At 64.7% G+C, this 56319-nt stretch carries 53 protein-coding genes and 1 tRNA gene (1 of these 54 only partly in view); 21 read left to right on the forward strand and 33 right to left on the reverse strand.

Annotation, left to right across the window (positions count from 1 at the left end; all coding sequences use genetic code 11):
- Positions 1-154 precede the first annotated feature (154 nt).
- From nrdF to CJ028_RS11160, 6 genes are all read right to left on the reverse strand, one after another.
- Positions 155-1129 (reverse strand): class 1b ribonucleoside-diphosphate reductase subunit beta, encoded by a 975-nt coding sequence (nrdF, locus tag CJ028_RS11135; protein WP_105035325.1) that lies wholly within the window; start codon positions 1127-1129, stop codon positions 155-157.
- Positions 1130-1181: 52 nt separating this feature from the next.
- Entirely contained in the window at positions 1182-3305 is a 2124-nt protein-coding gene (gene nrdE / locus CJ028_RS11140; protein ID WP_105035326.1) for a class 1b ribonucleoside-diphosphate reductase subunit alpha, read from the reverse strand.
- Positions 3306-3316: 11 nt separating this feature from the next.
- The gene (nrdI, locus tag CJ028_RS11145; RefSeq protein WP_105035327.1) at positions 3317-3721 is read right to left on the reverse strand and encodes a class Ib ribonucleoside-diphosphate reductase assembly flavoprotein NrdI; all 405 of its coding nucleotides are present in this window, start codon (positions 3719-3721) and stop codon (positions 3317-3319) included.
- Positions 3722-3777: 56 nt separating this feature from the next.
- Entirely contained in the window at positions 3778-4011 is a 234-nt protein-coding gene (gene nrdH, locus CJ028_RS11150) for a glutaredoxin-like protein NrdH (RefSeq protein WP_105035328.1), read from the reverse strand.
- Positions 4012-4488: 477 nt separating this feature from the next.
- The gene (locus CJ028_RS11155) at positions 4489-5628 is read right to left on the reverse strand and encodes a cystathionine gamma-synthase (protein ID WP_105035329.1); all 1140 of its coding nucleotides are present in this window, start codon (positions 5626-5628) and stop codon (positions 4489-4491) included.
- A 20-nt stretch (positions 5629-5648) separates the two neighbouring features.
- Positions 5649-7013: a cystathionine beta-synthase gene (locus CJ028_RS11160; RefSeq protein ID WP_105035330.1), complete on the reverse strand. Its 1365-nt coding sequence runs from the start codon at positions 7011-7013 to the stop codon at positions 5649-5651.
- A gap of 270 nt (positions 7014-7283) precedes the next feature.
- Here CJ028_RS11160 and CJ028_RS11165 point away from each other — a divergent pair, with 270 nt between their 5' ends.
- Together CJ028_RS11165 and CJ028_RS11170 are read left to right on the forward strand one after the other, a co-directional pair.
- Positions 7284-7961 carry a thioredoxin-like domain-containing protein gene (locus CJ028_RS11165; RefSeq protein WP_105035331.1) on the forward strand — a complete coding sequence of 226 codons (678 nt, stop codon included), beginning with the start codon at positions 7284-7286 and terminating at the stop codon, positions 7959-7961.
- Between the two features lie 14 nt (positions 7962-7975).
- Positions 7976-8689 carry a DUF305 domain-containing protein gene (locus tag CJ028_RS11170; RefSeq protein ID WP_105035332.1) on the forward strand — a complete coding sequence of 238 codons (714 nt, stop codon included), beginning with the start codon at positions 7976-7978 and terminating at the stop codon, positions 8687-8689.
- Between the two features lie 108 nt (positions 8690-8797).
- On the opposite strand, the gene CJ028_RS11175 is transcribed toward CJ028_RS11170, so the two are convergent.
- From CJ028_RS11175 to CJ028_RS11190, 4 genes are all read right to left on the reverse strand, one after another.
- A complete protein-coding gene (locus CJ028_RS11175; RefSeq protein ID WP_439099039.1) occupies positions 8798-10705 on the reverse strand; it encodes an ABC transporter ATP-binding protein in 1908 nt (635 codons plus the stop codon).
- A gap of 91 nt (positions 10706-10796) precedes the next feature.
- Positions 10797-11771, reverse strand: a complete 975-nt coding sequence (locus tag CJ028_RS11180; RefSeq protein WP_105035334.1) for a carbohydrate ABC transporter permease — start codon at positions 11769-11771, stop codon at positions 10797-10799.
- A complete protein-coding gene (locus CJ028_RS11185; protein ID WP_105035335.1) occupies positions 11768-12901 on the reverse strand; it encodes a carbohydrate ABC transporter permease in 1134 nt (377 codons plus the stop codon). Before CJ028_RS11185 ends, CJ028_RS11180 begins: the two co-directional genes overlap by 4 nt.
- 152 nt (positions 12902-13053) lie before the next feature.
- Positions 13054-14373: an ABC transporter substrate-binding protein gene (locus CJ028_RS11190; protein ID WP_105035336.1), complete on the reverse strand. Its 1320-nt coding sequence runs from the start codon at positions 14371-14373 to the stop codon at positions 13054-13056.
- Positions 14374-14696: 323 nt separating this feature from the next.
- Here CJ028_RS11190 and CJ028_RS11195 point away from each other — a divergent pair, with 323 nt between their 5' ends.
- Entirely contained in the window at positions 14697-15779 is a 1083-nt protein-coding gene (locus CJ028_RS11195; protein ID WP_105035640.1) for a LacI family DNA-binding transcriptional regulator, read from the forward strand.
- Between the two features lie 31 nt (positions 15780-15810).
- Here CJ028_RS11195 and CJ028_RS11200 read toward each other — a convergent pair whose 3' ends face one another.
- The 5 genes from CJ028_RS11200 to rplJ form a co-directional block, all read right to left on the reverse strand.
- Entirely contained in the window at positions 15811-16692 is an 882-nt protein-coding gene (locus CJ028_RS11200; protein ID WP_105035337.1) for a carbohydrate ABC transporter permease, read from the reverse strand.
- Positions 16689-18071: an ABC transporter permease gene (locus CJ028_RS11205; protein WP_240607212.1), complete on the reverse strand. Its 1383-nt coding sequence runs from the start codon at positions 18069-18071 to the stop codon at positions 16689-16691. Before CJ028_RS11205 ends, CJ028_RS11200 begins: the two co-directional genes overlap by 4 nt.
- A gap of 29 nt (positions 18072-18100) precedes the next feature.
- A complete protein-coding gene (locus CJ028_RS11210) occupies positions 18101-19408 on the reverse strand; it encodes an ABC transporter substrate-binding protein (protein WP_105035339.1) in 1308 nt (435 codons plus the stop codon).
- 289 nt (positions 19409-19697) lie between these two features.
- On the reverse strand, positions 19698-20081 hold the full coding sequence (rplL, locus tag CJ028_RS11215; RefSeq protein ID WP_092340409.1) for a 50S ribosomal protein L7/L12: 384 nt from the start codon (positions 20079-20081) through the stop codon (positions 19698-19700).
- Between the two features lie 53 nt (positions 20082-20134).
- Entirely contained in the window at positions 20135-20650 is a 516-nt protein-coding gene (rplJ, locus tag CJ028_RS11220; protein ID WP_104083138.1) for a 50S ribosomal protein L10, read from the reverse strand.
- Positions 20651-21030: 380 nt separating this feature from the next.
- Here rplJ and CJ028_RS11225 point away from each other — a divergent pair, with 380 nt between their 5' ends.
- On the forward strand, positions 21031-22668 hold the full coding sequence (locus CJ028_RS11225) for an MFS transporter (RefSeq protein ID WP_105035340.1): 1638 nt from the start codon (positions 21031-21033) through the stop codon (positions 22666-22668).
- Entirely contained in the window at positions 22665-23105 is a 441-nt protein-coding gene (locus tag CJ028_RS11230; protein WP_105035341.1) for a MarR family winged helix-turn-helix transcriptional regulator, read from the forward strand. The genes CJ028_RS11225 and CJ028_RS11230 overlap by 4 nt, the downstream gene beginning before the upstream one ends.
- Before the next feature lie 148 nt (positions 23106-23253).
- Here CJ028_RS11230 and CJ028_RS11235 read toward each other — a convergent pair whose 3' ends face one another.
- The 3 genes from CJ028_RS11235 to CJ028_RS11245 all read right to left on the reverse strand — a co-directional run bounded on the left by CJ028_RS11235 (position 23254) and on the right by CJ028_RS11245 (position 26716).
- The gene (locus tag CJ028_RS11235) at positions 23254-24768 is read right to left on the reverse strand and encodes a sensor histidine kinase (RefSeq protein ID WP_105035641.1); all 1515 of its coding nucleotides are present in this window, start codon (positions 24766-24768) and stop codon (positions 23254-23256) included.
- 11 nt (positions 24769-24779) lie between these two features.
- Positions 24780-25526 carry a response regulator transcription factor gene (locus CJ028_RS11240; protein ID WP_105035342.1) on the reverse strand — a complete coding sequence of 249 codons (747 nt, stop codon included), beginning with the start codon at positions 25524-25526 and terminating at the stop codon, positions 24780-24782.
- A gap of 68 nt (positions 25527-25594) precedes the next feature.
- On the reverse strand, positions 25595-26716 hold the full coding sequence (locus CJ028_RS11245) for a hypothetical protein (protein WP_105035343.1): 1122 nt from the start codon (positions 26714-26716) through the stop codon (positions 25595-25597).
- 283 nt (positions 26717-26999) lie between these two features.
- On the opposite strand from CJ028_RS11245, the gene CJ028_RS11250 reads away from it, so the two are divergent.
- Positions 27000-27527, forward strand: coding sequence for a YqaJ viral recombinase family protein (locus CJ028_RS11250; protein ID WP_105035642.1), 528 nt, complete (start codon positions 27000-27002; stop codon positions 27525-27527).
- A gap of 122 nt (positions 27528-27649) precedes the next feature.
- On the forward strand, positions 27650-28627 hold the full coding sequence (locus tag CJ028_RS11255) for an NADP-dependent oxidoreductase (protein ID WP_240607213.1): 978 nt from the start codon (positions 27650-27652) through the stop codon (positions 28625-28627).
- Between the two features lie 100 nt (positions 28628-28727).
- Here CJ028_RS11255 and CJ028_RS11260 read toward each other — a convergent pair whose 3' ends face one another.
- The 4 genes from CJ028_RS11260 to CJ028_RS11275 all read right to left on the reverse strand — a co-directional run bounded on the left by CJ028_RS11260 (position 28728) and on the right by CJ028_RS11275 (position 31911).
- Positions 28728-29252 (reverse strand): signal peptidase I, encoded by a 525-nt coding sequence (locus CJ028_RS11260; RefSeq protein WP_240607214.1) that lies wholly within the window; start codon positions 29250-29252, stop codon positions 28728-28730.
- 56 nt (positions 29253-29308) lie between these two features.
- The gene (locus CJ028_RS11265) at positions 29309-30616 is read right to left on the reverse strand and encodes an RICIN domain-containing protein (protein ID WP_105035345.1); all 1308 of its coding nucleotides are present in this window, start codon (positions 30614-30616) and stop codon (positions 29309-29311) included.
- A gap of 3 nt (positions 30617-30619) precedes the next feature.
- Complete coding sequence (locus CJ028_RS11270; protein WP_105035346.1) at positions 30620-31228, reverse strand: hypothetical protein; 609 nt, start codon at positions 31226-31228, stop codon at positions 30620-30622.
- Positions 31229-31338: 110 nt separating this feature from the next.
- On the reverse strand, positions 31339-31911 hold the full coding sequence (locus CJ028_RS11275; RefSeq protein ID WP_105035347.1) for an alternate-type signal peptide domain-containing protein: 573 nt from the start codon (positions 31909-31911) through the stop codon (positions 31339-31341).
- 306 nt (positions 31912-32217) lie between these two features.
- On the opposite strand from CJ028_RS11275, the gene CJ028_RS11280 reads away from it, so the two are divergent.
- Positions 32218-33636, forward strand: coding sequence for a cryptochrome/photolyase family protein (locus CJ028_RS11280; RefSeq protein WP_105035348.1), 1419 nt, complete (start codon positions 32218-32220; stop codon positions 33634-33636).
- A 126-nt stretch (positions 33637-33762) separates the two neighbouring features.
- Here CJ028_RS11280 and aceB read toward each other — a convergent pair whose 3' ends face one another.
- The gene (gene aceB / locus CJ028_RS11285; RefSeq protein ID WP_105035349.1) at positions 33763-35436 is read right to left on the reverse strand and encodes a malate synthase A; all 1674 of its coding nucleotides are present in this window, start codon (positions 35434-35436) and stop codon (positions 33763-33765) included.
- A 265-nt stretch (positions 35437-35701) separates the two neighbouring features.
- Here aceB and CJ028_RS11290 point away from each other — a divergent pair, with 265 nt between their 5' ends.
- The 5 genes from CJ028_RS11290 (at position 35702) to CJ028_RS11310 (ending at position 41315) form a co-directional block, all read left to right on the forward strand.
- Entirely contained in the window at positions 35702-37183 is a 1482-nt protein-coding gene (locus tag CJ028_RS11290; RefSeq protein ID WP_105035350.1) for a helix-turn-helix transcriptional regulator, read from the forward strand.
- Positions 37184-37414: 231 nt separating this feature from the next.
- Positions 37415-38362 (forward strand): ATP-binding cassette domain-containing protein, encoded by a 948-nt coding sequence (locus CJ028_RS11295; protein ID WP_161498962.1) that lies wholly within the window; start codon positions 37415-37417, stop codon positions 38360-38362.
- 4 nt (positions 38363-38366) lie between these two features.
- Positions 38367-39125, forward strand: coding sequence for a FadR/GntR family transcriptional regulator (locus CJ028_RS11300; protein ID WP_105035352.1), 759 nt, complete (start codon positions 38367-38369; stop codon positions 39123-39125).
- A gap of 1 nt (position 39126) precedes the next feature.
- The gene (locus CJ028_RS11305; protein ID WP_105035353.1) at positions 39127-39867 is read left to right on the forward strand and encodes a cache domain-containing protein; all 741 of its coding nucleotides are present in this window, start codon (positions 39127-39129) and stop codon (positions 39865-39867) included.
- A gap of 83 nt (positions 39868-39950) precedes the next feature.
- Positions 39951-41315: an NAD-dependent succinate-semialdehyde dehydrogenase gene (locus tag CJ028_RS11310; protein ID WP_105035354.1), complete on the forward strand. Its 1365-nt coding sequence runs from the start codon at positions 39951-39953 to the stop codon at positions 41313-41315.
- A gap of 175 nt (positions 41316-41490) precedes the next feature.
- Here CJ028_RS11310 and rplA read toward each other — a convergent pair whose 3' ends face one another.
- The 5 genes from rplA to CJ028_RS11335 form a co-directional block, all read right to left on the reverse strand.
- Positions 41491-42180 carry a 50S ribosomal protein L1 gene (rplA, locus tag CJ028_RS11315; RefSeq protein ID WP_092106323.1) on the reverse strand — a complete coding sequence of 230 codons (690 nt, stop codon included), beginning with the start codon at positions 42178-42180 and terminating at the stop codon, positions 41491-41493.
- A 120-nt stretch (positions 42181-42300) separates the two neighbouring features.
- Entirely contained in the window at positions 42301-42732 is a 432-nt protein-coding gene (gene rplK / locus CJ028_RS11320; protein WP_092106326.1) for a 50S ribosomal protein L11, read from the reverse strand.
- Between the two features lie 138 nt (positions 42733-42870).
- The gene (gene nusG / locus CJ028_RS11325) at positions 42871-43836 is read right to left on the reverse strand and encodes a transcription termination/antitermination protein NusG (RefSeq protein ID WP_105035355.1); all 966 of its coding nucleotides are present in this window, start codon (positions 43834-43836) and stop codon (positions 42871-42873) included.
- Positions 43837-43951: 115 nt separating this feature from the next.
- On the reverse strand, positions 43952-44224 hold the full coding sequence (secE, locus tag CJ028_RS11330) for a preprotein translocase subunit SecE (RefSeq protein WP_105035356.1): 273 nt from the start codon (positions 44222-44224) through the stop codon (positions 43952-43954).
- A gap of 40 nt (positions 44225-44264) precedes the next feature.
- Positions 44265-44337: transfer RNA gene (locus CJ028_RS11335), tRNA-Trp, on the reverse strand.
- 266 nt (positions 44338-44603) lie between these two features.
- On the opposite strand from CJ028_RS11335, the gene CJ028_RS11340 reads away from it, so the two are divergent.
- The 5 genes from CJ028_RS11340 (at position 44604) to CJ028_RS11360 (ending at position 49552) form a co-directional block, all read left to right on the forward strand.
- The gene (locus CJ028_RS11340) at positions 44604-45806 is read left to right on the forward strand and encodes a pyridoxal phosphate-dependent aminotransferase (protein ID WP_105035357.1); all 1203 of its coding nucleotides are present in this window, start codon (positions 44604-44606) and stop codon (positions 45804-45806) included.
- A gap of 90 nt (positions 45807-45896) precedes the next feature.
- Entirely contained in the window at positions 45897-46826 is a 930-nt protein-coding gene (locus CJ028_RS11345; RefSeq protein ID WP_105035358.1) for an ABC transporter ATP-binding protein, read from the forward strand.
- Complete coding sequence (locus CJ028_RS11350; RefSeq protein ID WP_105035359.1) at positions 46823-47677, forward strand: ABC transporter permease; 855 nt, start codon at positions 46823-46825, stop codon at positions 47675-47677. Before CJ028_RS11345 ends, CJ028_RS11350 begins: the two co-directional genes overlap by 4 nt.
- A 37-nt stretch (positions 47678-47714) precedes the next feature.
- Positions 47715-48935 (forward strand): sensor histidine kinase, encoded by a 1221-nt coding sequence (locus CJ028_RS11355; RefSeq protein WP_105035360.1) that lies wholly within the window; start codon positions 47715-47717, stop codon positions 48933-48935.
- Positions 48932-49552, forward strand: coding sequence for a response regulator (locus CJ028_RS11360; protein WP_105035361.1), 621 nt, complete (start codon positions 48932-48934; stop codon positions 49550-49552). The genes CJ028_RS11355 and CJ028_RS11360 overlap by 4 nt, the downstream gene beginning before the upstream one ends.
- A gap of 18 nt (positions 49553-49570) precedes the next feature.
- On the opposite strand, the gene CJ028_RS11365 is transcribed toward CJ028_RS11360, so the two are convergent.
- On the reverse strand, positions 49571-50275 hold the full coding sequence (locus tag CJ028_RS11365; protein ID WP_105035362.1) for a LuxR C-terminal-related transcriptional regulator: 705 nt from the start codon (positions 50273-50275) through the stop codon (positions 49571-49573).
- Positions 50272-51651, reverse strand: coding sequence for an ATP-binding protein (locus CJ028_RS11370; RefSeq protein WP_240607215.1), 1380 nt, complete (start codon positions 51649-51651; stop codon positions 50272-50274). Before CJ028_RS11370 ends, CJ028_RS11365 begins: the two co-directional genes overlap by 4 nt.
- 112 nt (positions 51652-51763) lie before the next feature.
- Between CJ028_RS11370 and CJ028_RS11375 the strand changes: the two genes are divergently transcribed.
- Positions 51764-53323: a PspC domain-containing protein gene (locus tag CJ028_RS11375; protein WP_161498963.1), complete on the forward strand. Its 1560-nt coding sequence runs from the start codon at positions 51764-51766 to the stop codon at positions 53321-53323.
- Positions 53324-53332: 9 nt separating this feature from the next.
- Positions 53333-53782, forward strand: a complete 450-nt coding sequence (locus tag CJ028_RS11380) for a hypothetical protein (protein WP_105035365.1) — start codon at positions 53333-53335, stop codon at positions 53780-53782.
- Positions 53783-53809: 27 nt separating this feature from the next.
- Here the strand turns inward: CJ028_RS11380 and CJ028_RS11385 are convergent, their stop codons facing one another.
- From CJ028_RS11385 to CJ028_RS11395, 3 genes are read right to left on the reverse strand one after another with little or no spacing between them, the layout of a single operon-like run.
- Positions 53810-54976 carry a UDP-N-acetylmuramate dehydrogenase gene (locus CJ028_RS11385; RefSeq protein WP_105035366.1) on the reverse strand — a complete coding sequence of 389 codons (1167 nt, stop codon included), beginning with the start codon at positions 54974-54976 and terminating at the stop codon, positions 53810-53812.
- A 3-nt stretch (positions 54977-54979) separates the two neighbouring features.
- The gene (locus CJ028_RS11390) at positions 54980-55402 is read right to left on the reverse strand and encodes a MaoC family dehydratase (protein ID WP_105035367.1); all 423 of its coding nucleotides are present in this window, start codon (positions 55400-55402) and stop codon (positions 54980-54982) included.
- Positions 55399-55845, reverse strand: a complete 447-nt coding sequence (locus tag CJ028_RS11395) for an FAS1-like dehydratase domain-containing protein (RefSeq protein WP_105035368.1) — start codon at positions 55843-55845, stop codon at positions 55399-55401. The genes CJ028_RS11390 and CJ028_RS11395 overlap by 4 nt, the downstream gene beginning before the upstream one ends.
- 71 nt (positions 55846-55916) lie before the next feature.
- Here CJ028_RS11395 and CJ028_RS11400 point away from each other — a divergent pair, with 71 nt between their 5' ends.
- On the forward strand, positions 55917-56319 hold the 5' portion of the coding sequence (locus tag CJ028_RS11400) for a GNAT family N-acetyltransferase (RefSeq protein WP_161498964.1). The gene runs 47 nt beyond the window's last position; 403 of the gene's 450 nt are visible here — the first part of the coding sequence; it begins with the start codon at positions 55917-55919; the stop codon falls past the right edge of the window.

Here is a 56319-nt window from a genome sequence, read left to right on the forward strand (position 1 = left end):
CGCAAAGACTCAATTACTTACCCTTGGGCTTTGACGCTGTTTCACCCGATCTGATACCGATGTATCAGTTCTGAATTCGATGTATCAAATCGGATGAAACATGTATCAAGTCCAAGCGAATCTCACAAGCATCCGCCCTGTCGATAGTTGAGAGCTAAAAGTCCCAGTCGTCGTCCTCGGTGACGACAGCCTTGCCGATCACGTATGACGAGCCCGAACCCGAGAAGAAGTCGTGGTTCTCGTCACCGTTCGGTGAGAGGGCGGAGAGAATCGCCGGGTTCACGTCACAGACGTCCTTCGGGAAGATCGCCTCGTAGCCGAGGTTCATCAGCGCCTTGTTGGCGTTGTAGTGCAGAAACTTCTTGACGTCTTCGGTCAGGCCGACCTCGTCGTACAGGTCTTGCGTGTACTGCACCTCGTTCTCGTACAGCTCGAACACGAGGTTGAAGGTGTAGTCCTTGATCTCGTCGCGACGCTCCTGCGTCTCCTTCTCGAGACCCTTCTGAAACTTGTAGCCGATGTAGTAGCCGTGCACCGCTTCATCCCGAATAATCAAACGGATGAGGTCAGCCGTGTTGGTCAAGCGCGCCCGGCTGGAAAAGTACATCGGCAGGTAGAAGCCCGAGTAGAACAGGAACGACTCGAGCAGCACCGAGGCGACCTTGCGCTTGAGCGGGTCATCGCCCTGGTAGTAATCCATCACGATCGAAGCCTTGCGCTGCAGGTTCTCGTTCTCAGTCGACCAGCGGAACGCCTCGTCGATCTCCTTGGTGGAGGCCAATGTGGAGAAGATCGAGGAGTAGCTCTTGGCGTGCACCGACTCCATGAACGCGATGTTCGTGTAGACGGCCTCTTCGTGCGGGGTGATGGCATCCGGAATCAACGACACGGCGCCGACGGTGCCCTGGATCGTGTCGAGCAGGGTCAGCCCGGCGAACACTCGCATGGTGAGCTGCTGCTCGACCGGCGTGAGCTGGTTCCACGACTGAATGTCGTTGCTGAGCGGAATCTTCTCCGGCAGCCAGAAGTTGTTGGTCAGCCGGTTCCAGACCTCGACGTCTTTCTCGTCTTCGATCTTGTTCCAGTTGATCGCATCAACGTGCGACACCAGTTTGAGCTTGTCAATCATTGAAGATATTCCTTTGTCCACGGTTCGTCCAGATAACGCACAGCCAACTCACTCAAAGCGCACAGGAAACGCAACCCTCAATTTCCGTGCCCTCGAGCGCCATCTGGCGCAGGCGGATGTAGTAGATCGTCTTGATGCCCTTTTTCCAGGCGTAGATCTGGGCGCGGTTGATGTCGCGGGTTGTCGCGGTGTCCTTGAAGAACAGGGTGAGCGAGAGGCCCTGGTCGACGTGCTGCGTTGCCGCCGCGTACACGTCGATGATCTTCTCGTAGCCGATTTCGTAGGCATCCTGGTAGAACTCGGTGTTGTCGTTCGTCATGAACGGCGCCGGGTAGTACACGCGCCCCAGCTTGCCTTCCTTGCGAATCTCAATCTTCGCCGCAATCGGGTGGATCGATGCGGTCGAGTTGTTGATGTACGAGATCGACCCGGTCGGCGGCACGGCCTGCAGGTTCTGGTTGTATATACCGTGCTTCACAACGGATGCCTTGAGCTCGGCCCAGTCGGCCTGCGTCGGAATCGACACCCCGGCCTGGGTGAACAGCTCGGCGCCGCGAGCGGTCGTCGGCTCCCACACCTGGTCGATGTACTTGTCGAAGAACATCCCGGACGCGTAGGTGGAGTTTTCGAACCCCTCGAAGGTGCGGCCGCGCTCGATAGCGATGGCATTCGAGGCGCGTAGCGCATGGAATAACACCGTGTAGAAGTAGATATTGGTGAAGTCGATGCTCTCTTCACTGCCGTAGTAGACGCGCTCACGGGCGAGGTAGCCGTGCAGGTTCATCTGGCCGAGGCCGATGGCGTGCGAGCGGTCGTTTCCGTCTTCGATCGAACGAACCGAGCTGATGTGGCTCTGTTCCGATACCGCGTTGAGGCCGCGAATGGCAGCATCGACGGTGCGGCCGAGGTCGCCGGAATCCATGGCGAGGGCGATGTTCATCGACCCGAGGTTGCAGGAGATGTCCTTGCCGATCTCGTTGTACGAGAGGTCCTCGTTGTACGTGGTCGGGGTGTTCACCTGCAGAATCTCGGAGCACAGGTTCGACATGTTGATGCGACCATCGATCGGGTTCGCCTTGTTCACCGTGTCTTCAAACATGATGTACGGATAGCCAGACTCGAACTGAATCTCGGCGAGAGTCTGGAAGAACTCCCGCGCCTTCATCTTCGACTTCTTGATACGGGGGTTGTCGACCATCTCGTGGTACTTCTCGGTCACCGAGATGTCAGCGAACGGCACGCCGTAGACCTTTTCAACGTCGTAGGGCGAGAAGAGGTACATCCACTCGTCATTCTTGGCGAGTTCAAAGGTGATGTCGGGAATGACGACGCCGAGGGAGAGAGTCTTGATGCGGATCTTCTCGTCGGCGTTCTCACGCTTGGTGTCGAGAAAACGCATGATGTCGGGGTGGTGCGCCTGCAGGTAGACGGCGCCGGCTCCCTGGCGGGCACCAAGCTGGTTGGCATAGCTAAAGGAGTCTTCGAGCAGCTTCATGACGGGGATGATGCCGCTGGACTGGTTCTCGATCTGCTTGATCGGGGCGCCGGCCTCACGAATGTTGCTGAGCAGCAGGGCCACGCCGCCGCCACGCTTGGAGAGCTGCAGCGAGGAGTTGATGCCACGGCTGATCGATTCCATGTTGTCTTCGATACGCAGCAGGAAGCAGGAGACGAGCTCGCCGCGCTGGGCCTTGCCGGAGTTCAAAAAGGTGGGGGTCGCCGGCTGAAAACGGCCGGCGATAATCTCTTCGACCAGGGCAACGGCGAGCTTCTCGTCACCGGATGCGAGTCCCAGCGCGGTCATGACCACCCGATCTTCAAAACGCTCCAGATACCGCTTGCCGTCGAAGGTCTTCAGCGTGTACGAGGTGTAGTACTTGAACGCACCGAGGAACGACTGAAAGCGGAACTTCTTGGAGTAGGCCAAGTCGTTCAGGCTCGTGATGAACTCGAACGAGTACTGGTCGAGCACGGCCTGCTCGTAGTATTCCTTCTCGACCAGGTAGTCGAGGCGCTCGCGCAGCGAGTGAAAGAACACCGTGTTCTGGTTGACGTGCTGGAGGAAGAACTCGCGGGCTGCCTCGCGGTCCTTGTCGAACTGGATCTCCCCGTTCGGGCCGTACAGGTTGAGCATCGCGTTGAGCGAGTGGTAATCCATGCCCGACGGTGCGTCCATGGGCGTGATTTTCACGGCTGTTGTTTCCAAAATTCTTCCAATCCGTCGTGAACGATGCGCACATCATCCGGTGTTCCAAATACTTCAAAGCGATAGAGGTGCGGCACCTTGCACTTGGCGGCGATGATGTCGCCGGCCAGGCAGTAGGCCGTGCCGAAATTCATGTTGCCGGCGCCGATAACGCCGCGAATAAACGACCGATTGGTCTCGTTGTTCAAAAACTTGATGACCTGCTTGGGCACCGCCCCGCCCACATTGCCGCCACCATAGGTGGGCACGCAGAGCACGTACGGCTCCGTGGCCACGAGCGGCTCTTCGCGCGTATGAAGGGGTATGCGCGCCGCCTTCCGACCGAGTTTCTCGACGAAACGGCGAGTGTTGCCCGAGGTACTCGAGAAATACACGATGTCAGTCATCTAGTGTGGCGATCCTGATCGGGCGAAACGGTGAGACCGGGGTGTGCCGGTGGTGACTACGCGAGGCGTGCGGCGAGTGCGTTGATCTTGTCGGGGCGAAAGCCCGACCAGTGCTCTTCGTCCGTGATCACGACGGGCGCCTGCAGGTAACCCAAAGCCTTGACGGCTTCGAGGGCGTTGTCGTCGACCGAGAGGTCGAGCACCTCATACTCGATGCCCTTGTTGTCGAGGGCACGGTAGGTGGCCGCGCACTGTACGCAGGAGGGCTTCGTGTAAACGGTGATTGCCATGGTTATGGCCTTTCTTCTTGGCAGTTTCAGTCTAAATCTGTTCGCCATACTTCGCAAGTATGTTCGATAAAACTCTTTGATCACCGGTGAGAAACCATCAGGGATCGTCGTGCAAAGCGAGCAAGTATGCTGTCCGGGCGTAGTGCCTGACTAGAGTTTCAATACTACATCTAGTGATCGCCGCACTCAATAGCCACTACATGCAGTAATTACAATTGTGTAGTTATCCACCGACATTCCACATTTTGCCCACAGTCCAACGGCGCAAAACCGCCTACATTCCGCGGAACCGCACCCAGTTATCCACAGGCGCCGTTTCCGGCCTTATTTTGCCTGTGGAATCTCGATCGGCGTGTCGCGCGGTGGCCGGTCGGCACGGTGACGCCAGACGCGACACACGAAAGCGCCACACTGTACGCATGCCCATTCTCAACAAAGACATGACCCTGTGCATTCCGCTCTCGGCCCGGCCTGGGGTCAGCCGAGGGGCAGGGCGCCCTCGAGGTCGGCGATGAGGTCGGCGACGTCTTCGATTCCGACCGAGAGGCGCACGATGTTGTCCGGCACTTCGAGCTCGGTGCCGCGCACCGAGGCGTGCGTCATTTCGGAGGGGTAGTTCACGAGCGACTCGACCCCGCCGAGCGATTCGGCCAGCTGGAACAGGTGCATCGACTCGGCGAACAGTCGCGCGGCCGCTGCGCCACCGGCGAACGCCACGGAAATCATGCCACCAAAGCCGGACATCTGCTTCTTGGCGAGTTCGTGGCCCGGGTGGCCGGGCAGGCCCGGGTAGTAGACCGCGGCAATCGCGGGGTGGCCGTCGAGGTATTCGGCGATGGCCTGGGCGTTCTTGCAGTGTCGTTCCATGCGCACGGAGAGCGTCTTGATGCCGCGCACGGTGAGCCAGGAGTCGAGCGGAGCCGAGACCGGCCCGGCCGCGAACTGCAGAAACTGGGCCTTCGCGTAGAGCTCGTCGTCGTTGATGATGAGGGCGCCGCCGAGCACGTCGGAGTGGCCGCCGAGATACTTGGTGGTCGAGTGCACGACAACGTCAGCGCCGAATTCCAGCGGATGCTGCAGCGCCGGTGACGCAAAGGTGTTATCGACGATCGCGACCACGCCGTGGCGGTGTGCGATCTCGGCGAGCGCCGCGATGTCGCTGATCTTCATGAGCGGGTTGCTGGGCGTCTCCACCCAGAGGATCTTGGTCTCGGGTCGGATGGCGGCTTCGACCGCAGCGAGGTCGCTCATCTCGACGGTCGTGTTGAGCACACCCCAGGCGGCGTGCACCTGGTTGATCAGGCGGTGGGTTCCGCCGTAGACGTCGTTACCGAGCACGACGTGGTCGCCAGGCGCCAGGATGGCGCGCAGGATGGTGTCTTCCGCGGCGAGTCCGCTCGCGAACGCCAGTCCGTGCTTGCCGCCTTCCAGCGCGGCGAGCAGGGTCTCGAGCACGGTGCGGGTGGGGTTGCCACCACGGCTGTATTCATAGCCGCCGCGCAGGTTGCCGATGCCGTCCTGCACGTAGGTGGAGGTCTGGTAGATCGGCGGAATGACGGCACCGGTGGTCGGGTCGAATTCCTGACCGGCGTGGATGGCGATCGTGTCGAAGTTCATGGGTGCTCCCTCTGTAGAAATTACGCGCTCAGGTAACTGAGCAGGTCGTGCCGGGTGATGACGCCGAGCGGCTTGCCGCCGTCGGTCACGAGCAGCGCGTCGTGCTCGGCAAATGCGGCGCGCGCGGCGGCGACCGGCTCGTTGACGCCGATCAGCGGCAGCGCCTCGCCGACGATGGAGCCAACCCGGTCGGTGAGTTTGGCATCCCCGGAAAAAACCAGGCCCATCAGGGCGCGCTCGTCGACCGCACCAAGCACCTCACCCATGACAACGGGCGGTTTCGCGCTCAGCACCAGCAGCTGCGACACTCCCTGGCCGGTCATGGTTTCGATGGCATCGTGCACGGTGTCGCTCGGGTGCACATAGACCAGGGCCGGCAAGCTCCCGGTCTTCGATTCGAGCAGATTGGCGACCGTGTGACCGGTTGGGGCGTTGCTGAAACCGTAGCTGCGCATCCACCCGTCGTTGAAGATCTTGCCGAGGTAGCCGCGACCACCGTCAGGCAGCAGCACGACGATCGTGTCGTCGGGGCCGAGCTTTTCGGCGGCGCGCAGGGCGGCCACGACGGCCATTCCGCTCGAGCCACCGACCAGGATGCCCTCTTCGAGGGCGAGCCGGCGGGTCATGGCGAAGGAGTCCGCGTCGGAGACGGCGATGACCTCGTGCACGACCGTGGGGTCGTATGCTCCCGGCCAGAAGTCCTCACCGACACCCTCCACCAGATACGGGCGGCCGGTGCCGCCGGAGTAGACCGAGCCCTCAGGGTCGGCGCCGATGATCCGCACGGCGTCATTCGACACCTCGCGCAGGTAGCGGCCGGTTCCGGTGATGGTGCCGCCGGTACCCACGCCGGCGACGAAATGTGTGACCGTACCGTCGGTGTCACGCCAGATTTCGGGGCCAGTGGTTTCGTAATGGCTGAGTGGGCCGTTGGGGTTGAAGTACTGATTGGGCTTGAACGCGCCCGGAATGTCGCGGGCCAGCCGGTCGGAGACGCTGTAGTACGACTCGGGATCTTCAGGGGCAACGGATGTCGGCGTCACCACGATCTCGGCGCCGTAGGCGGTGAGCACGTTGCGTTTGTCTTCGCCGACCTTGTCGGGCAGCACGAACACGCACTTGTAGCCGCGCTGCTGGGCCACCAGGGCGAGGCCCACACCGGTGTTGCCCGAGGTCGGTTCGACGATCGTACCCCCGGGTTTCAGAAGGCCGTCGCGCTCGGCGGCGTCGATGATGCGCACGGCGATGCGGTCCTTCGCCGAGCCGCCCGGGTTCAGGTATTCGAGCTTCACTAGCACCGTCGCCGTGAGCCCCTCGGTGACCTTGTGGAGTTTGACCAAGGGGGTGTCACCGATGAGGTCAAGAATGGTGTCTGCGATTTTCATGGGGATTCCTTTGGTCAAGCAGCAGGGTCGAGCTGCGCGCAGCCAAACAGGCGCGGCCTCGGAGTTGCACACCGAATCGGCGGCCGAACGGGTTCGTGAAGGGTCGGCTAGCGACAGCAACAACACGACGAATGAACGGGCACGCTTCCACTCTATCGGGCGCCGGGAGCCGCCGACCAGCCTGAGAAATAACTGTGAGAGCGGCATCGGGGGAAGCCACAGGGGTGACTGATACGTTCGAATAGAAGTAGCTCCAACAGAGAGGCCCTCGTGACCCCCCAGCCCGGTTCCCCCGTCAACCAAGCGTCGCTCAAGCAAGAACGCGCCGCCAAGCGCACGAAAAAGCTGGAGGAGTACCACCGACAGCAAAAACGCGGCAAACGTAACCGCCTGATCGGCATCATCGGCGGTGCTGTCGCGGCGGCCGCCATCGTCGCCCTGCTGGTGACCACGTTCGTGCTCGCCCCGAAGGCTGCCAATTATGCTGGCGGCGGCGCCGGCGATGCGTCGACGATTGACGGGGTGGAGACCTTCACCAACACGGCCGGCCACATCGAGACCCCGGTGACCTACGAGCAGACGCCGCCCGCCGGCGGCGAGCACGCCTCGCAGTGGCTCAATTGCGGCGTCTACGAGCAGGCGGTTCCCAACGAGAACGCTGTTCACGCGCTCGAGCACGGCGCAATTTGGGTGACCTACGACCCGTCGATCTCGGCAGCCGAACTCGACACGCTCAAGGCCGAGCTACCCTCGACCTACGTGGTCCTGTCCCCCTTTGAGGGAATACCGGCACCGATCGTACTGAGTGGCTGGAACGCTCAGCTGCAGGTGGACAGCGCCGACGATCCGCGCATCGCCGAGTTCTTCACGGAATTCTGGAAGAGTGTCAACGTTCCCGAAAACAGCGCCCCCTGCTCGGGCGGGCTCGACGCGCCTGGCAAGGCCTAACCAGCTCCGACACCATGACTTCTGACAGCGCCCAGCCCACCGCGCACAAAGGAGATGCCCCATCGTCGCGACCGCGCCGCGCGCTGATTCGGGCGATTACGGCATCCGTTCTCGTGACGGCACTCGTGGTGGGCGCCGTGGCGTTCTCGATCGGGAGGTTGAGCACGATCGCTGACGCCGTGCCCGACGCGACGAGTGCCGAGGCGGGGTTCGCCCGGGACATGCAGGTGCACCACGACCAGGGCGTCGAACTCGCCATGATCATTCGCGACCGCACTGACGATGCGCCGGTGCGGTTGCTGGGTTACGACATTGCTACGACGCAGGCACGACAGAGCGGGCAGATGGCGGGGTGGCTGACCGTTTGGGGCCTGCCGCAGTTTGCGCCCGAACCGTCAATGACCTGGATGACCCGGCCGACCCTGGCCGGAGAGGCGCACGGCGCGTCCCACACTGCCGCAAGCGCCGCCGCGCATGTGGCGGGAGAACCCATGCCCGGGCTCGCGACCGCGGAGCAGATTGCGGCGCTCACCGCGGCATCCGGCGTTGAGGCTGAACGGCAGTTTCTGGTGATCATGATCGCCCATCATCGGGGTGCGATCGAGATGGCTCAGGCGGTGCTGGACCGCAGCACCAACACGACAGTGCTCGCCCTCGCGAGATCCGTCGTGGCCAGCCAGCAGTCCGAGATCGACCTGATGACCGGGATGCTCGCGGCCCGTTCGTAGACCGCGCGCGTCGGGCCCACCTTATGGACAGGGGCCCAGTTTATAAACTGGGCCCCTGGACGGGGCCCAGGCCCCGTCCACAAGAGTTCCGTCGGGGGGTTAGGGGGGTTATACGGCGGGGCTCGACGTGATTTGGCGGGCGTAGAGCGACGCGTAGACGGCCTCAAGGGCGAGGAGCTCGGCGTGGGTACCGCGCTCCACGATGCGGCCGGCGTCGACAACGAAGATCACGTCGGCATCGACGATCGTCGATAGGCGATGGGCGATCGCAATGGTGGTGCGACCGTGGCTGGCGGTGTCGAGGGCGGCCTGCACCACGCTCTCCGAAATGGAGTCGAGCGCACTCGTGGCCTCGTCGAGGATGAGCACCGGCGGGTCCTTCAGCAGCACCCGGGCGATGGCGATGCGCTGTTTCTCACCACCGGAGAGCCGGTAGCCGCGCTCCCCAACCATGGTGTCGTACTTCTCGGGAAACGAGTCGATCGTGTCGTGGATGTTGGCGGCGCGCGCCGCAGCGACCAGCTCGTCAGACGTTGCCTCCGGCTTGGCGTAACGCAGGTTCTCGGCGATCGTCGCGTGGAACAGGTAAGTCTCCTGACTCACAATACCGATGTGCGACACCAGCGACTCCTGCTGCAGGTCGCGCACGTCGAGGCCGGAAAACAGCACCCGCCCGGCCGAGACTTCGTAGAAGCGTGGGATCAGGTATGACACCGTGGTCTTGCCGGCGCCCGACGGTCCGACGAAGGCGGCGAACTGGCCCGGCTCGATCACCAGAGACACGTCGTCGAGGGTCGGGCGGGCATCGCCGCCGGCATCCGGATAGTTGAAGCGCACGTGATCGAACTCGACCCGGCCTCGAGCGGAGCCGAACGACGGTACCAGGGCCGCGTCGGGCTTGTCGCTGATCGCCGGCAACAGGTCGAGATACTCGAAAATGCGCGCGAACAACGCTGACGACGTTTGCAGATCAAGCGCGACGCGCATGAGACCGAGCAGCGGAAAGATCAGCCGAGCCTGCACGGTCGTGAACGCCACGATCGTTCCGGGCGTGATGTCGGTCGTGCCGTTGAACACGAGCACCCCGGCCACGAGGTACACGATCGCCGGAATCGCCGATAGGAACACGCTCACCGTGGCGAAAAACCATTGACCGCTCATCTGCTGACTCACCTGCAACCGCACCTGGTTACGGTTCTCCTGCGCATACCGGTCGATCTCGTTCTGCTGCCGGGTGAAACTCTTCGACAGCAAAATGCCAGACACGCTGAGCGTCTCCTGAGTGATCGCGGTCATGTCGGAGAGCGATTCCTGTGTTTTGCCGGCGATGCGCGCCCGCACCTGCCCGACTCGACGCTGCGCGAACACCAGAACCGGCATCAACACCACGGCCACGATGGTCAGCTGCCAGTTGAGCAGCAGCATCGCCACGAAGGCCGCGATAACAGTGACCGTGTTACCCAGGATGCTGGAGATCGTGTTGGTCAGCACCGTCGCGACCCCGCCGACATCATTCTGCAGCCTCGACTGAATGACACCGGTCTTGGTCTTGGTGAAGAAGCTCAGCTCCATCGCCTGCAGGTGGGTGAACAGGCGCACGCGCAGGGCTCCCATGACCTTGTTGCCGACGCTCGCGGTCAGCCAGGTCTGCCAGACGCCGAGCAGCGCGTTGACCAGAAAAACGCCGAGCATGAGCGCCACGAGAACGCCGAGCACCGACAGGTTGGGGGTGTCGGCGGGCGGAAACAACCCGTCATCGAAGGCTCGCTGCGTGAGCAGCGGTGGCACCACCGAGAGAGCGGCGCTGAACAGGACCAACACGACGGTCACGATGAGGGTGTTGCGATGCGGGGCGAACAGTGCGCCGATTCGCGCGAGCAGGTGCGGGATGCGCGGGGCGAGCGCGTTCTCGGCGCGCTGTGCCGCAGCATCCGCTCCACTGACTCGCTTGCGCGGGCGTTCAGCGCCCGCCTGCTGCCGCGGACCGTGGCCAGGGGCACCGTGCATTCCACTCATGCATTCACTCTAAACGTCGGACAGACCCGGCATAAACGGATGCCCGTGGCCGGGCCGACCACGGGCATCCGTTTTCGTAATCAACCAGCCACTATCCCTTCGTCGACCCGGCGAGCAGACCGCGCACGAAGAAACGTTGCAGCGAGAAGAACACGATCAGCGGTACCAGAATGGATAGGAACGCGCCCGCCGTGAGCAGATGCCAGTCCTGTCCGCGGGCACCGGAGAGCTCGGCGAGCAGCTTGGTCATGGGAGCGACAGCACCATCCGCGAAGATGAGCGCCACCAGCAGGTCGTTCCAGACCCAGAGAAACTGGAAGATGGCGATCGAGGCGATGGCCGGCATGGTCAGCGGCAGCACGATGCGAAAGAAGATCTGCCCGTGGCCGGCGCCGTCCACGCGGGCGGCTTCGATGACCTCGCTCGGAATCTCCGCGACGAAGTTGTGCAGCAGATAGATGGCCAACGGCAGGGCGAACATGGTGTGCGCGATCCAGACCTGCGAGTAGCCGCTGCCGGGGTTCAGCGCGGCAACCACCGGGTACCCGAAGATGGTGCCGCCGGAAAAGAACTGCAGCAGCGGAACCAGCGCCATCTGGATCGGAACGATCTGCAGGGCAAAAACGCCGATGAACATGGCGTTCTTACCGCGAAAGTCGATCCAGGCGAAGGCGTAGGCGGCGAGGCTGGCAATCATCAACGGGATGAGCGTGGCCGGCAGGGTGATCGCGACCGAGTTAATGAACGCTCCGGCCAGATTGAGCTGGCTGTTGCCCGCGGCCAGAGCCGTCGTGTAGTTGTCGAAGGTGACCCCCGTGTTGGTGAAAATCGTCCACCAACCGGTAGTGCGCACCTGCTGCGCCGGCCGGAACGAGGAGACCAGCAGTCCCAGCGTCGGAATCGACCACAACACCGCGATGATGAGCGCACCTATGGTGGCCCCGCGGCTGGTGAGGCGCTTTTTCGTGTTGCGGGCGATTGGCGACTCCATCCGACGTACGCCGCGACGAAGTCGCCTTGTGGTCTGGGCGTCCACGGGAAGTCTTAGGGGCATGATGGTGCTCATCGGATTTCCCTCTGCTTCTTAATCTGGCGGGCGTTGTAGACGACGATGGGCAGCACCAGCAGAAACAGCACCAGTGCGAAGGCGGCTGAACGGCCCTGCTCGAAGTTCTTGAACTGGGTGTACATCTCGTTGGCTACGACGCTGGTCTCGTTTGACCCGGCCGTAGTGGTGCGCACAATGTCGAATACCTTGAGGGAAACAATAGAAATTGTCGTCAGAACGACCACGAGTGCGCTGCGGATGCCGGGGACGGTCACGTTCACGAACTGCTCCCAGGCGTTGGTGCCGTCGAGTTCGGCCGCCTCCATCTGCTCGGTCGGTACGCCCTTGATGGCGGCAGACAACACCACCATGGCGAACCCGGTCTGTACCCAGATGAGAATCACGATGAGAAACAGGGTGTTGAACGGCGACACCGACAGAAAGTCCACGGGCTGCCCGCCGAACATGACCACGAGCTGGTTCAGCAGGCCGATCTGCTCCTGATCTGCTGGGCGGGCCGTGTACACGAAGCGCCAAATAATGGATGCTCCCACCAGCGAAATGGCCATGGGCATGAAGACCAGAATCTTGAAGTACTTCTCACCGCGGCTCTTGTCGATGAACACCGCGTAAGCGAGGCCGGCGATGGTCGAAATGGTCGGAACGATCAGCACCCAGACAACGGTGTTGAGCACGATGCGCACGTTCTCGGGCTGGGTGAAGATCCAAGCAAAGTTGTCCAGGCCCACAAACCGGTCACCGCGAGCGCTCATGAAGGCCTGCACCGTGGTCTGAATTGTCGGGATAACCAAGCCGATGGCGAGCAGAATCACGGCCGGGGCCAGAAAACCGACCAACTGGAACAGGTAGCCAGCACCCTTGCGCGCGCGGTAGTCGATGTAAAAGAAACCGAGGCCCAATACTCCGGCACCGATGATGGCCCAGGTATACGAGTTGCCGACCAACAGAATGAGCAGTGGTGCGAGCACGCAGACGGCGAGGCGGATGATCGTGTACCTGCGGCCGGAGCGCGGAGCGATCTCGACGAAGAACAGGATGGCGCCGACGACGATACCAAAAGCCAGGATGACGATGGGAACTTGCGCCAGCGCTGGCAACTGCGCCAACCAGGAGAAGAAAGCGGACATCTGAAACCTTTCGAGTACGACAGTGGACCCTGGTGATCGCCCGAGAAGCGGTGAAAACGTATGGGTACCGTACACCGGTAGCGCACGGTGTACCGCCCGGTTTTTGAAGCGGGCGGCACACCATGTTTATGCCTGGGTAGAGCTGATTTTCGTTAGCTGCTCGGCCAGCCCGCTTCGATGCTCGTGAGCACTTCGTCGGTCGGCGTGCCGTTGATCCAGCTCACCATGCCCTTCCAGAAGGTTCCCGATCCCACGGCGCCCGGCATCAGGTCGGAGGCGTCAAAGCGGAACGTGGTCTTCGGGTCTTGGAGGGTCTTGATGGCTTGCTGCAGGATGGGGCTCGATGCACTCGCGGGGTCGAGGCCCTTGTTAGCGCTGATCACACCACCGAGCTTGACCCGGCTGTTGGCCCAGTCTGCGCTCGAGAGGTATTCGAGCACCTTCTGGGTGTCGGCGTCGTCGGAGAAGGCACCGACGATTTCGCCGCCACCGGTGACCGCTTGGCCGCCGGCCTTGACCGAGGGGGTGATGAAGGCCCAGACGTCAGCATCCGGTCCGACCGTTCCGCCGGCATCCGTGATGAAGCCGTCGAAGAAGGAGGCCTGGTGCGTCAGGGCGCAGGTGCCATCGGAGATGGGCGTGGCTACGTCACCGAACGGGGTGCTGTTGATCGACTTGACGTCGCCGAATCCGGCGTTGACGTAGTTCGGGTTGAGCAGAATCTCACCGAGCGAGTCGAACGCGGTCTTAATGGCCGGGTCGGTGAACGGGATCTCGTTGGCCACCCATTTGTCGTAGGTGTCCGCGCCGGCCTGGCGCAGCACGAGGTCCTCGACCCAGTCGGTGCCCGGCCAGCCGGTGGCGTCGCCGGAGCCGAAGCCGGCGCACCAAGGTGCCTTGCCGGTCTTTTCCTGGATGGTCTTGGTGACGGCGAGCAGTTCGTCCCAGGTGGTGGGCACTTCAACGCCCCATTCCTTGAACTTGGCCGGCGAGTACCAGACGAAGCCCTTGACGCTGGCCATGAGGGGGGCGCCGTAGAGGGTATTGTCGACGGTGCCGTACGCCTTCCAGTCCGCTGACCAGTTCTTGTCGACGTTGGCCTCGACCGCTTTTGGAGCGGGCTTGAGGAAGTTGCGCGACGCGAGGTCTTTCATGAGCCCGGGCTGCGGGAAGATCGCGATGTCGGGAGCGTTGCCGCCTTGGGCGCGAATGGAGATCTGAGATTCGAATTCTTTCGACGATTCGTACTGAATGTCGATGTTATTGTCTTTCTCCCAGCCCGCCCAGGACTTTTCCAGGAGTTGGGCTTCTTTGTCGGCGATCGTGCCGTAGACGGTGACGACGCCATCGCCTTTGGCACCCGAATCGGCCGTGGTGGTACCGGGACCGCCGGAACAACCGGCGAGGGCCAGACCAGCAATCGCCGCCAGAGCGATCGGTGCTGTAAATCGACGGTGCAGGGAAGGCCGCATCTTGTTCTCCTCATTGAGTGGTGCCGGATCGAGTAGTGCCGGATCGTGTTGGGCTAAACGGTGGTGAACTCGGTGGATCAGCTACCCGCAACGTGTCTTGAGTCGCAAATCGGGAACCGGTTCCAGAGCACAAAGTACGTCACCCGTTTGGGGATGGCAAGGCTCAAATGTAACGGAATGACAAAGATATCTGAGTCATCCTCACCGGGTACGCGAGTCTAATGACTAGTGGGTCCGAAAATCAAGGGCCTTCATGGAACCGGTTCCATGGTCGTCCAGAGCAGGCTAGTCTGAGCGCTGAATCCCCCAGGATGGAGGCCCCCGTGAGTGCAATCGGCGATGTAGCGCGCCTCGCCGGCGTGGCCAAAGCCACGGCCAGCCGAGCGCTCAGTGGCCGGGGCTACGTGTCGACCGAGACCCGCGCGAAAGTTATCGCAGCCGCGCACGAAATTGGCTACGTCGCTTCGCCCAACGCGGCCAGCCTGGTGACCGGTCGTACCCAAAGCGTCGGGGTGATCATCCCCTTCATCAGCCGGTGGTTCTTCGGCGAAGTGCTCGAAAGCGTGGAACAGGCTCTGCTCGACCAGGGCTACGACATGACGCTGTACAACCTGCCGCCCGAGTCCCTCGAACGCGACCGAGTGTTCGACTTTTTTCTGGCACGCAAGCGATTCGATGGCATCATCTCGGTCGGCGTCGCCCTCAGCGAGCGCGAGGTTGACCACCTGCACCGGCTCGGCCGGCCACTCGTCGGCATCGGCGGGCCGATCCGGGGAGCCGCCACGATCGAGATCGACGACGTTGCCGCTGCCCGTCTGGCCACCGAACACCTGCTCAGCCTCGGCCACCGTGACATCGTGCACGTGGGCGGCAGCCAGGTGGACGAGATGGACTTTCACGTGCACAGCAATCGCCTGCGCGGATTCCAGGCGGCCATGATGGCCGCGGGGTTATCGGTGAGCGGATGCTTCTACTCGGCCGAGTTCACCATGCCGGGAGGCTACGAGCGCGGACTTGCCATTCTCGGCGATCCACGCCGTCGTCCCACAGCGATCTTCGCGGCGAGTGATGAGATTGCCTTCGGGCTCATTCTGGCGGCCCGCGAGCTCGGCATTCGGGTGCCCACCGAGCTCAGCGTCATTGGCATCGACGGCCACCCGCACGCCGAGATGTTCCGCCTGACCACCCTCGCGCAGCATCCGCGCGCCCAGGGGGGACTCGCCGTGCGCACCCTGCTCGCCGAACTCGCCACTAAGGACGGCACGAAGCTCCATACCCGCCGCGAGAGCATCGCCCCCGACCAGTGCGACGCCGACGGCACGAGCGACTCCATCGTTCTGGCGACCAACCTGGTCATTCGGTCCAGCACAAGCGCGCCGCGGGCCAGGGTGACGCACAGGTCCTGACCGAGCGGCGGCATCATCCCGCGGTGGACTATTACTTTTGGGAGCCGGCCAGCAAAGCCTGCACGAAGAAGCGCTGAAACGCGAAGAACACAATGAGTGGCACGATCATCGACAGAAAAGCTCCGGCCGACAGCACGTCGATGTTCGACCCGAACTGGCGCAACTGACTCTGAATCGCCACGGTCAGGGGTTGCGACCCGGAGTTGGTGAAAATGAGGGCCACGAGCATGTCGTTCCAGGTCCACAGGAACTGGAAAATGGCCAGCGACGCGATGGCCGGGCCGCCGAGCGGCAGAATGACCTGCACGAAGATTCGCCAATCGCTAGCACCGTCGATGCGGGCAGCTTCGAGCAGTTCGGCCGGAATCTGGGTGAAAAAGTTGCGCAGCAGAAAGATGGCGAACGGCAGCCCGAAGGCTACGTGGAACAAGATCACGCCAAAGATGGAGCCGAAGATTCCCAGGGTGCCGAACATGCGGGCGAGAGGAATCAGCGCGACCTGCAGGGGCACGGCGAGCAGCACGATCACGACGATGAGCAGCCAGTCCCGGCCGGGAAACTTGAGCCAGGCGAAGGCGTAGCCGGCCAGGGCTCCGAAGATCACGACGAAGACCGTCGTGGGAACGGCGATCAAAATGGTGTTCCAGAACGACCCGGTGATGGTCGGGTTGGCGAGCAGGTTCGCGTAGTTCTCAATGGTCAGCTGCGCCGGGGTGGTGAATATCGTCCACCAGCCGCTCGAGGCGCTATCGCCGACCGTGCGCAGGCTCGACAGGAACAGGCCGAGGGTCGGCACCAGCCAGAAAATAGCGACGATCACGAGAACGGCGTTGACCACGCCCTTGTCGACGAAGCCGAGGATGGCGCGGGCGAGCGTTTTCTTGCCGCGCACGTGCGTTGCAGCGCCGCTCACGACTGCCTCTCCTGACGGAACTTGCGCACGTTGATGATCATCGACGGCAGCACGAGGATGAGCAGCAGAATGGCCAGTGCGCTACCGAGGCCCTGATTGCTGCCGCCACCAAACGACACGGTCCACATCTCCACCGCAATGACGTTCGCCGCGGGTTTCGACGCACCGGGTGGGATCACATAGACCAGGTCGAAGATCTTCAGCACGTTGATGATGAGGGTGACGAACACGACGATGAGCACCGGAGACAGCAGTGGTGCCGTGATGCGGGAGAACACCTTCCACTCGTTGGCGCCGTCCATCCGGGCGGCTTCCTGCAGGGAGCGGTCGATCGCGCTCAGTCCGGAGGCGATCATGACCATGGCGAAGCCGGCCCAGATCCAGATATAGGAGAGGATGATCACCGCGGTGATCAGACCGGAGCTCAGCCATGACACCCCCTGATAGCCCTCGTCGAAGTTCGAGGCTGGCAGGGCGATGCGGTAGCTCTCGGTGCCGAGTCCGTCGAGAACGTAGCGGCCGGCGGCATCCGTTTCGGTGGTGGCGGCGATCGTGCCGGAGGCTTCGACCGCGTCGACCTGGATGCCGGGCAGCCCGGTCTTGCCGTCGTCGATCTGCCCGTTCGTGCCACCACCGCCGGTGACGACGTCGAGCCAGACCGTGCCCGTAATCTGGCCGGCCGAAGCGGTGCCAGCGATCTCGGCCTGCGCGGCGCTGGCCGGCACAGCGTCGGCGCGCACCCCGACGAGGGGGAAGTTCACCTCGGTTCCGGCTGCGGCGGCAGCTTCGCTGGCGATGACCCCGTTGTCGTTGATCAGACCGACGTCGGTGCGCGGGTTGGCTCCCGGGTAGGCCGCGTCGCCGCCTCCGAACGCGCCGTTCACGGCCACGACGGCCGCGTTCACGACCCCAAGGTTGGGGCTCTCCTGGAACATGCCGCGAAAGATGACACCGGCGGCGAGCATGGAGATGGCCATGGGCATGAAGATGATGAGCTTGAACGCCGTTGACCACTTGATTTTTTCGAGCAGCACCGCGAACAGCAGACCCAGCACGGTGCAGGCGACCGGGGCTACGAGCACCCAGATGACGTTGTTGCGAATCGCCGTGAAGGTTGAGTCATTCGTGAACATGGTGACGTAGTTGTCCCAGCCCACGAACGCCCCGCCGTCGGCGCTGAAGAACGAGCGCACCACCGTGTACAAAATCGGGTAGAGAACGAGCCCGGCCAGCAGCACGAGCGCCGGCGCCAGAAAGCCGAGGGCGATCAGGAACATGCGTCGGCGGCTCGCCCCCATCCTGGGGCGGCGGCCGGATGGTGCCTTACGGCGTGCGGATACGGCCTCGGGCTTCTCGATGCTGGTCACGGTGCGCGACACGGCTACGGTGGTGAGCCGGCTTGCCGGGCTTAGTCCACGTACGCCGCGGCGGCGGCGTCCTCGAGGGCCTGCTGGGTGCCGGCAACGTCGCTCGGGTCCTGCAGAAATTGGATCATGATCTGCCAGAAGCCTTGGCCGGGAGTGCCACCGAATGCACTCGGGGTGAGGTCCGACATGTCGAAGCGGAACGTCTCAGCGCCGGTGAGGGCTTCGGCGATCTGCCGGCTGGTCTCGTCGGGGTAGAGGGCGGTGTCGACGTTGTTGTTCGGCGAGGTGAGGCCGCCCTTTGGAACCCAGACCTCGGCCGCTTCAGGCGAGGCGAGGAACTGCATGAGAGCGTCGGTTGCGGCGTCATCGGTGAAGGAGACGGCTACGTCGCCGCCGCCGACGACGGCGGGTGCCGAGCCGTTCACCGAGGGGAAGTCGAAGAACAGGGCGTTCTCGCCGACGACCGAGTTGCCGTCATCGGTGATGTTACCGGCCACGAAGTCGCCCTCATAGATGGTGGCGGCCTGCGGGTCGGCACCGAAGACCTCGGTCACCGACTCCGGGAAGGTACGCTGCGCGGCACCGGACTGCACGAGTGCGTCATTGCCCCACAGAGTCGCGAGGGCGTCCAGCGCCACTGTGACGGAAGGGTCGGTCCAGGGAATTTCGTGGTTGGTGAGCTGGTCGTACATCTCGCCGCCTGCGGTCTGCAGGTAGACGTTCTCGAACCAGTCGGTCAACGGCCAGCCGACATCTGCTCCTATGGAGATTCCGGCATAGCCGGAGTCGGCCACGAGCTGCAGCTGAACCAGAAAGTCGTCCCAGTCTGCGGGAGCTACCGCTCCGGCGGCGTCATAGAGATCCACGTTGTACCACATGGTCGATTTGTTCGAGGCTTTGAACCAGACGCCGTATTGGGTGCCATCGCTCGAGCCGAGGTCGACCCAGCTCTGGGAGTAGTTCTCGGCCACGGCCGCGCTGGCCGCGTCGGACAGTGGCTGCAGGTTGCCATCGGAGGCGAGCTGGTTCATAAGGGCAGGCTGCGCGAGCATGGCGACGTTGGGCGGGCTGCCACCCTCGATCTGGGTGCCGAGCGTGGTCGCGGCATTGTCGCCGAAGCTGGTGTAGTTCACCGTGGCACCGGACTGTTCTTCGAACGCGGCCAGAACGGCCTCGAAATTGGCCTGCTCGGCCCCTGACCAGGCTGCGGAAACTTCGAGGGTGTCGCCGGCGAATTCACCGGAACCGGCAGCATCCGTTGTACCTTGCGAGCACCCGGCCAACGTGAGAGCCAGGATGCCCGCTCCGGCCAGCGGGGTGAACAGTCTGTGGTGCGTGATGGAGCGCATTGCTGGTCCTCTTCGTCGAGTTGGAGAAGCACTCCCGTCATGCGGCCGGTTAACTGGTCTGGGCCAGCACTTCCTCTCCCAACCTATGGTCCACGGCAACTCACACCAAATTCACGATTTATATTCAGGTTCAGTCAATCCCCAGATCGGGGCTGTCTTCAGCGGATGCGAGCTGGCCGGGCATGACAAAAGGGGCGCCGTCTCCTTGCGGAAACGACGCCCCTTGCGCGTTCAGTCGACTTGAATGCCGACTGGCTACGCCTCAATCAGATCCCCTTGCGGGGAGTGACTACTTGAGGGTAACGGTGGCGCCGGCCTCTTCGAGGGAAGCCTTGGCCTTCTCGGCAGCGTCCTTGGCAACGCCCTCGAGGACGGCCTTCGGCGCGCCATCGACAACGGCCTTGGCCTCGCCGAGGCCCAGGCTGGTGAGCTCGCGCACAACCTTGATGACCTGGATCTTCTTGTCGCCGACGGCGTCAAGGATGACGTCGAACGCGGTCTGCTCTTCGACCTCTTCAGCGGCAGCGGCAGGGCCAGCGGCTCCGGCAGCGGCGACGGGAGCGGCTGCGGTGACCTCGAAGGTCTCCTCGAACGCCTTGACGAACTCGGAGAGCTCGATGAGGGTCAGGCCCTTGAACTGCTCAAGCAGGTCTTCAGTGGAAAGCTTTGCCATGATGTACTCCTAATAGTTTCTTAAAAATTCGTGAACCGTGAACAGGCAGGTGCCTAGTTCGCGGACTCCTGCTTCTCACGCAGCGCGTCGATGGTGCGAACAGCCTTCGACAGCGGTGCCTGGAAGAGATAAGCGGCTCCGAACAGCGATGCCTTGAAGGCGCCGGCCAGCTTGGCCAGCAGCACCTCGCGGGACTCGAGGTCGGCAAGCTTGCCAACCTCGGCTGCGGTGAGCGGGTTACCGTCAAAGTAACCGCCCTTTACCACCAGGAGAGGGTTTGCCTTGGTAAAGGCACGCAGGGTCTTCGCGACGGCGACGGGGTCTCCGTGTACGAAGGCGATAGCGGACGGACCGACAAGTTCCTCGTCGAACGAGGTGATGCCGGCCTTGTTGGCCGCGATCTTGGTGAGCGTGTTCTTTACCACGGCGTACGTGGCGTCCTCACTGATGGACGTACGCAGGCTTTTCAGCTGCGCAACAGTGAGACCGCGGTACTCGGTGAGCAGAACGGCGGTCGAGCTCTGGAATTTCTCCGTAAGCTCGGCGACCGTTGCTTCCTTGTTCGCCATGGTGCTCCTCATTAATAATCATGTGCCGGGTAGCCCGGGGCGCAGACATGAAAAAAGCTCCAGCGCAGGGCGCCGGAGCTTGGGGAACAATCTGAAAGACTGTAACTGAACTTCGAACACCTGCGCGGGCCGTTCACGTGAATGAACCTTCGACTGCGCAAACGTCTTTCGACATAGCGCAGCAACCGGCGGTCTGTGGCTAGGGTTCAGCATAAGCGAACGTTCAGCACCGTGCAAATCGAAGCGGATGATAACTGGTTGACAAGGGTCTACTAGTTACGTATGGTTGACGCTTGTTAACTAATCGCAGGAGTTTCATGAGTCGCGCTTCACGCCGCAGCACAGCATCCGTTCGCCACGCTCCTAATGCCGACGGGTCGATGACCCACCGGCAGGTTTTGGAGTCCCTCTCCGGCCTGCTGCTGGGCATGTTCGTGTCGATTCTGGCCGGCACGGTCGTCGCCACCTCCCTGCCCCTGATCATCTCCGACCTTGAGGGCGACCAATCGGCCTACACCTGGGTGGTCACAGCCACCCTGCTGGCGACCACGGTCTCGACGCCCATCTGGGGCAAGTTTGCCGACCTGTTCAATCGCAAGCTGCTCATTCAGCTCGCCCTGGTGGTCTTCGTGCTCGGCTCGGCCCTGGCCGGATTCGCTCAGAACACCGACACGCTCATCGTGTTCCGCATCATGCAGGGACTCGGCGGCGGCGGTCTTGCCGCCCTCAGCCAGATCATCATGGCCGACATCATCAGCCCCCGCGAGCGCGGCCGGTACGCCGGCCTGTTCGGCGCGGTCATGGCCCTCGGCACCATCGGCGGGCCGCTGCTCGGCGGCGTCGTAACGGATGCCTTCGGCTGGCGCTGGAACTTCTTCATCGCGCTACCCGTCGCCGTCGTCGCCATCATCCTGCTGCAGGTGACCCTGCACCTGCCCGAACGGGTTAAGCGTGTGGTCAGCATCGACTACCTGGGCATCGTGCTGATCAGCGCCGGCGTGTCACTCCTGTTGATCTGGGTCACCCTGGCCGGCAACTCGTTCGACTGGGCATCGCTGCCTTCATTTGCCATGGTGCTCGGCTCGGCTATTTTGCTGATCGCGGCCGTGATCGTGGAGTTCAAGGCGAAGGAACCGATCATTCCGCTCGATCTGTTCAAGAACCGCACCGTCACCCTGGCCGTTATCGCCAGCCTTTCGGTGGGCGTGGCCATGTTTGGTACGTCTGTCTTTCTCAGCCAGTACATGCAACTTGCTCGCGGTGCCACGCCGACCGAGTCTGGCCTGCTCACCATCCCGATGATGGGTGGGCTGCTGATCTCCTCCACCTTCTTCGGTAACCTGATCAGCCGCACCGGCAAGTGGAAAGCCATCATGGTCTCCGGAAGCGTGCTGGTCCTGGCCGGGTCGCTGCTGCTCGGGTCGCTGCGCTACGACACGAGCCTCGTCTTCGTGGGCGTGTTCATGTTCATCCTCGGCGCCGGCGTTGGCATGATCATGCAAAACCTCGTGCTCGTCGTGCAGAACACCGTAGAAGTCACGCACCTCGGCGTGGCCACCAGTACCGTTACCTTCTTTCGCAGCCTCGGCGGCACCGTGGGTGTTGCGGTGATGGGCTCCGTGCTCGGCACCGTGGTGGCGCAGTACATCCGTGATGGTACCGGCGCTCTCAGCCCGGCCAATCAGGCTGTCGCCGCAGAGACCCTCGGCGACGGCACCATTCCACAGGTGTCGCTGCTACCGGCGGCCCTCCGCGTGGTCGTCGAGTCGGCCTACGGAATCGGAGTGGGCAACGTGTTCCTGCTTATGGTTCCGCTGGCCGTGATCACCCTCGTGACGATTGCTCTGCTGCCCAACATTCCACTGGGTACCATGACCGGCATCGATCGGGAGCGGTTTGCCGCTGCTGGCGAGGCCGCTTCACCGGCGACCGGCCGGATCCTGGTCGACGTGAGTACGGCATCCGTTGCCCTGCCACCGTCAGAGCCCGAATTGGATGAAGGTAAAATTCGATCATGACCATAATCACCACGGATGCTGCCGTGGCGGCCGTCGAGGAGCAGATGACGGTGCTGGCGGGGAACATCCGCGCGAGCATGCGCGATGCTGCCCTGTTCATCGACCCGACCCTGCAACCGTTCGGGCTCAAGCTCATGCGCACGCTCGAGCGTTGCGGGCCGACCCCCGCAGGCGCCTTGGCCGAGAATCTGGTGGTCGACAAGAGCATCATCAGCCGTCAGGCCCGGGCCCTGCACGAACTCGGCCTGATCACGACGCAGACCGATGACGCCGACGGACGGGTGAAGCACTTCGCTCTCACGCCCCTGGCCGTGCAGAAGCTGGCCGCGGCGCGCGCCAATAAGTCCACGCGTGTACTCAGCCGGCTGCAGAACTGGCCCGCCGAGGACCTCACCCGGTTCGCCGAGCTGCTCGCCCGGCTGAACACTCCCGACTAACCCTCGTCGGACCCGCTCCTGCCCTCTTGATGGGGCTAATTCAGGAGATCCGTCGTCCTCCGGCCTCGAAACTCGCCAGATCGCACGGCGGCCGGACGCCCCGCTGCCGGATGCCCTGAATTAGCCCCGGTTCACCTTGACCAGCGGGTCAGGCCAACGGCAGCGAGACCCGGAAGGCCGTGTGGCCCGGTCGGCTCTCGACAGTGACCTCGCCGCGGTGCGCGGCGACGACCGCGGCCACGATGGCCAGACCGAGGCCGGTGCTACCGGTACTCGGCGCGCCCGTGGTGTTGGCGGCGCGAAAGCGTGAGCTGTCGCCGCGGGCAAAACGCTCGAACAGGGTGGCCGTGAGTTCCTCGGGGACGCCGGGACCGTCATCCGTCACCGTTATCACCGCCCGTTCATCGTGCTCGGCGAGCGCGACCAGAACCGTGGTGCCAGCATCCGTGTGCACCCGCGCGTTGGCGAGCAGATTGGTGATCACCTGGCGCAAGCGCGGCTCGTCACCGATCGCCTCAAGGGGTTCCTCGGGCAGGTCGAGGTTCCAGACGTGATCGCGGCCGGCGGCGTGTGCGTCGCTGACGGCGTCGACGAGCAGCATCGTGAGGTCGACCGGTTCCATTTCGAGTTCGCGGCCCTCGTCGAGACGGGCAAGCAACAGCAGGTCTTCGACCAGACCGGTCATGCGTACCGACTCACTTTCGATGCGGCCGAGCGCGTGTATTGCGTCGGGCGGCAGCTGCTGGCCGCTGCGCCGGGTGAGTTCCGAATAGCCACGGATGGATGCCAGCGGGGTGCGCAGTTCGTGGCTCGCATCGGCGACGAACTGGCGCACCTTGCGTTCACTCGCCTGCCGCGCCTCCAGGGCGAGGTCGACGTGGTCGAGCATGCGGTTGAGCGCCGCACCGACCCGGCCCACCTCGGTGCGCGGGTCGGTATCACCGGCCGGAACCCGATCGTCGAGCGAGACTTCGCCCTGGTCGAGGGGAAGTTGCGCGACCCGGGTCGCGGTCGCGGTCACGCGTTGCAGCGGGCGCAGGGCGAGGCGAACTACCCAGGCCGCGATGATGGCGACGACGATGAGTCCGGCGAGCGAGACGAACGTGATGATCAGGGCCAACTGGGCTGCCGTGGTATCGACGCTCGACAAGGGCAGACCGATCAGGTACAGGGTGCCGCTGCGAGACGTTTCGGCCTGCACGCGGTACTCGCCGAGGTCACCGCCAAGGTTCACCGTGACCGCGGCGGACTGGTTGACGTGGTCGGCGAGCTGCTGCACCTGTTGGGCGGAGAGTTCTTCGATCGCGCCGCTCTGGTCGTCGGTGTAGCCGGTCGTGATACTCGATCCGTCATAGACCAGGGCGAGCAGCCCGGGCGGTTGGGCCGGACCACTGAGAATACTGTTGGCGGTGGGGGTGCCGAAATAAGTGCTGCCGGGGGTATCGCCGAGGCGGTCCCCGTCGTTGTCTCCGCCGCCGAGCACGGCGCCGGAGCGGTCGGCGGCCGAGGCGAGTTGAACGTCGAGGCGATCGAGCAGCGAGGCGCGCAGGATGACCACACTCACCACCCCGATGGTGATGCTCACGAGCGCGAGCAGCCCGACGACGGTGAGCACGAGGCGTCGCTGCAGGGTCCAGGGTGAGCGGGGTCGACTGCGTCGCATCCGTTTGGCCATCAGGCAGTTTTCAGCATGTAGCCGGCGCCGCGCACCGTGTGAATCATCGGCTCGCGGCCGGCATCGATCTTCTTGCGCAGGTAGGAAATGTAGATCTCGACGACGCTCGACTTGCCGCCGAAGTCGTAGCTCCAGACCCGGTCGAGAATCTGCGCCTTGCTCAGCACCCGACGCGGGTTGCGCATGAGAAAGCGCAGCAGTTCGAACTCGGTGGCGGTCAGTTCGATGGCCGTTCCGTCGCGGAAGACCTCGTAGCTGTCTTCGTCGAGGGTGAGATCTCCCACGGTGATGCGCGGGTCGGTCGAGTCGGCCACGGCGAGGGTAGAGCGACGAATGAGCCCGCGCAGTCGGGCGACGACCTCCTCGAGGCTGAACGGCTTGGTGACGTAGTCGTCGCCGCCGGCGGTGAGGCCGGCAATGCGATCATCGAGCGAGTCCTTGGCCGTGAGAAAGAGCACGGGCGTCTCGTAGCCGTCGGCGCGCACCCGCTGCAATACCTGCAGGCCGTCGATGTCGGGCAGCATGATGTCGAGCACGATGGCGTCGGGGCGGAATTCGCGGGCGATGGTGAGTGCCTGGCGGCCTTCGCCTGCGGTGCGCACCTCCCAGCCTTCGTAACGCAGGGCCATTGACAGCAGATCGGTGAGGGTAGGTTCGTCGTCAACGACCAGAACCCGGATAGCGCTGCCGTCGGCCTTGGTCAGGCGCGGGCCATGGCCGGTGTGGGTGCTCTCACGTGTGCTCATTCTGAGGAGTATCCGGCAGTTGCCTATGAACGCCCTATGAGTGCGCCGTCAGATGCCTGTGGCCCTCCTTAGCCGATCAGGGCGGCCAGCAAGGCCGGCGCGGGCACGCGTGCCTCGCTGGCCGGAACGAAGAGTCGCTGGCAGCCGTCAAGCTCAACCTGGATCGGGGTGTCGAGCCGGGTTCCGGCCCGTTCGGGCCAGAGCACGGCAAATCGGGTGAGGTCGGCCGTACACGCGGGCACCTGCAGAGCGGATGCTGCGGCCGGAAGCAGCGCCGCGGCATCCGCTGGCAGGGTGGTTGCGCGCTCGAAGGTACCGGACCCGAGGGTCAGCACTGAACCGAGCATCTCGTCGTTGAACTCCATGCCCTCGATGTCTTTCAGTTCACTGAGGTCGGGATCGGGCACCGGGTCAACCGTGTAGACGCAGACGCTGGCACCATCGATGCCGTCGTAGGAGGGAATCTCTGCCGGGGGCACGGGAATCGGCTGCAGGTCCTCGCCGACCTCACCGGAGTAGGTCTGCAGACCGGTCGTGCCGAACAGCAGCGACTGCTCGGGGGTGCCCGTGCTCATGGCGCAGCCGGCATCGAGCGCCTCGAGCGGCACCTGCAGCACGAGCGGCAGCTTCGTCGTGTCGGTGCCGTGCAGGGTGTCGAGGGCGGCGTGCGCGGCTGGCTTGGTCTTGCCGCAGGCGGTGCGTGGCCAGGCGGCTCGCATCGCGTCACCGGCGGCGTTCTCGAGCCAGAGTTCGGGCACCAGTTCCATGTCGGCGGTGCAGGCCTGATTGAGCCCGGCCTGGTCGTTGGGTTCGGCGAGCGCCGACAGCAGCGGGCCGAAGTCGCCTTCCAGGGTCTCGACGGTCACGGCCGACCAGCGGCCCTGGTCGTTGTCGAGGCTGCCGAAGAGGGTACAGCGGAACGCTGCGACGGGTTCGAAGTCGGCGGGCACCATGCCTGGCTCCGGGGCGTCGGGGTGCGTGGCGGTCAGATCGGTCTGGGCGGGAACGCCTTCCGGATACACCATCCAGTCATTGCCGAGGTTGGGTGCCTGGCAGTCGACGCCGGCCACGAGCTGCGCCACCGGAGTGTCGGTAGCTGCGGGGTACCCGGGCAGGCCGGCGCATCCACTGAGCAGCAGGGCCAGCGTGGCCGCCCCGGCGAGCGCGAATCGAACTGGGTTGTGCGCCATCTGTTCCCCCGATTGGTTGCCGTCGTCTCAGGCTAGCGACCCCCAGATCTCGTCGCGATAACGATTCTCACGGCAAGCGGATGCGTGACTTCGGCTCTCAGTGCCCGTGGCGGTGGCGCGCCGACCGTGCGCGCGGGCACACAATAGAGGAGTGCCAAATTCCACGCTGTCTCTCTTCGACCTGGACCAGCCTTCGGAGCACCCCGCTGTATTCGCTGTGCTGCCGGCACCGGCACCACACACGCTGCGCATCGTCGCCGACTCGAACGACCGGGTGGCCTGGATGCGAGCGCGCAACCAGGGCATCACCGCAACGGATGTCGCCAAGCTGTCGACCCCCAAATCAATTCTGAACGCCGCGCACGACAAGATGCACGGTACGAGCTTCTCCGGCAATAGCTACACCGACCATGGACGGGCCCGGGAACCGGTTATCGCCGCGTGGGTGCTGGAGAATTACGGCATTGAGCCGAGCACGAACCTGTTTCGGTCGCTTTCGCATCCGCGGCATCTGGCCACACCCGACGGGGTCGGCGTGGTGGCCAATGGCGATCTGCACTTGGCCGAGATCAAGACCACGAGCAAGCCGTGGCGCAGCATTCCACGCAGCTATTTGCGGCAGGTGTGGTGGCAGCAATATGTGCTCGGGGCCGATCGCACCCTGCTGGTCTGGGAAGAGCACCTCGATTTCATTCCGGTGGCGGCCGTGCCCGAATGTCGCTGGATCGAGCGGGACGAAGACCAGATCGCGATTCTGGTGGGCCTCGCCAATGCCCTGATCGACAACCTCGACCAGCAGGCCCGCCGCTAGCCGCCCTCTTTTTTCCGGACGGGGCCCGGGCCCCGTCCCTGGGCCCAGGTTATAAACTGGGCCCGCGTTCCGGGCCCGGGCCCCGTCCGCAATGCAGGGGTGGCGTGGGCCACAATGAGGGTATGGCTCCTGACTTCCAACTGCCGCCGACCATGCGCGCCCTCGTCATTGACGAGACCGGCGACCCCGACGTCTTGCACCTGACCCAGAGGCCACTTCCACGCCAGATCTCCGACGAGGTTCTCGTGAAGGTCGTTGCCGCCGGACTCAACCCCATTGACGCCAAGACGCGCTCCGGCAACGGGGTCGCGGCCGCGATCGAAAGCTACCCGGCCATTCTCGGCAACGACTTCAGCGGCGTGGTCGTGCGCGCCGCATTCGAGGCCTCACCGCTGCAGCCCGGGGACGCCGTCTACGGCATGGGCCGGGTTCCGCGCACCGGCGGCAGTTTCGCCGAGTACGTCTCGGTCTCCAGCATGAGCGTCGCCCGCAAACCGACCCGGCTCAGCCACGCCGAGGCCGCCGCCGTTCCCGTCGCCGCGCTCACCGCCTGGGGAATGGTCAAGCTCGCCGGGGCCGCCCCCGGGCAGCGGATGCTCGTGCACGCCGCCAGCGGCGGCGTCGGTCACTTCGCGGTGCAGTTCGCCCGCGTTCTGGGCGCCCACGTGATCGCCACGGGATCCACCCGCAACCTCGACTTTCTGCGTGAGCTCGGCGCCGACGAGGTCATCGACTACACGACCACGCGCTTCGAAGACGTGGCCCGTGACCTCGACTCGGTCATCGACCTCATCGGAAACGTGCACGACGACACCGGCACCCGCTCCCTCGCTGCGCTCCGCCCGGGCGGCCTGCTCGTGAATGCGCCGACCGGCAGCTGGCCCACGATGGCAGCGGATGCCGCAGCCGTCGGTCGCCGTGCGACCGGTTTCAAGGTGTCCCCCGACGCCCGCGCCCTCGACGAGATCTCGAAGCTGCTCGACGCGGCTACCGTGCGCGTGCACGTCGACGCGGTGTTCGAACTCGCGGACGGCGCTGCAGCACATCGGCTGATCGAAGAGGGTCACACCCGCGGCAAGATCGTGCTGCGCGTCGCGTAGCGGGCAGGCATCCGCTGACCGCCAGCCGGAGCCGCACGCCGGGGAGCCTGCTGCGAAGTGGCTGCATGAGGAAACACCGACTTTCGGGGGTACACATCGATCAGACCGATGAGTGGCGATGGAGGCCGGCTGGACGCCGCCGTGCTGCACGGATGCCGCCTACGAGCATCAGGGCGGAATAGCCTAAAAGTGCCATTGCCACGCCCGGTATGATTACCGCCCTACTCGCCCCGTCGATGAAGTTGTTGGCGTAACCGATCAGCGGCACGGAATACCAGAGCCGTCCCTGAATCTGGGCCGAGCGCACGAGGTCGGGATCGGGAACACTGTTGTTGTCTCCCTGCAACTGAAAACTCCGGGTACCGTCCGTGGAGGAAGTGATCGCGATGATGCGGTGGGTGATCACCGCCGGCTCGCCCGAGTGCACCTGATAGGTCGCGACATCACCGATCACGAGGTCGTCGGTGTTGACCGGGCCGACCACGATCAGGGTGCCGGGCGGCAGGTGTGGCTCCATCGAGCTGGTCAGCACCGTCAACGGCGTTGCGCCCGTGATCTTGGGCACGACGACCAGCACGGCGAACAGCACGAGCACGAACAGGAGCAGCGCCGCGCTGATGGCCACGCCGAGAGCGTGAATGATCCCCCGCGATGCGCTCGTCGGAGGCGTCGACGCGGGACTCATCCGTTCGCCGCCGTCAGGGTGAATTGCTGGGAGGCTGCCGCAATGCATGGTTGGACTTTCAGCGCCGTTCCGGCGGTGTTGGCCGGTGCGTACGCGCAGTCCGGTTTGTTCTTGTTTGGCCCGATGGTGAATCGATAGACGCCGTTGCCCACCAGGTCACCGCTCCACTGCTGGCCGGCTTCTTGCGGGTCGCGCGCTGCCACTACGACCGTATCGAGCCCCGAGGTCGGGCGCTGCCAGACCAGTCCGGGCATGTCCCTCGAGCTGATGAAGGCGCCGTTCGACGAGTCCTCGTACTTCCACAGCTGGGTCGCCTTGGTCTCGTCGCAAGCCTCCACCGTCACCGCACCGTTGGTCCGTGTCGATCCGGTGACGCACAACGTTCCGCTCTTCACCCGGTACCAGCTGGTCGGTGACGGTGTCGGACTCGTCGTAACGGATGCCGGCGTCGACTGGGCCGACAAGTTGCCGGCCGCATCGGCGGCACCGACGGTGTAGACGTAGGTCGTGCCGACGTTGAGTCCAGTATCGGTATAGGTCCTGCCAGTGATGTCCGCACCGACCCGCACCCCGTCGCGATAGAGGCGGTAAGCGGCGACGCCGACGTTGTCGCTGGCAGCCGTCCAAGTGAGTGTGGCGGCGGCATCCGTTGTCGCTGTGGCGGTCAGATTGGTCGGCGCGGTCGGCGCGGAGACATCGGGCACAGTCTGCGTCACGGTGACCGAGGCGGCCTGGGCCTTCCAGTTGGTACCGACGACGGCAATCAGATCGAGTCGAGCCGCGACCTGGCCACCGGCGTAGGTCGACATTGACGCGGACGACATCGACGTGCGCACACAGAGCACGACGGACCCACTCGCGGCGAGAGACCCGGTCAGCGGCGTTGCGCTCGCCCAGGTGAAGACGGTCTGGTTTCCGGGCAGCGTCGTGCTCGCGGTGCAATTGGCGGCGGCGGCGACCGGCCAGGTTGTCACACTGACCGCACCGGCCAGCGCCGCGGGCGACGACACAGCACCGAACGTCAGCGTGTACGTGGACGGCACAGATCCATTGGTGAGCGTGATGGGCTTAGTCGTGGTGGAGGTGCCCGTCTTGTATTCGAATTTCAGCTGGTCGTAGTTGGATTGCGTGATGCTGACCTTGCCCGAAGTCACGGATCCCGTCGCCGTGGACGCCGCGGTGGTCCAGTCGGAATGGGCGGCGCCGGAGACCGCGAGCACGAGAAACAGCACCGTGCCGAGCAGGGCCGCGCTGTGGCGCTGCCAGCCAGGTCGAGCGCCAGCCTGGCGGTGTGAACGGGTCATGGTTTAGGCCTGAACTCCGGTGAGAACGACGCCAAAATTGGCCGCAGACGACGATTGGCTCAGGCTCGGGGCGTCCGCGGGCAGCGCGACCAGCACACACAGCGTTCCGGACTGGGCTTTGGCGAGCGTCAGGCCCACGGCCGTCGACGGCGCATTGGCAAACGTCGCACTTGAGCTGGGGGACACGGCGCTCGTGCACCCGGCTGCGTTGGCGACGACGGCAAGGCCAATGGTGAGCGAGTTGGAGAGGGTCGAGGCAGTCGTCGGCGCGAGGAGCGAGGAGCGGGTCACGGTGAGTGGCACGTCACCGGTGTTCGTGACGGTGACCGGGGCGGCAATCACCAGTCCCGGGTACAGCGCGGCGGCGGGAAGTGTGAGGGCCGAGACCGTCATCGTTGCCGTTCCTGAAGACATCGTGGCCGAGGGGGTAGCAGCGCTCGAGTTCAGGAGGGCGTAGGTGCCGCCGACCGCGGTCGTGGCCAGAACGACGGCCAGAAGAGTGGATGCTGCGGCCAATATCAGAGTCCGCGCGCGTAGCCGCAGGGTCGGCACTGCACGGTGGTGGCGACGCTCGGCGGGCGATGCGCTGTGGCGACCACGGGTTGTCTTCATATCACCGCGCTTTCTGATCGAACGGAGGAGCCGGACGGAGAATCGCACCGCCCGGGGTGCCCATCGTCGGGTGATGGGTACACCAGGGACGGCGCAGGAATGGTGAAGAACTAGGCGGTCTGCGTCAGGGTCACGGCGAGGGCTCCGAGGTTGACCGACCCGAGCTTGGCGTCGTTCTCGGCTCCTGCCGTCGCGGTCTTGGGGAAGGTCAGCGTGACGATCACCGTGGCCGTGCGTGCGGCGCCACCGGTCGCGGTCGGCGTGATCGTGAGGTTCGGACTGGTACCGGTAATGCCGGCGCCGGTGATCGACAGGGTTGCCGACTTGGTGATGTAGCCGGCGAGCTTCACGTCGATCGGAGCTGCAGCGTTCGTCGGCACGACTGTGGCCGGGTCGAGAACCGCGGTCGCAACCAGGTTGTCGCCGCTTGCCACGATGTCCACCGTTTTCGTGTAGGTGAGGACGTCACCGGGCACGATGCGGTAGTTGCTGAGCGTAATCACGGTCGCGCCGCTCTTCCAGACACCGGCGGTCGCGCTGTCGGCAACCGTCAAGGTGCCGGCCGCGATAGTTCCGCCGGCAATCGAGGCGCTCGAATTCCAGAGCGCGAACGTTCCGGCACCCCCGAGCAGCAGGGTTAGTCCGGCGGCGCCGGCTATGGCGCTAACGAGAAGCTTGTTCATAAAGAGGACCTTTCGGGAGATCGGCTCAGTGGCCAATGGTTTACACACTATGTGGGACAGACAGATTTGTCTGTCCGCCGTTAACCCCCAGAATGGGGTTTCGAATAAGAGTCCGTTTGGTACCGAATTGGTTGATATGCACACAAGAATGGGTGAATTCGACGGTAGATCGAGAGGAAGACAACTAAAAAACGATGCACAGCTCGGCTGACGAGTCTGCTCACCAGCAGACTGGACAGACCGTTCTACCTCCGAATTGGTCTGGTCCGTGGCATGGTCCAGAATGGAGTTTCACGAGGAGACCACATGACTTCAGATCACAGAACCGACCAGGCTGGGCCCGTTATCGTGTGGTTTCGCGACGATCTTCGGGTTGCCGACCATCCAGCCCTGCACGCGGCGATCGAGCAGAGGCAGCCGATCGTGGCGCTCTACCTGCTCGACCAGCAATCCGAGGGCGTACGGCCACTCGGCGGCGCAGCCCGCTGGTGGCTGCATCAGAGCCTGCGATCCCTCGCCGACTCAATCGCCACCCTCGGTGGCCGGCTTATTCTGCGCCGCGGTGCGGCCGGCCCGATCATCGCCCGGTTGGTGCACGAAACGGATGCCTCCGCCGTGTTCTGGAACCGTCGCTACGGATTGGCCGAACGTACGATCGACACCGAGATCAAGAACCATCTGCGTGCCAGTGGAGTCGACGCCCACAGCTTCGGCGGTTCACTTCTGTTCGAACCGTGGACGATTCAGACCGGGCAGGGCGGCTCCTATTCCGTCTTTACCCCGTTCTGGCGGGCCTGCACGGCGGGTGCGCCCCCACGCGCGCCCTATCCGGCACCGACCGCTATTCCCGGCTGGGTGGGTGACCCCACCGCGGACATCCTCGACTCAGACGACCTCGACGATTGGGGACTCGAACCGTCCAGCCCCGACTGGGCCGGCGGGCTGCGCGCCGCGTGGGCGCCGGGTGAGGCATCCGCTCACGCCCTGCTCGACACCTTTCTCGCCGAGTCGCTCCCCCGCTACGCCGCCGAACGCGACGAACCGGCTCAGAACGCGACCTCTCGGCTGTCTCCGCACCTGCGCTGGGGCGAGATCAGCCCGCACCAGGTATGGGCGGCCACCCACAAGGCCCAACGCGGCCTCAGCGGAAGCGCGTTGGCCAGCGCGACCCGGTTTCTGACGGAAGTCGGATGGCGGGAATTCGCCTACCACGTGCTTTTTCACGCGCCGGACCTCGCAACCAAGAACCTACGGCCCGCCTTCGACGCTTTCCCGTGGCCACCCCTCGATCAGGATGCCCTGGCGGCCTGGCAGCAGGGTCGCACCGGCTTGGCCCTGGTCGACGCTGGCATGCGCGAGCTGTGGCGCACCGGAAGTATGCACAATCGGGTACGCATGGTGACGGCATCATTCCTGATCAAGAATATGTTGGTCGATTGGCGGGAGGGCGAACGCTGGTTCTGGGACACACTGGTCGACGCTGATGCGGCTAGCAACCCGTTCGGCTGGCAATGGGTCGCTGGCTCAGGGGCGGATGCGGCACCGTATTTTCGTATCTTCAATCCCGACCTGCAGGCAGCCAAGTTCGACCCGCACCAGCAGTACATCCGGGCGAACGTGCCCGAATACGGCACGGATGCCTATCCAGGGCCGCTCGTCGACCTCGGCGAGTCCCGCCGAGCCGCGCTGGCTGCCTACGAGCTGGTAAAAAACCCGACCGGGTGAGCACCCGCCCCGCTCGACCGCGGCCACGCAAAAACGGGCAAACAGTCGCCGCCCCTGTGATGATGCCGGGGCCAGACAACCATTTACCCGCTTTCGCGAACGCAGAGCGCTAGCTGCAAAAACTATTTAGAAGAAACGAGCATACGCACCAACCGTGAGGAAGGTCGGGAACTCCGGCTCGAGAGCCGAGGTGCGCAGCACCGTGAGGGCGTCATCGAAGCGGTCGGTGGGCGTGCGCTCGAGGCCGTCCACGACCTCGTCAAGCACCTCTTCAACCCAGTCGGAGTCGATCCGGCGGCCCTCGGCAGTAACCGAGTTCTCGTGGATCCACTGCCAGAGCTGCGAGCGGGAGATTTCCGCGGTAGCGGCGTCTTCCATCAGGTTGTCGATTGCCGCAGCGCCGACGCCGCGCAGCCAGGACTCGATGTAGCGGAGCGAGATGAGCACGTTGCCGCGCACACCGGCCTCGGTGATCGATCCGCCCACCGAAGCAACATCGAGCAGCTGGGCGGCGGTCACGCTCACCTCGGGGCGGGTGCGCTCGAGCTGGTTCGGGCGGTCGCCGAGCACCTTGTCGAACTCGGCCTGCGCGGTCGGGATCAGGTCGGGGTGCGCAACCCAGGAACCATCGAATCCGTCGGTGGCCTCACGCTTCTTGTCCGCGGCGACCTGGGAGAGAGCCTGCTCGGTGACGGCCGGGTCGCGACGGTTCGGAATGAAGGCGCTCATGCCGCCGATGGCGAAGGCCCCACGACGGTGGCAGGTGGCCACGAGCAGTTCGGTGTATGCCCGCATGAACGGCACCGTCATGGTGATCTGCTTGCGGTCGGGAAAGACAAAACGGCTGCCGCGGGCACGGAACGTCTTGATGATGCTAAAGATGTAGTCCCAGCGTCCGGCGTTGAGGCCAGCGCAGTGATCGCGCAGTTCGTAGAGGATTTCTTCCATCTCGAAGCCGGCCTGGATCGTCTCGATCAGCACCGTGGCGCGAATAGTGCCGTACTCGATACCCAGGCGTTCTTCGGCGTAGGTGAAGATGTCGTTCCACAGGCGTGCTTCTTTGTGGCTCTCCAGCTTGGCCAGGTAGAAGTACGGGCCGGTGCCGTTCTCAATGAGCTTCTTCGCGTTGTGAAAGAAGTACAGGCCGAAGTCGATGAGGCTGCCGGAGGACTTCATGCGGCGGTTGGCGCGATCGATGAAGGTGACGTGCTTGTCAACGAGGTGCCAGCCGCGCGGACGCATCACGATGGTCGGCGTCGACTCGTTCGTGATCTCGTATTTCTTACCGTCGGGGCTCGTGAAGCTGAGCTGGCCGCGCACCTGGTCGAACAGGGTCAGCTGGCCCTCGATCACGTTGGTCCAGGTGGGGCTCGTGGCGTCTTCCTGGTCGGCGAGCCAGACCTTGGCGCTGGAGTTCAGTGCGTTGATGGCCATCTTGCGGTCGGTCGGGCCGGTGATCTCCACTCTGCGGTCTTCCAGGCCGGGTCCGGCTCCCGCAACGCTCCAGGTGGGATCGAGACGGATGCTCGCGGTTTCGCTCAGAAATCTGGGGTCACGGCCGTTCGCGGCATCCACTCGAGTCTGCAGCCGGGCAGCGAGCAGGTCGTGCCGGGTGCCGGCAAAACGCTCGTGCAGTTCGGCGAGAAATTCGAGGGCGTCGGGGGTGAGGATCTCGTCATAACGATCGCCCAGTGGCCCGGTGACCTCGAGGTGCGGACGAATCGTGGCGAAGCTGCCGGTGCTCGTCTTCACCGTCTCGGAGGTGACCGGCTGATCGATGGTCGGGTTCGGGGTGTTCATGGTCTGGCTCCTTGCGAAAGTAGGTGATACCGACAGGGGGCGAGCCGCAGCTGCACGGTTCGCCCGATCTCAGGCGGAGGATGGTGGAGCGATTCTGCTTCGGTCGTATCGGTGAACGCGAGGGTGAGCGTTCTCGATTCGACAGTCGGTGCTTGCCTGTGCCTCTACTCTGCCCGGTTCGGGCAAGGCCAAACCACAATCAATGCACAGAAGAAACCTTCTTCTTCTGATTGTGGAAACTTTTGCAATCTGCAACACTGAGGCCATGGTCCCCGCAGAAGCCCTCGCCGCACTGTCCTCCCTCAGCGTTGATGAGCCGGAGCTGGACGCCCTCACGCTCGGCCGTCGCATCCGGGAACTGCGCACCAACCGCCGCATGACGCTCGACGCCCTCGCCGCAGCGATCGACCGCGCGCCCTCGCAGGTGTCGATGATGGAGAACGGCAAACGCGAACCGCGCCTCTCCATGCTGCGCACGATCGCCCTGGCGCTCGGCACCACCGTCGAAGAACTGATGCGAACGGATGCCCCGTCCGAACGAGCCGCCCTGGAAATCTCGGTGGAACGCGCCCAGCGCGGGCCGGTGTTCCAGGCGCTCGGACTCCCCCGGATCCGGGTGAGCAAAGGCCAGAGCGATGAAACACTGCAGACCATCCTCAGCCTGCACAATGAAATCGACCGGCTCAACCGGGAGCGAGCAGCCACCCCGGAGGAGGCCCGCCGGGCCAACTCCGCGCTGCGCCAAATCATGCGCCAGCAAGACAACTACTTTCCAGAGCTGGAGGCACAGGCCCTCGAGCTGCTCACCGCGGTCGGACATTCCGGTGGCCCGGTGTCGCAGCAGCTCGTCGCCGACATGGCCACCCACCTGGGATTTTCGCTGCACTACGTGAACGACCTGCCGCACTCCACCCGGTCGGTCACCGACAAGCGCAACGGGCGCATCTACCTGCCGACCGAACATTCGGCCTCGCGGGATTCCCGCTCGCCGATCGTGCAGGCCTTCGCGAGCCACCTGTGCGCGCACGAAGAGCCGAAAAATTATGCCGAATTTCTGCGCCAACGGGTGGAAACCAACTACCTCACCGCCGCGATCCTGCTGCCGGAGCGGGACGCCGTGCGCATGCTGACCGAGGCGAAGACCCTTCGGCGCATCTCAATGGAAGATCTGCGGGACGCCTTCGCGGTCTCCTACGAGACGGCCGCGCACCGCTTCACCAACCTCGCCACCGCCCGCCTGGACATTCCGGTGCACTTCATGAAGGTGCACGAGTCCGGCACGATCATTAAAGCCTACGAAAACGACAATGTGCGGTTTCCGAGCGACGCGCTCGGCGCGGTCGAAGGCACCACGGTCTGCCGCAGCTGGACCGCCCGCACCGTATTCGACGTCGAAGACCGCTTCAGCGCCTGGTACCAGTACACGGACATGCCCGCCGGCAGTTTTTGGTGCACCTCCCGCATCGAAAAAGCCAAGGAGGGCCAGTATTCGGTGAGCGTTGGGGTGCCGTTCGCTCACGTGAAGTGGTTCCGCGGCCGCGAGACCGCAAACCGCGCCGTCTCCAAATGCCCCGATGAGTCCTGCTGCCGCCGGGCTCCCGACAACCTCGCCGGACGCTGGGCCGGGCAGTCCTGGCCCGCCGCACGCACCCCGACGAGCCTGCTCGCCGCCCTGCCCACCGGCACCTTTCCCGGCGTTGACCAGACCGAGGTGTACGAGTTTCTCGAAGCCCACTCGCCGCGCTAGCCTTGGCCGGGCCAGCGGGCGGGCGGGAGGGATGCGCATCCGCTCCTGTACAAACAAACCGGTACGTTGTAGGCAATACTTTTCGGTACAATTGCTATGACGTGAAAGCGCTTGAACAAGCGGCCTTTTTGCGGTACCACGCACCAGAGATAGTCGGTTGGGCTTGTCCCACGCGTCGCCGCTCGTCTCGACCTACTGAAATGCGAGCCGACCATGTGTGACGCTCGCAGTGTGATAAGTCGTCTCAATCGCGCCGTGCGCGCGGGAATTCCCTCGGCTGAACCGCGGCCGACCGAGCCGCAGGATCAGGTCGCTCCGGCGTCGCCGGCTGAAACGACCGCGCCCATGCCGTCACACTGGTTTCGCTCCGCGGCACTGCTCGATGTGCGCGGGCTTCAGGTCGCGGCTGCGGCACACTCCAATGCACCGCGTGTGGTGCAGGGCATCTCGCTCTCCATCACCTGCGGCGAGGTCGTCGGGCTGGTCGGAGACGCGTCTTCCGGTGCTCTCGAGGTCGCCCAGTGCATCGCCGGCGTGCTGCCCGCCCCGGCGACCATCCGATCCGGGTCGATTCTGTTCAACGGCGTCGAACTGGTCGGGCTGCCGCCACGATCATTCTCCCGGCTACACGACGCCCAGGTGGCATACCTGCCGCGCAAGCCACACGACAGCCTCGACCCGAATCTGACCGTGGGAACCCAGCTGGCTACACCGCTGCGTTCCGGCGGCGGTCTGTCGAAACCGGCCGCCTACGAACGCTCACTGGACCTGCTGGGCCAGGCCGGTGTGGAAAATCCGGAACACACCTTCACCGCTTACCCGCGCGACGTATCGGCGACCCTGGCGCAGCGCGTGCACATCGCCACTGCCTTGGCCGGCAGCCCGAATCTGCTCGTGGCCGACGACCCGACCGACACCTTGAACGCGTCCGACAGTTCCGACATTCTGGAGCTGCTGAGCAGATTGCAGCGCGAACGCGAACTGACCATGATCATCGTGACGCGCTCGGTGCGCGTTGCGGCGCTGATCTGCCATCGTGTTGCCGTGGTGCGCACCGGTGCGATCGTCGAATACGCGTCGGTCGCCGATCTGTTCGGCTCCCCCAAGCATTCGTATACCCGCGAGCTGCTTTACGCGGCAGAGAATGAGTCTCGGGGGGAGCCCGGGCTTGTAGATTAGGCGCATGGAGGCATACAACCGACCGGGCGCACGCGAAGCGATTTTCGCGCAGCTCGTCGACGCCGGCCGCACCGAGCAGGTAACCGCCCGACTCACCGACGCCATCATTCTCGGCGTTCTCGCCCCCGACGAACGCCTGCCGAGCGAATCCGATCTGGCGCGCCGCTTCGGCGTGGCCCTGATCACGGTGCGTGAGGGACTCTCCGTGCTGCGCGATGCCGGCCTGGTCGAGACTCGGCGAGGGCGCGGCGGCGGCAGTTTCGTGATGAAAGCGGATGCCCCGCACAGCACGCTGGTGCAGGCCCGCCTCCACGGCCTGGCCCAGGTCGATCTCTCTGACATGGCCGTCTATTTCGCGACCGTTGTCGAGGGGTGTGCGCAGCGGGCTGCGCTGCGCGCCTCAGAACCCGACTCCGACCGCCTCGATCTGTGGCTGCGCGGCGCTGACTTCGCGAGCGTCGCCGGCGCCCGCACCAACGCCGGCGGGTTCTACCTGGAGCTGGCCGTGCTCAGCCAGTCCGCCCGACTGGTGCGGGAGCTGATCCGGCTGCAGGCCGAGTTCGGCCCGCTGCTGCTGCTCGGCATGACGGATGCTCGCACCCGCCGGTCACTGCTTGAGAGCAATCATGCCATTGCCGACGCCGTGCGTACCAACGACGACGCCGCCGCCCGACAGTTCGCGACCGAGCAGGTGCGAATCCTGGCCGAATGGCTGCTGAACGCGAAAGCCAGAATCGAACGAGGCGGAGCCTGGGATGCCTGAGATGCCTGAGATTTCTCAGCTGCCCGACGTGGCGATCACCAACTGCGCCGCCGCTGTGGGCGCGTTCTTCGCTGGTGCCTTCACCGAGCTGGACGGGTGGCGGCAGGCACTTTCCAACGGGGACACCGAGGTGCGTCCCGCCGAGCTCGACGCCCGCGTCGAGGCTTTGGTGCGTCCCGCCCTGAACGATGCCAGCCCGTTGTTCGTCGGTGCCGGGTTCATTGCCGCGCCCGGCTACGTACGTGGCCGGGACATCCACTTTGCCTGGTGGCTGGGACCGCAGGCTGGCAACTCGCTGCTCGGCAGCAGCAGCACGGCCACCCGCCTCGACCTCGCGACCCGCGCGTACACCGACTACGTGCGCGATTTTCGCACGCTGGAGTGGTACCAGGTGCCGCAGTCCACCAACCAGACACACGTCACCGGGCCCTACGTCGACCACCTCTGCACCTGCGAGTACATCTTCACGCTGACCATGCCGGTGCGCATCGGCACGGACACCCCCATGCTCGGCGTGGTCGGAGCGGATGTCTCGGTGCGCCGTCTCGAGAGCATGGTGCTTCCGCTCTTTCTCGCGGCCGACCAGCCACTCGCCCTCGTCAACGCTGTTGACCGGGTCGTGATCTCCACGGAGCCGACCGTGCAGGTCGGTCAGCTCACCGCGCATTCCGGTAACTTTATGGCCTGCTCCGGTCTGCCGTTTCGAGTTCTCGTCAGCCCCGACAGCCTGCCTCGTTTTTAATCATCCGTTGCTATATCTTTGACAAACCAGAGTTTGCATCGGCGCCGGTTTCTTGGGTGCCCGACCAGTGAAGGATAAAGCCTATGCCCAGCTACGCAGTCATCAACCCGGCCACCGGGGAGACAGTCAAGACCTACGACACAATCTCGGATGCCGCGCTCACCGCCGCACTCGTCGCCGCAGACGACGCCCACACCTGGTCGCGCTCCATCAGCGTCGAGGAGCGCGCAGCGCTCGTGCGCCGCGTGGCCGAGCTGCACCTCGAGCGCCGCCAGGAGCTCGCCGAGATCATCGTGCGCGAAATGGGTAAGCCCATGGAGCAGGCCCTCGGCGAGGTTGACTTCAGCGCCGACATCTACGCCTTTTACGCCGACAATGCGACGGATCTGCTGAAAGACGAAGCCATCAACCTGCTCGCCGGCGAGGGTTCGGCCCTCATCCGTCGCAGCTCGCTCGGCGTGCTGCTCGGCATCATGCCGTGGAACTTCCCGTACTACCAAGTTGCCCGTTTCGCCGGACCGAACCTGATCATCGGCAACACCATCCTGCTCAAGCACGCCGAGCAGTGCCCCGAATCGGCCGCCGCGATCGCGCAGATCATGCTGGACGCCGGTTTCCACGAGGGGGCATACACGAACCTCTACGCTTCCCATGATCAGATCGCCACGGTCATCGCCGACAAGCGCGTGCAGGGTGTCTCGCTCACCGGGTCGGAGCGCGCGGGAGCTGCGATTGCTGAGATCGCCGGGCGCCACTTGAAGAAGGTCGTGCTCGAGCTCGGCGGCTCGGACCCGTTCATCCTGTTGTCCACCGACGACCTGGATGAGACCGTCGACGCCGCCGTGGCTGCTCGCCTCGACAATAATGGCCAGGCCTGCAATGCGGCTAAGCGCTTTATCGTCATCGAGGATCTGTACCAGCCTTTCCTGGATAAGTTCACCGCGGCAATCGCCGCCGTCGAGGTGGGCGACCCGACCAAGGACGGTACCGGACTCGGACCGCTCTCGTCGGCAAAGGCCACAGAAACTCTCACCGAGCAGGTTGCACGCGCTGTGGCTCAGGGTGCCACCCTTGTCACGGGCGGAACCGCTGAGGGCAACTTCTTCGCCGGAACCGTGCTCACTGACGTAGTGCCCGGCTCCGATGCCTTCCACGAAGAGTTCTTCGGCCCGGTCGCACAGATCTTCAGCGTCCCCGACGAGGCCGCCGCAGTCGCATTGGCCAACAACACCCCGTTCGGCCTCGGTTCCTACGTCTTCACCACCGATCCAGAGCAGGCACTGCGCGTGGCCGACGGCATTGAGGCCGGCATGGTCTTCATCAATTTGGTCGGTGCCGACGGTGCCGAGCTGCCCTTCGGTGGCGTTAAGAGGTCCGGCTCGGGGCGCGAACTGGGCCGTTTCGGTGCCGACGAATTCGTCAACAAGAAGATGATCCGCATCGGCTAACTCGACCGCTGCTACAGCCTCTCAGCGGATGCACGCGCCCATTCTCGGTAGCCGCTACGCCGGTTATCGTAGCGCCTAACGAGATGGGGCGCGGTCAGCCATCCGGTTAAAACAAGAAGGGCCCGTCCGAGGACGGGCCCTTCTTTATGAAGCTGGTGCTTAGATGCTTCGCGCCTTAGATGCTATTGACATCGAGCTGGATGCCAGGACCGAAGGTGGTCGAGACGACGCCCTTGGTGATGTAACGGCCCTTGGACGAGCTCGGCTTGAGGCGGTTGATCTCCTCGAGCGCGGCGGAGATGTTCTCGTTCAGCTGGTCGGCCGAGAAGGATGCCTTGCCGACGACGAAGTGTACGTTGGAGTGCTTGTCGACGCGGAATTCGATCTTTCCGCCCTTGATGTCGGACACGGCCTTGGCGACGTCGGGCGTCACGGTTCCGGTCTTCGGGTTGGGCATAAGGCCACGCGGGCCGAGCACCTTTCCGAGACGGCCGACCTTACCCATGAGCTCGGGGGTCGAGACGGCGGAGTCGAACGAGGTGTAACCAGCGGCTACCTTCTCGATGAGCTCATCGCCACCGACCTCGTCGGCGCCGGCTGCGATCGCGGCTTCGGCGGCAGGGCCGGTTGCGAAGACGATAACGCGGGCGGTGCGTCCGGTGCCGTGCGGGAGGATGACGGTTCCACGAACCATCTGGTCGGCCTTGCGGGGGTCGACTCCGAGGCGGAGGGCGACCTCAACCGTGGAGTTGAACTTCGCGGAGCCGGTCTCCTTGGCGAGGGCTACGGCCTCGGCCGGGGTGAAGACGTTGTCTTCGCCGATTTTGGCGGCGGAGGCGCGGTACGCCTTTGACTTGGTTGCCATGTTGAATCTCCTGTATGTACTTCAGAGTGTGGTGCGAACCTGGCAGGCTCTTCCACTAATTGCTAAGGTGCACGGGCGCCGTGTAGCGCCGAAGCGGGGGTGTTTGCGCAGTTGTTGGTGCTAGGCGCTGACCGTGATGCCCATGGAGCGGGCGGTTCCGGCGATGATCTTCGCGGCGGCGTCGATGTCGTTGGCGTTGAGGTCAACCATCTTCGCTTCGGCGATCTCGCGGACCTGGGCCTGGGTGAGGTTGGCAACCTTGACGGTGTGCGGGGTTCCGCTGCCCTTGGCGACGCCGGCGGCCTTCTTGATGAGCTCCGCTGCGGGCGGGGTCTTCAGGATGAACGTGAACGAACGGTCGTCGTAGACGGTGATCTCAACGGGGATGACGTTGCCGCGCTGGGCTTCGGTCGCTGCGTTGTAGGCCTTGCAGAATTCCATGATGTTCACGCCGTGCTGACCCAGTGCCGGCCCGATGGGCGGTGCGGGGTTGGCTGCGCCGGCCTTGATCTGAAGTTTGATCAGACCTGTAACCTTCTTCTTCGGTGCCATTGTGTTGTCCTTCGTATTGATGTGCGAGCAGCCCTGGGGTCGCTCTCCCGGTGGCCCGGATGGGCCCCGGTGGTTTGGGGAAACCAGCGTGGATGACCGTTAGTCGGGCATCCGCTTTGCTGGTAAGAGCTGTGCTGGTTAGAGCTTGGTGACTTGGTCGAAGCTGAGCTCGACCGGAGTCTCACGCTCGAATAGGGAGACGAGCACGATGAGCTTGCCGCTCTCCGGCTTGATCTCGCTGATCGATCCGGGCAGGCCCGCGAACGAACCTTCCTTGATCGTGATGGTTTCGCCGATTTCGTAGTCGACCTCGGCAGCGATGACGCGCTGCGCCGACTTTCCGGGGGCGCCGCCGGCCTTGGTGGGGGCTTCGACGATCTCGACGAGTCCCTTGAGCATGCCGAAGGCTTCTTCGAAGCGCAGCGGAGTGGGGTTGTGGGCGTTGCCGACGAAGCCGGTCACGCCAGGGGTGTGGCGAACAACCGACCAGCTGTCTTCGTCGAGGTCCATGCGCACGAGCACGTAGCCGGGGATGCGCACTCGGGTGACCATCTTGCGCTGGCCGTTCTTGATCTCGACGACATCTTCCATGGGAACTTCGCACTGGTAGATGAAGTCTTCCATCGCCATCGACTGCTTGCGGTTCTCAATGTTCGACTTCACGCGACGCTCGAAACCGGCGTAGGAGTGAATGACGTACCACTTGCCCGGCAGAAAGCGCAGTTCCTTGCGGAAGGCTTCGTACGGGTCGACCTCGGCGTCGTCGTCGGATGCCTCGGTGTCTGCTTCGGCGGCGAGCAGCTCGTCTTCGTCTTCGACGGCTTCGACGGACGCGTCGGCTTCCTCGGCCGAATCGATGTCGAGGGCGTCGTCGACGATGGCGTCGGCTTCGGGATCGGAGGACTCGGCGAGGGCGTCGAGTGCAGCGTCGAGGTTGACCTCGACGTCGTCGTTCTCGTCGATGACGTGCAGGGCGACCTGCTCGGCGGCCTCTACGGAAATCTCGTCGGCGGCGAGGGTGTTACCTTCCTGCGCCTCGTCTTCCTCGGAGGACTGCTCGGCGGCAGTGGCCCAGTCGACATCGTCGTGCTTCGTCTCAGTCACTAAATCTCAATCCCTAATTTTTGTGCGTGTGCAAGTTGTCTGGGCACGTGGTGTGCCGGTAATGCAGGTGCCGGTAGTACAGGCCTTCCGCCAGAGCGGATGCCTTCGTTGCAGATTAGCCCGGTGTTCCGAACACATAGAGCACGGCGAGACCGAAGACCCAGTCCATGGCCGAGACGATGCCCATCATGATGATCACGAAGACCAGTACGACGCCCGTGTAACTCAGCAGCTCTTTACGAGTCGGCGTGACGACCTTCCGCAGTTCCGCGAAAACCTGCTTGATGAACAGGGACAACCGAGCGAAAGGACCGCGATTGGACTCGCGGGCAATTCGTGCGTTCGCGACGATTTCCTCACTAGGTTCGTCGACAACTTTTCGGGCCACCTGTTACACCTCTCCTGGTCGGCAGACTTCTACCGATGTGCAGGGCGGACAGGACTCGAACCTGCAACCTGCGGTTTTGGAGACCGCTGCTCTACCAATTGAGCCACCACCCTATGGAAGCAAACCCGCCATACCGATAACACTTTCGACTAGGTGTAAACACTTAGAAAAAGGCGCAAAAAAGCATGGCAGAATTCAACTACCTTAAACCAGTCTAGGTCACGGACCGGCCACTGTAAAGCTGAGCCGCGTTTCCCCGACACGCGGGCCCTGCCACTCACTGTTCAGTGAGGCACAAAATCGTTAGCGGCTCGGTACTACTTTCATCGGGTCGGGTACCTTCTATTCCGCGCGCGGGATAGGTAGCTAAGCTCAACGTGTGGCTCACGAACTCAAGCGAATTTCTACTCGAATAGGCTCTATTGCTGAGTCGGCGACCCTCAAGGTTGACGGCAAGGCCAAGGCGCTGCAGGCGGCCGGGCGGCCGGTGATCAGCTTCGCGGCGGGGGAACCCGACTTCCAGACGCCCGAGCACATCGTGGAGGCGGCGCTGGCCGCCGTGCGAGACCCGAAGAACTATCGCTACACCCCGGCAGCCGGACTGCCCGAACTGCGCGAGGCCATCGCCGCCAAGACCCTGCGCGACAGCGGCCTTGCGGTGTCGCCGAGTCAGGTCGTTGTCACCAACGGTGGCAAGCAGGCCGTGTACCAGGCCTTCGCCACCCTGCTCGATCCCGGCGACGAGGTCATCGTGCCGACCCCGTACTGGACCACCTACCCCGAGGCAATCCGCCTGGCCGGCGGCGTGCAGGTGGACGTCTTCGCCGGCAGCGACCAGGGCTACCTCGTAACGGTCGAGCAGCTCGAAGCCGCACGCACCCCGCGCAGCAAGGTGCTGCTGTTCGTCTCACCCTCAAACCCCACCGGCGCCGTCTATTCGCCGGAACAGACTCGGGCCATCGGCCAGTGGGCCGAAGACAACGGCCTCTGGGTCATCTCCGACGAGATCTACCAGAACTTGACGTATGACGGCGTGCGGGCCGTCTCCATCGTCGAAGCCGTTCCGGCGCTGACCGACCGCACCATTCTGGTCAACGGTGTCGCGAAGACGTATGCCATGACGGGCTGGCGCCTCGGCTGGATGGTCGGCCCTCTGGACGCCATCAAGGCGGCCGCGAATCTGCAGTCGCACCTCTCCTCGAACGTCTCGAACATCTCCCAGCGCGCGGGAATCGCCGCGCTGAACGGCCCACAGGATGCCGCCGAGGCAATGCGAGTCGCGTTCGACCGCCGCCGCAAGCTCATCGTCGCCGAGTTGAACAAGATCCCCGGTGTGGTGACCCCAACCCCGCAGGGTGCGTTCTACGTCTACCCCGACGTGACCGGCCTGCTGGGTCGTTCGTGGGGCGGCGTCACCCCGAGGACGTCGCTCGAACTCGCCGACCTCATTCTCGACCAGGCCGAGGTCGCCGCCGTTCCCGGCGAGGCCTTCGGCCCGAGCGGGTTCCTGCGCCTGTCATACGCCCTCGGCGATGATTCCCTGCTCGAGGGTGTGCAGCGCCTGCAACGCCTGTTCGCCTAGCCGCGGCCGGGCGGCATCCGTCTATCGGTGGATGCGGGAGTAGGCGTACCGGCGGTGGTGCGTGTGGCGCGGGAGTGGGATTCTGGTTGCATGACATCCACTCCCCCGATCGTGCAGGTGCGCGATCTGCAGAAATCGTATGGCAGCGTTGAGGCGGTGCGCGGCGTCAGTTTCTCCATCGCCGCCGGTGAGACTTTCGCCCTGCTCGGCCCAAACGGCGCCGGCAAGAGCACGACCATCGAGATTCTCGAGGGCTACCGCGACCGCACCGGCGGCGAGGTCACCGTGCTCGGTGTTGATCCGCGCCGCGGCGGCCTCGATTGGAAGGCGCGCCTCGGCATCGTACTGCAGGCCAGCGGTGAGAGCGGCAACGTGACCGTCACCGAGCAGCTGCGCCACTTCGCGGGCTTCTACCCCAACCCGCGCGACGTCGACGAGGTCATCGACGCCACCGGCTTGCGGGAGAAGGCGAAAACCCGCATCAGCAAGCTCTCCGGCGGGCAGCGTCGCCGCGTGGATGTTGCGCTCGGCATCATCGGACGCCCCGAGTTGCTCTTTCTCGACGAACCGACCACCGGCTTCGATCCCGAGGCCAGACACCAGTTCTGGGATCTCATTCGCTCGCTCAAAACTGAGGGGACGACCATTTTGCTGACCACCCACTACCTCGACGAGGCCGCTCAACTCGGCGACCGCGCCGGCATCATCGCCGACGGCCGGCTGATCGATATCGGCTCGATCCATGAGATCGGTGGTGCGGATGCCCGCATTCCGCTCGTGCGCTGGCGTGACGGAAACGGAATGGTGCGCGAAGAACGCACGAGCCACCCCGCTCGGGTCGTCGCCGAACTCGTGGCACGTTTGAACGGCGCAGAACCCGAGGACCTCGAGGTGATCCGGCCGAGCCTCGAAGACGTGTACCTGTCGCTCGTGCGCGGCAACGAAGCGGCTGCCGCGCGAACCGAGACGGCGGCATCCGCTGGCAGAGGCGTACTCACGGAACAGGTCGTGCGCGCATGAGCGCCACGATCACCGACACTCGCCCGCCGAAGAAAGCGCCGGGCACGCTTGCTCTCGGCCTGTCCCGCATCGGCTACGAGACCAGGTTGTACTTTCGCTCGCCCGACACCCTGTTCTTCACGTTCTTCTTTCCTTTCATCATGCTCGCAATCTTCACCGCTGCCTTCAGCGCCTCTGGCAATATCGGGGGCAACGCTGACGGAGTTGGCGGGGTCAGCGTGGGCGCGTACTACCTTCCCGGCATGCTCGCCGCCGGCATGCTGCTCTCCGGCGTGCAGAACCTCGCCGTCGACATTGCCGGGGAGAAGAGTGACGGCACCCTCAAACGGCTCGGCGGCACGCCGCTGTCGCCACTGAGTTACTTTCTCGGCAAGATCGGGCAGGTCTTCGTCACCGCCATTCTGCAAGCAACGCTCTTGCTGCTGGTTGCTCGGTTCGTGCTCGATATCGCTCTGCCGACCGAGCCCGAGAAATGGGCCACCTTCGCTTGGGTCTTCGTGTTCGGTGTGATCACGAGCGCGTTCCTGGGAATCGCGCTGTCGGCGGTGCCGCGATCGGGCAAGAGTGCAACGGCCGTCGTGATTCCGGTGGTACTGGTGCTGCAGTTCATCTCGGGGGTCTACCTGCAATTCACGGCCCTGCCCGATTGGATGCAGAACCTGGCCAGCATCTTTCCGCTCAAGTGGATGGCGCAGGGCATGCGGTCGGTCTTTCTGCCCGACAGTTTCGCGGCCGCCGAACAGACCGGATCCTGGGACCTGGTCTGGGTGGCCGCAGCCCTCGGGGTGTGGCTTGTGGTGGGGCTGCTGCTGAGCCGGATGACGTTTCGGTGGATTCGCCGCGACGCGTGAGCGCCCGGCCACCCCGCACAGGTGGGATGCTGGAGCCATGACGAGTGCGCGCTGGTGGGACGTGGCTTTCGGCGGGGCCCTCGCCGCCATGGCGATCACGGCGACCCTCTATCCGGCCGATGGGAGCCTGGGCGGAGCTCTGGCCACCCTCGCCGGGCTCGGCCTGGCCTATCTGGGGTTTGGGCGGCGCGGCATCCGTCTTGCTGGCACCGGCCGGACGGCGTCCAGTGTGGCTTTTCTGGTGACGGTGATTCTCGGCTGCGGGGTGGGCGCCGCGTTCACTCCAAACCTCTCAACCTTGCAAGCCATTGGGTTTCCGGTGGTCTGGGTTCTCGCTGGCTCCTACGCGGCGGCGGTCTGGGTGAGCGCCGCCCTCGCCATGTCGGTCGGTCTCGGCCTCACCGTGAGCCTCGGCGGTACAGTGGCAGCAGCGGCCGAAGCCGGTGCAATCGAAGCGATCTCGTTCATCTTCGCTCTCGCCCTCGGAACCTGGATGACCCGCATCATCTGCGCCGGCGACCGGCATCGCCGGCTGCTCGAAGAACTCACCCGCACGCAGGGCGAGCTCGCCACCCTGCACCGTGCGGCGGGCAGTTCCGCGGAGCGGGAACGGTTGGCCCGCGATATTCACGACACCATCGCCCAAACCCTCACCGGGCTGGTCATGCTCGCCGAGCGCACTCGCGGTGAGCTCACGGCTATCCCGGCCCGGGTGTCGGCCGCACAGACCAGCATCGATTTGATCGAAACCAACGCCCGTGAAGCCCTCACCGAGACTCGCGCGCTGGTCGCCACCCTCTCACCGGTGCGCGAACCCGGGATGGGTCTGGCCGGCACGATTCTGCGGTTGGCCGATCGCTTCACGCAAGAAACAGGCATCCAGACGGATGCCACGGTGCAGGTCGGCGACATTGACCGCGAAGTCGAGGTGGTGCTGCTCCGCTGTGTGCAGGAGGGTCTTGCGAACGTGCGGCAGCATTCCGGGGCGGGGGCGGCATCCGTTCTGATCGAACGCATCGGGACCACGGTAGTGCTCACCGTCAGCGACGACGGACGCGGCCTGGGCCGTCCCCGCGTCGACCACAACACCGGCTTCGGTCTGGCCGGAATGCGCGACCGGGTACTGCTCGTGCACGGTGAATTGGAGCTTGGCACCCGGCCGACGGGCGGAACGCTGCTGCGGGTGACCGTGCCATTGCCCGCTCCCCTCGCTCTGGCACTGGCCGCTAAGGTCTCCCACATCGAGGCCGGCGCATGATTCGCGTACTGGTTGCCGATGACCATCCCATCGTGCGCGGCGGTATCGTGAGCCTGCTGGCCCAGGCCGACGACATCTCCATCGTCGGGGAGGCCGCGGACGGCACCGAGGCCGTTCGACTGGCCTTGGAGCTGCAGCCCGATCTGGTGCTCATGGACCTGCGCATGCCCGGTCAGAGCGGCGCAGCGGCGACCGCGCAGATTGTGGCGGCGGCGGCGGGCATCCGAGTGCTGATTCTGACGACGTATGAAAGCGACGACCAGATTCTGGGTGCCATCGAAGCTGGCGCGAGCGGCTATTTGCTCAAAGCTGCGCCCCAGGAGGAGATCATCGCCGGCGTGCGGTCGGTCGCGGCCGGCCAGACCGTGCTCGCTCCGTCTATTGCGGCGACGCTCGTGCAGCGGGTTCGTGGACAGTCGGCAGCGGCACGGCTGTCGCCGCGCGAACTCGACGTGCTAAGGCTCGTCGGCGCAGGCGAGAGCAACCCCGAGATCGCACGATCGTTGTTCATCGGCGAAGCGACCGTGAAAACCCATTTGCTGCACGTGTTTGAGAAACTCGCGGTGAAGGATCGCACCCGCGCGGTGACCCTCGCCATGGAACTCGGCCTGCTGTAAAGTCATGCCGAACCAGGGCTAAAGCAGCTTGCGCTCCAGCGCCCAGGCGGTCAGTTCGTGCCGACTCGACAGCTGCAGCTTGCGCAGCACGGCCGAGACATGCGTTTCAACGGTCTTGGCCGCGATGAACAGGGTGCCGGCGACCTCCTTGTAGCTGTAGCCGCGGGCGATGAGGCGCATCACCTCGGTTTCGCGGGCGGAGAGCCGGTCGAGTTCCTCGGTCGTCTCGGCCGTCTCCCCGGCGACAGCACCGAAGGCGTCGAGGACGAATCCGGCCAGTCGCGGCGAGAACACGGCATCCCCCTCGGCGACCCGGCGGGCCGCCTCGGAGACTTCGGCTCCGGATGCGCTCTTGGTGATGTAGCCGCGGGCGCCGGCCCGAATGACGCTCACGACGTCGTCGGCGGCGTCGGAGACGCTGAGCGCCAGGAACAGGGTGTGTGGGGCGCGGGGCGCCGCCTCACGGATGACCTCGGCGCCGCCCCCACCGTGCCCGCCGGGCAGGTGCACGTCGAGCAGCACGACTCGCGGCTGCAGGTCGATCACGCGGGCGAGCGCCTCGTCTACTGTCGCTGCCTCACCCAGCACGGTGATGTCGGCGTCGAGTTCGGCGCGAAGTCCTGAGCGAAAGATGGAGTGGTCGTCGACGATGAGTACGCGCAGGCCAGCGGATGCCGCGCTCGGTTCGGTGGCCGCCCGGTCACTCGAATTGTGGTCGGTCATCGCACGCTCGTTTCGGTGTGGTGCTCATCGGTGGTTGGCGCGGTCGTCGCTGCCGGCAGGGTCAGCAGAATCTCGGTGCCGGCGCCGCCCGGACCGGGGCGCACAGCGGCGTTTCCGCCGGCCCGGCGCATGCGCCCGAGAATGGATTCGCGTACGCCGAGGCGGTCTTCGGGAATCTGGTCGAGGCGAAAGCCCGGGCCGCGGTCGGTGACGCTCAGTTCGATGCCGCGCGCCCCCGTCTCGAGGTAGACCGATACCGCGCCGCCGGCATGCCGAGCCGCGTTGAGCATGGCCTCGCGGGCGGCAGCGACGAGCGATTCCGGGGCATCCGTGCTGCTCGAGTTCGCTTCGGGACCGGCCGCCGAACGCACGCCCACCCCGGCGCCGACCGTGACAACCTCGAAGTGCACCGCAAAGTATTCTTCGATCTCCCCGGCGATGCGGCGCAGCGCGGCGGCCAGATCGGTCGCCGGTTCGGTGCCCCCGGAGCGGCTCCCGGTGAACAGCCACTCGCGAAGTTCGCGCTCCTGCGCGCGGGCCAGCCGCGCGGCATCGCTGTGCGGCCCGGCCTTCTGCTGAATGAGCGCGAGGGTCTGCAACACCGAATCGTGCAGGTGCGCGGCAATATCGGCCCGCTCAGCTTCACGGGCCCGCGCGGCGCGCTCGTCGGCGAGGTCACTCCACAGGCGCAGCAGCCACGGTGCGGTCACCACGGCAACACCGAGCAGAACAGATGCCGCCGCCAAAATAACCGTCCACGCGTTCGGGTTGGTTCCGGTCACGAAAAACAGCAGAATGCCCACCGCAACCAACACCAACGCCCCCAGAATGCGCACGAGCAACGCTGAGGATTGCTGAGCAGCACCGCTGCGAATATCGGCGAACTGGCGCCAGGCGAGCGCGGTTCCGGCCAGCACGACAATGGCCGGCACCACGACGGCGAGCGGAATGTCGGCGCCGAGCCGGCTCGCCACGACGGCACTTCCGGCAGCCAGCAGGGCCAGGCCGAGCAGAATCTCGGTGACGGGCGCGGTTCGGCCGGAGTCGGTATCCGCCCGAGAGAACCCACTCCGGCCGATCATGGCCTCGGAACCCGACAGCGCCGCGGGGGCTGCCTGAATCGGGGCAGCGGAAAGAGTGGACGCGACATTCGAGCGGGCGAGGCTCGACTTAGGCAACGGGTCGGCTGCCGCGCCGCCAGAAGGAACCGTCACCCACAGCCAGGCATAGAGCAGGGCACCGAAGCCGCTACAGAAGCTGAGCAGCACCGTGACCAGGCGCACCGTGGCGAGGGGAACGCCGGTGTGCTCGGCGAAACCAGCACACACACCGCCGACGAGGCGGAGCCGGGGCCGGGTCATCCGTTCGGTTCTCACCTGTTCATCCAAGCACGCCCCACCGATAGTGGAGATTCCACGGCCATCAATCAGGGTTCAATCAGGGTCATCCCCCATGGCAGCGGTCTCAGCGCGCTGTCAGACTCGGGTCATGACCGACACACCGCGGGCCCAAACACCTCGCCCCGACCAACTCGCCCGCTTCTTCGACTGGATTCGCGGCAGCGGACTGAACCGGGACGGCGACCGCTGGATCGCCGGCGTCTGCGGCGGCATTGCCGCCCGCACCGGCCTCGACCCCCTCATCGTGCGCGGCATCGCCGTCGTCCTCGCCATTCTCGGCGGACCCATCGTTTTTGCGTACGCCGTCGGCTGGGCACTCCTACCACGCGGCGCCGGCCGCATCTACGCCGAAGATGCCATTCGCGGCCGCTTCGAACCGGCGATGATCGCCATCGGCGCGCTCCTCCTGTTCACCGTCGTACCCCTATTCCGCGGTTTCTGGTGGAACGACCCAACCGGTTTCTGGACCGACAGGCTCTCCGGAGTGTTCTCCTTCGGCTGGGGCCTGGCCGTCACCGCGGGCATCGTCTGGCTGGTCGTGTATCTGGTGCGCCGCGCGAAGAAACCGCGCCCGGCACCCGATTCGAGGCCCGGTTTCGGGCCGTTCGCTCCCCCCGCCGGCCCGACGGGTTCAACCGGCCCGTTCGGCCCTGGCAGCGTCTACGACCCACGACCGACTTCCGGTCCCGACGCGGGCATGTACCCCCAAACGGATGCTGCGGAACCGTCGCCGGATTCCGCCCAGACGAGCACGTCCACCGCGAGCGCGGGCACTGCCGAACCCGACACCATAGCCGCCCCGAACCTGGCTTTCGCAGCCACGGGCACGTCCACGACCGCCTCACCGACCGTCCCGCCGACCACCGGCACATCGTATGCCCCGACCAATCCGTACGCGCCGGACTCGGCCAGGAGCATCCGCTCTGAACAGAATCGAGCCTGGCAGGAACAGAACCGCGCCCGCCAGCAAGCCCACCGCGCCCGGGTTCGCGCCCGCCGTCCCGGTGCCGGCTACAGCGCCATCGTGCTGGGCCTGGCCTTGGCCACCGGCGCCGTGGCTGCCGGTGTGAATGCGAACGGCGTCTGGTCGCCAGACGCGGTCATTCTCGGCGTCGCATTCGCCCTCGGAGTGCTCGCGCTCGGCATCGTCATCGCCGGAATCCGCGGACGCACCGACGGCGCCATGGGCGGGTTCGCCATTCTGGCTGCGGCCACCCTCGTCGTGCTCGGAGTGTTTCCGCAGGGCACCCAATTCTCGGTTATCGGCAACACCGTCTGGTCTCCGAGCGCGAATTCCGCCACGGCAGACCCGACCTCCAGCTACGCCATGATCGTGGGCAACACCACGCTCAACCTAAGCGATTTCGACAACCCCGGTCTCGACGAGCACGCCGTCATCGACGTCTGGCTGCTCGCCGGCGCCACCGACATTCAGCTGCCAGAGGATGCCCCGGTGCGCGTTGAATCGCACGCCCTGGTCGGCGGCGTGGAGTATTCCGGACGCGCTGTTGCCGCTGAAAACGGCGAAAACACGGGCGTGCTCGCCGTCGATGCGCGCACGTTCAATGCGAGCAGCCGCAGCGACGGGCCGCGCGTGCGCATCTGGACCCTCGCCGGTGTCGTCACGCTCAATTCCTCCAACAGCTAGGACCCCACCATGACCACTCCGCTCTTCCCCACGGGCCCCGACGCCGCTCATACCGGCGCGAACACCCCCACCGAAGATTTCTCCGCCACTCCGTGGGCCGGAGGCACGTCCTCGGCCGAATCCAGCGCCGAATCCTCCGCAGCGACGACCGGCGCGACCCTCTCGGAAAACCCGACCGTTCCCTATCCCGAATCGAGAGTTCCGCCGCGGGAGCCCGACTTCTTCGCCCCAAACACCGATCTGCCGATCGCTGCAACTGCGGCTACACACCGCCTGCGCCCGCGCTTCGGTACCATTCTCTGGGGCATCCTGCTGCTGGCCTTGGCCGCTTACATGGTGGTCTTCACGCTGCTTCCGGCGCCGCCGGATCCCACGCTGTGGCTACTCGGCGGCGTGATCGCGGTCGGACTCGGCCTCGTCGTGGCCGGCATCGCCGCTGCCGCTCGCCGCGCCGACTGACGGGCGCCGCACGGGCAATCGGTGGAGCTACAACGTGAGTCCCACCAGCACCGGCTCGGGCTGCAGATTCACGCCGAACTCCGCCTGTACCCGGCCGAGCACGTACCGGGCCAATTCGGCGACTTCCTCGGCGGTCGCCCCGCCGGTGTTGGTCAACGCGAGGGTGTGTTTGCTCGACACGGCCGCCTTCGACCCCGGTAGGCGAAAACTGCGGCCGACGCCGGCATGTTCAATGAGCCAGGCGGCGCTGAGCTTGACCAGGCGCACGGATTCCTCGCCGGGAATGGGCCCGACGCCCATATATTCCTCGAGTGGAATGACTCGGTCGGCCGGCTCCGGCTCGAGTGGCCAGCGCGGAGCATCCGTTGGCAGGGAGCGCGCAAAGGCCTCGGTAACGATCGGGTTGGTGAAGAACGACCCGGCGCTGTAGGTATCGGGGTCATCAGCGTCGAGTACCATGCCCTTGCCCGCCCGCAGACCAAGCACGGTCGCCCGCACGATCGACAACGGCACCCGGTCCCCGAGCTGCACGCCGAGCGCCCCGGCGAGTTGGCCATACTTCAGCGGCTGGCCGAGGGTGCTCCCCAAAACGGATGCCTCGGCCGCGGTATCGTGCAGTTCCAGTTCGATTGCGAGCACGACACCGCGCAGGCCCTGCTTGAGCGCTGAGGTGCGGTAACCAAGGCCCAGGTCGGCGCGCTCGAGACGTTCGACCTCGCCGGTTTCATAGGAGAGAAAGTCGATTGCCACGAGGCTGTCGGAGAGCTCCTGGCCGTAGGCGCCAATGTTCTGCACCGGGGCGGCGCCGCACGACCCAGGGATGCCCGACAGCGCTTCGATGCCGGCCCAGCCGTGATCCACGGTGTAGGCGACGAGGTCGTCCCACGGTTCGCCGGCCTGCACGCGGAGTCGCACCCGATCGGTCGGCCCGGTGACGGCATCCGCTTCGCCCGTGGCTTTACTGTCGAGCACCTCGATACCGCGAGTCACCACCTGGATGACGATGCCGTCGAACCCTTCGTCGGCGACGACGGTGTTGGAGCCGCCGCCGAGCAACAACCAATTCTCGTCCATGCCCCAGACCACGAGGGTCTCGTCGATGAGGTCCTGCTCGGTGACCGGCACCACCCGGGCGGCGGGCGGCCCACCGACCCGAAAGGTGGTGAGCGTGCTCAGGGCAACGGGTTCAATCATGTTTCAGGCCAGGTTGACGCGCGCCTGCGCCTTGCCGAGAACGGTCGCGCCGTTGAACGTCACGGTCAGGTCAATGCGGGCCACGAGGGCGTCAAGGTCGATGGCGCCGACTTTGGCGACCACGGACACCGTGGCGCCGTCAATGGCATCGACGAAGACTGGGCGAGTAAATCGCACCTGGAAGTCGAGAACCCGGGCCGGGTCGCCGGCCCAGTCGACGACCGGCTGCACGGCCAGGCCCATGGTGAGCATGCCGTGGGCGAGCACGCCGGACAGCCCAACCGACTGCGCGACATCGTCGCGGTAGTGAATGGGATTGAAATCACCGGATGCCCCGGCGTAGCGCACGAGGGAATCGCGCGTCAACGGGAAACTCGCCTCGGCGACGACGTCGCCGACAGACAGGTCGGCCAGAACGGGGGTCATTCGTCTCCCCTGACGACGAGGGTGGAGATGGCGGTCACGACGTGCGCGCCGCTCGCGTCAACGATGTTGGACTCGGCGGTAACCATGGAGTGGCCGCCGAGGCTCTTGATGCTCGTCACCGCGAGGGTGGCGGTGAGTTCGTCGCCGGCGACGATCGGGCGGGTGTAGCTGAAGCGCTGGTCGCCGTGCACAACGCGGGTGAAGTCGATGCCGCCATCGGGTTCGGCCAGAAGCTGAGCCAGGGTGGCCTCCTGCACGACCACGGCGAACGTGGGCGGAGCGACAACGTCGTGGTGGCCGGCCGCGCGGGCCGCCTCGGGATCGTGGTTGATCGGGTTGGTCGCGAACACGGCGCGGGAGAATTCGCGCACTTTTTCACGGCCGACAAGATACGGTGCGACCGGCGGAAAGACCCGCCCCTGCAACTCTGGGTTCACTGACACCCGTCGAGTCTACTAAGAGACCTCCCGGCCGATGTCAGGAGCATGCCCCAACAAGGCGCACACTATTAAGCGTGAAATGTGTATCCGTGCGCCTCGGTGACCCCGAGGTAGCCCCTCTTCTGCTTGACCTGCACCGTGAATACGAAACCCGCTACGGCGACGGCGATTCCGTGCACGACGTCGATGGTACCGAGTTCGATCCGCCCACCGGCGGCTTTCTCGTTCTCGTCGACGACACTACGACGGTCGCCGGCGGCGGCCTGCGCCAGTTCAACGCCAGCACCGCCGAGGTCAAGCGCATGTGGACCAACCCGAATTACCGCCGCCAGGGCCATGCTAGAACGATCCTGCGTGAACTCGAATCCCTCGCCCGCGGCCTCGGCTACGAGCGGATGCGGCTGGAAACCGGCTATGCCCAGCCGGAAGCCCTCGCCCTCTACCGCAGCCTCGGTTTCACCGACATCGGCAACTACG

The sequence above is a fragment of the Cryobacterium aureum genome, from assembly GCF_002954245.1.
Classification (GTDB): Bacteria; Actinomycetota; Actinomycetes; order Actinomycetales; family Microbacteriaceae; genus Cryobacterium; species Cryobacterium aureum.

Coding starts and splice junctions, on each gene's coding strand:
- nrdF (WP_105035325.1), bottom strand. CDS start 1,129: ATGATTGACAAGCTCAAACTGGTGTCGCACGTTGATGCGATCAACTGG.
- nrdE (WP_105035326.1), bottom strand. CDS start 3,305: ATGGACGCACCGTCGGGCATGGATTACCACTCGCTCAACGCGATGCTC.
- nrdI (WP_105035327.1), bottom strand. CDS start 3,721: ATGACTGACATCGTGTATTTCTCGAGTACCTCGGGCAACACTCGCCGT.
- nrdH (WP_105035328.1), bottom strand. CDS start 4,011: ATGGCAATCACCGTTTACACGAAGCCCTCCTGCGTACAGTGCGCGGCC.
- CJ028_RS11155 (WP_105035329.1), bottom strand. CDS start 5,628: ATGAACTTCGACACGATCGCCATCCACGCCGGTCAGGAATTCGACCCG.
- CJ028_RS11160 (WP_105035330.1), bottom strand. CDS start 7,013: ATGAAAATCGCAGACACCATTCTTGACCTCATCGGTGACACCCCCTTG.
- CJ028_RS11170 (WP_105035332.1), top strand. CDS start 7,976: ATGACTTCTGACAGCGCCCAGCCCACCGCGCACAAAGGAGATGCCCCA.
- CJ028_RS11175 (WP_439099039.1), bottom strand. CDS start 10,705: ATGAGTGGAATGCACGGTGCCCCTGGCCACGGTCCGCGGCAGCAGGCG.
- CJ028_RS11180 (WP_105035334.1), bottom strand. CDS start 11,771: ATGAGCACCATCATGCCCCTAAGACTTCCCGTGGACGCCCAGACCACA.
- CJ028_RS11185 (WP_105035335.1), bottom strand. CDS start 12,901: ATGTCCGCTTTCTTCTCCTGGTTGGCGCAGTTGCCAGCGCTGGCGCAA.
- CJ028_RS11190 (WP_105035336.1), bottom strand. CDS start 14,373: ATGCGGCCTTCCCTGCACCGTCGATTTACAGCACCGATCGCTCTGGCG.
- CJ028_RS11210 (WP_105035339.1), bottom strand. CDS start 19,408: ATGCGCTCCATCACGCACCACAGACTGTTCACCCCGCTGGCCGGAGCG.
- rplL (WP_092340409.1), bottom strand. CDS start 20,081: ATGGCAAAGCTTTCCACTGAAGACCTGCTTGAGCAGTTCAAGGGCCTG.
- rplJ (WP_104083138.1), bottom strand. CDS start 20,650: ATGGCGAACAAGGAAGCAACGGTCGCCGAGCTTACGGAGAAATTCCAG.
- CJ028_RS11225 (WP_105035340.1), top strand. CDS start 21,031: ATGACCCACCGGCAGGTTTTGGAGTCCCTCTCCGGCCTGCTGCTGGGC.
- CJ028_RS11230 (WP_105035341.1), top strand. CDS start 22,665: ATGACCATAATCACCACGGATGCTGCCGTGGCGGCCGTCGAGGAGCAG.
- CJ028_RS11235 (WP_105035641.1), bottom strand. CDS start 24,768: ATGCGACGCAGTCGACCCCGCTCACCCTGGACCCTGCAGCGACGCCTC.
- CJ028_RS11240 (WP_105035342.1), bottom strand. CDS start 25,526: ATGAGCACACGTGAGAGCACCCACACCGGCCATGGCCCGCGCCTGACC.
- CJ028_RS11245 (WP_105035343.1), bottom strand. CDS start 26,716: ATGGCGCACAACCCAGTTCGATTCGCGCTCGCCGGGGCGGCCACGCTG.
- CJ028_RS11250 (WP_105035642.1), top strand. CDS start 27,000: ATGCGAGCGCGCAACCAGGGCATCACCGCAACGGATGTCGCCAAGCTG.
- CJ028_RS11255 (WP_240607213.1), top strand. CDS start 27,650: ATGGCTCCTGACTTCCAACTGCCGCCGACCATGCGCGCCCTCGTCATT.
- CJ028_RS11265 (WP_105035345.1), bottom strand. CDS start 30,616: ATGACCCGTTCACACCGCCAGGCTGGCGCTCGACCTGGCTGGCAGCGC.
- CJ028_RS11270 (WP_105035346.1), bottom strand. CDS start 31,228: ATGAAGACAACCCGTGGTCGCCACAGCGCATCGCCCGCCGAGCGTCGC.
- CJ028_RS11275 (WP_105035347.1), bottom strand. CDS start 31,911: ATGAACAAGCTTCTCGTTAGCGCCATAGCCGGCGCCGCCGGACTAACC.
- CJ028_RS11280 (WP_105035348.1), top strand. CDS start 32,218: ATGACTTCAGATCACAGAACCGACCAGGCTGGGCCCGTTATCGTGTGG.
- aceB (WP_105035349.1), bottom strand. CDS start 35,436: ATGAACACCCCGAACCCGACCATCGATCAGCCGGTCACCTCCGAGACG.
- CJ028_RS11290 (WP_105035350.1), top strand. CDS start 35,702: ATGGTCCCCGCAGAAGCCCTCGCCGCACTGTCCTCCCTCAGCGTTGAT.
- CJ028_RS11300 (WP_105035352.1), top strand. CDS start 38,367: ATGGAGGCATACAACCGACCGGGCGCACGCGAAGCGATTTTCGCGCAG.
- CJ028_RS11305 (WP_105035353.1), top strand. CDS start 39,127: ATGCCTGAGATTTCTCAGCTGCCCGACGTGGCGATCACCAACTGCGCC.
- CJ028_RS11310 (WP_105035354.1), top strand. CDS start 39,951: ATGCCCAGCTACGCAGTCATCAACCCGGCCACCGGGGAGACAGTCAAG.
- rplA (WP_092106323.1), bottom strand. CDS start 42,180: ATGGCAACCAAGTCAAAGGCGTACCGCGCCTCCGCCGCCAAAATCGGC.
- rplK (WP_092106326.1), bottom strand. CDS start 42,732: ATGGCACCGAAGAAGAAGGTTACAGGTCTGATCAAACTTCAGATCAAG.
- CJ028_RS11345 (WP_105035358.1), top strand. CDS start 45,897: ATGACATCCACTCCCCCGATCGTGCAGGTGCGCGATCTGCAGAAATCG.
- CJ028_RS11350 (WP_105035359.1), top strand. CDS start 46,823: ATGAGCGCCACGATCACCGACACTCGCCCGCCGAAGAAAGCGCCGGGC.
- CJ028_RS11355 (WP_105035360.1), top strand. CDS start 47,715: ATGACGAGTGCGCGCTGGTGGGACGTGGCTTTCGGCGGGGCCCTCGCC.
- CJ028_RS11360 (WP_105035361.1), top strand. CDS start 48,932: ATGATTCGCGTACTGGTTGCCGATGACCATCCCATCGTGCGCGGCGGT.
- CJ028_RS11365 (WP_105035362.1), bottom strand. CDS start 50,275: ATGACCGACCACAATTCGAGTGACCGGGCGGCCACCGAACCGAGCGCG.
- CJ028_RS11375 (WP_161498963.1), top strand. CDS start 51,764: ATGACCGACACACCGCGGGCCCAAACACCTCGCCCCGACCAACTCGCC.
- CJ028_RS11380 (WP_105035365.1), top strand. CDS start 53,333: ATGACCACTCCGCTCTTCCCCACGGGCCCCGACGCCGCTCATACCGGC.
- CJ028_RS11385 (WP_105035366.1), bottom strand. CDS start 54,976: ATGATTGAACCCGTTGCCCTGAGCACGCTCACCACCTTTCGGGTCGGT.
- CJ028_RS11390 (WP_105035367.1), bottom strand. CDS start 55,402: ATGACCCCCGTTCTGGCCGACCTGTCTGTCGGCGACGTCGTCGCCGAG.